This is a genomic window from Pseudomonas sp. PH1b, assembly GCF_000633395.1.
Taxonomy (GTDB): Bacteria; Pseudomonadota; Gammaproteobacteria; order Pseudomonadales; family Pseudomonadaceae; genus Aquipseudomonas.
In genome coordinates this window covers 167,836-223,444 of sequence record NZ_AYMU01000006.1, presented here as the reverse complement: position 1 = coordinate 223,444, position 55,609 = coordinate 167,836, and the positions used below count along the sequence as shown (strand labels likewise).

Sequence of the window (55,609 nt, the reverse complement as noted above, 5' to 3'; positions counted from 1 at the left end):
CGGTGACCCGAGCGCTGCCGCTCCGGCCGCGGACCCGGCTGCGGCAAGCGCTGCCGATCCGGCGAACGAACCGGCCGCCGCACCGGCGGCCGATCCTTCACCCTCGAAATCGCCGGCCGGCGCGGCACCGGTCTCGGTGATGGAAACGATGAACGAGCAGATGCTGAAGCAGGCCACCACCCCCAGCACCGACAGCACCGATGCCCTGAACAGCCAGATCGTCCAGGCGGTGCAGTTCACCAATGCCCAGACCTTCAGTTATGCCCCGGCACAGATCGCGATAGCTCCCGACATGATGATCAGCCAGGCCGCCGGCCTGGTGGCGCAGTCGGCGGCGGGGTACTTCGACGGGGTCAGCAAGCTGGCCCTGGCGGCCCAGGCGGTGCTGCTCAAGCAGATGACCGAGAACATCGTCAAAGAGAACGTCAAGGGCGCCGCCGAGGATGCCCTGGGCGTCCTGGCCACCGATCTGATGGTGGGGGCGGCGGCAGCGGTGGCGGCGGCTGCCGGGGCCATGGAGGCCGAAGCCGCCAGCGTGGCCATCGACAAGATCGACGCCAGCATCGCCAAGTACAGCGCGACCCTGGCCAATCGGCCGTCGTCCTGAACCTCCCACCCGGGCGCGCAAGGCGCCCCAGTGGCTTGAATTCAAGGGCTGTGCTTGCGCGGCCCCTGCTTACCCCCTGGCGTTGAAGTTCGACGGACCCGGTGCCCAGCCCTTCAACGCCATTCATCGAAGAAGGAGCATGAGATGGCGACTGAAGACCCCAATGCGCTAGAGACGATCATCCGTTTTGCCGAGGCCTACCTGAAGCGGCCATTGACCCTGGTCGAGCGCCAGGTGCTGGAGGCTTTTGTGCGCAACAAGCCGATGGACCTTTCCCAGGCCTCGCAGCAAACCGTCGATCAGGCCCGCCAGCGTGCCGGTCAGGTGCTGCAGGACGATGAGCGGCGCACCCGGCAGATTCTCGAACAGATAAGCGGCGCCAATGCCGGCAGCAGAAACGATCCCCAGGCCCAGGAGCTGGTGCTCCAGCAACTGTTGGCGGCCGCCGGAGCCCTGTCGCCGGTCCAGGCTTCGCCTCCACCCTCTGGCCCATCCCCGGCTTCACCAGCACCGGCGCCGGTCTCGGCGGACGACCCGGTGCTCAAGGCGATGATCAGCACCCTGGTGCAGCAGGAAGTGAAAGCGGCCGTGGAAGCGCGGATGAGCGAGCTGTCGCAGAAAGTCGAGGACACCCTCAAGCAAGTGACCCAGAACACGGGCAGCGGGCAATAGGCACCCCCTGAACCAAGCCCCGGGCCTCTGCTGGCTCAGGTTCACAGGACCCGGGCTGCCACGTTCACTCAATGACACGGAATGCTCCGTGTACTAACAAAGGAAGTTGAGCCATGCCACTTGTTAACGAACAAATCACCGATGCCGTCACCCAGACCAACGTCAAAGTCGTCGCTGAAGCGCCGGCCATGGCGATGGGCACCATCTACCAATCCATGGCCCAGGCCACCGCGATCCTGTTCCAGAACTCGGTCTCGGCGCAGCAGCAGCAAAACACCCTGGCCCAGGCCGCAACCAACCAGGGCGTGATGCAGATCTACAGCGTCGACACCACCGCCGGTGCCGCGGCGACCGAGAAGGTCGCCCAGGGCGGTGTTTCCGACAACCTCACCAGCTTGCTGACGGTACTCAAGTCCTTCCAGGGCTGAGTGGCTGAACGCCTGATTTCCCGTTGAACTTTCCTGCTGAAAAAATGGAGTTTTTATGAGCACAGTCAGTCCGCAAATCACCGATGCCGTCACCCAGACCAACGTCAAGGTCGTCGCCGAAGCGCCGGCCATGTCGATGGGCACCATCTACCAGTCCATGGGCCAGTCCGTGGCCATCCTGTTCCAGAACTCGGTGTCGGCCCAGCAGCAGCAAAACACCCTGGCCCAGGCCGCGACCAACCAGGGCGTGATGCAGATCTACAGCGTCGACACCACCGCCGGTGCCTCGGCCACCGAGAAAGTCGCCCAGGGTGGTGTGGCCGACAACCTCACCAGCCTGTTGACGGTGCTCAAGTCGTTCAGCGGCTGACCCTTCCCCTGGCGTGTTGCCAACGCCCCCGCCGCCTGTCGAAGGCTGCGGGGGCGTTGTCTTTTGGCCCGGCGATCGGCGGCCTTGCCCCGGGATATTGACCGCCAGGCGCCTTTACGTTCTTTTTTTCGAACAGCCTATTGTCCTTTACCCCCATTGATCCTAGGATTCGTTTGAGATTTCAAACGCTCTTGCCTGGGTGCCCAAGGGCACGTCTATCCTTGTGTGCGATATTTTCGTGCTTCAACCCAGTGAACGATTTTCCTGACGGCAGCCTCGATGCAGGCCGGTGGCAGCGCGACTGCGCCCACTCCTGACGAGGCGCCTTTCTACAATCACAATTCGCCCCGCGTATGCGCGGTGCTGTTAAGGAAGCCGACATGCAGCTCAAAGACGCCCAGTTGTTCCGCCAACAAGCCTTCATCGATGGGGCTTGGGTCGACGCGGACAATGGCCAGACGATCAAGGTCAACAACCCCGCCACCGGCGAGATCCTCGGCACCGTGCCGAAGATGGGCGCCGCGGAAACCCGCCGTGCCATCGAAGCCGCCGACAAGGCCCTGCCGGCTTGGCGTGCCCTGACCGCCAAGGAGCGCGCCAGCAAGCTGCGCCGCTGGTACGAATTGCTGATCGAGAACCAGGACGACCTCGGTCGCCTGATGACCCTGGAGCAAGGCAAGCCACTGGCCGAAGCCAAGGGCGAGATCGCCTACGCCGCTTCCTTCATCGAATGGTTCGCCGAAGAAGCCAAGCGCATCTACGGCGACGTGATCCCCGGCCACCAGCCCGACAAGCGCCTGATCGTGATCAAGCAGCCGATCGGCGTGACCGCGGCCATCACCCCGTGGAACTTCCCGGCGGCGATGATCACCCGTAAAGCCGGCCCGGCCCTGGCCGCCGGTTGCACCATGGTCATCAAGCCCGCCTCGCAAACCCCGTTCTCGGCCCTGGCCCTGGTGGAACTGGCGCACCGTGCCGGTATCCCCAAAGGCGTGCTGAGCGTGGTCACCGGCAGCGCCGGCGACATCGGCGGCGAGCTGACCAGCAACCCGATCGTGCGCAAGCTGTCGTTCACCGGCTCCACCGAAATCGGCCGCCAGCTGATGGCCGAATGCGCCAAGGACATCAAGAAGGTTTCCCTGGAACTGGGCGGCAACGCGCCGTTCATCGTGTTCGACGACGCCGACCTGGATAAGGCCGTCGAAGGCGCGATCATCTCCAAGTACCGCAACAACGGCCAGACCTGCGTCTGCGCCAACCGCCTGTACATCCAGGATTCGGTGTACGACGCCTTCGCCGAGAAGCTCAAAGTCGCGGTGGCCAAGCTGAAGATCGGCAACGGCCTGGAAGAAGGCACCACCACCGGTCCGCTGATCGACGAGAAGGCCGTGGCCAAGGTCCAGGAGCACATCAACGATGCCCTGAGCAAAGGCGCGACCCTGCTGGCGGGCGGCAAGCCGATGGAAGGCAACTTCTTCGAACCGACCATCCTCACCAACGTGCCGAAAAACGCCGCGGTGGCCAAGGAAGAGACCTTCGGTCCATTGGCGCCACTGTTCCGCTTCAAGGACGAGGCCGAAGTCATCGCCATGTCCAACGACACCGAGTTCGGCCTGGCCTCGTACTTCTATGCCCGCGACCTGGGCCGTGTGTTCCGTGTGGCCGAGGCCCTGGAATACGGCATGGTCGGGGTCAACACCGGCCTGATCTCCAACGAAGTGGCGCCGTTCGGCGGCATCAAGGCTTCGGGCCTGGGTCGCGAAGGCTCCAAGTACGGCATCGAGGACTACCTGGAAATCAAGTACCTCTGCCTGGGCATCTGATTTCGCTTCAAGCGCAGGGGGCACGAGAGCGCTGTCCCTTTGCGCCGCTGTAAAAACGTAATTTTCAAGGTGGCCCGGAGCGCCTCCGACAGTCGATCAACGCATGCTGTCGCAGCCCTTCCGGCCCCGCAACCCTTGAATCACGCCGCTTTAGGAGCGGTGAATGAGGATTTTATGAGCAAGACCAACGCATCCCTGATGAAACGCCGTGAAGCCGCTGTCCCTCGCGGTGTTGGCCAGATTCACCCGATTTTCGCCGACAGCGCGAAGAACGCCACGGTTACCGACGTTGAAGGTCGCGAGTTCATCGACTTCGCCGGCGGCATCGCGGTACTGAACACCGGCCACGTGCACCCGAAGATCATCGCCGCAGTGACCGAGCAACTGAACAAGCTGACCCACACCTGCTTCCAGGTCCTGGCCTACGAGCCGTACGTGGAGCTGTGCGAGAAAATCAACGCCAAGGTCCCAGGTGACTTCGCCAAGAAAACCCTGCTGGTGACCACCGGTTCCGAAGCCGTGGAAAACGCTGTGAAAATCGCCCGCGCCGCCACTGGCCGCGCCGGCGTGATCGCCTTCACCGGCGCCTACCACGGTCGCACCATGATGACCCTGGGCCTGACCGGTAAAGTCGTGCCTTACTCGGCCGGCATGGGCCTGATGCCAGGCGGCATCTTCCGCGCGCTGTACCCGAATGAACTGCACGGCGTGAGCATCGACGACTCCATCGCCAGCATCGAGCGCATCTTCAAGAACGACGCCGAGCCTCGTGACATCGCCGCAATCATCATCGAGCCGGTCCAGGGCGAAGGTGGTTTCTACGTTGCGCCGAAGGAATTCATGAAGCGCCTGCGCGCCCTGTGCGACCAGCACGGCATCCTGCTGATCGCTGACGAAGTGCAGACCGGCGCTGGCCGTACCGGCACCTTCTTCGCCATGGAACAGATGGGCGTTACCGCCGACCTGACCACCTTCGCCAAATCCATCGCCGGCGGCTTCCCCCTGGCCGGTGTCTGCGGCAAGGCCGAGTACATGGACGCCATCGCTCCAGGCGGCCTGGGCGGCACCTACGCCGGTAGCCCGATCGCTTGCGCGGCAGCCCTGGCGGTGATGGAAGTGTTCGAGGAAGAGCACCTGCTGGACCGCTGCAAGGCCGTGGGCGAGCGCCTGGTGACCGGCCTCAAGGCCATCCAGGCCAAGTACCCGGTGATCGGTGAAGTGCGTGCCCTGGGCGCGATGATCGCGGTCGAGCTGTTCGAGAACGGCGACAGCCACAAGCCGAACGCCGCCGCCGTGGCCCAGGTTGTGGCCAAGGCCCGCGACAAGGGCCTGATCCTGCTGTCCTGCGGCACCTACGGCAACGTTCTGCGGGTGCTGGTGCCGCTGACCTCGCCGGATGCGCAACTGGACAAAGGCCTGGCCATCATCGAAGAGTGCTTCGCTGAGCTGGCGTGATGCCTGGGCCTGAAGGCCCGCTGTAAAAAGCCGCTGGCGCCCCTGGCCCAGCGGCTTTTTTATGCCGGCGATTCAGGCCCGGGCCAGCCAGCCGGCCAGTTGCTGCCGGACCCGCGGCTCGAAGAGCTGATGGCGGTCCATCCACTCATCGTTGAACACCGTGTCCAGGTACTTCTCCCCGCCGTCGCAGACCAGGGCCACGATCAGGCTGCCCGGCGCCGCGTCCTGGGCGTACTTGAGCGCCTGGTACACCACCCCGCCGGCCGAGCCGCCCAGCAGCAGGCCATGCTCCCGTGCCAGATAGCGGGCGGTTTCAAAGGCCTCGGCATCGGACACCTTCAAGCCGCTGTCGATCAGCGGGTAGTCGATCAGCACGCCGATTTCCGCGCCTTCCGGGGTGCCGGTCCCGGACTGGTGATAGCAGGCCCCGGGGCCGCCGAAGATCACCGAGCCGCAGGGCTCGACGCCGATGATCCGCACCTCGGGGTTGTGGGCCTTCAAGGCGCGGGCGGTGCCGCACAGCGAGCCGCCGGTGCCCACTGCGCCAAACAGGCAATCCAGGCGCCCGCCCAGGGCGCTGTGGATTTCCTCGGCCAGGGCCTGGTAGCCGTTGGCGTTGGCCGGGTTATTGTGCTGCTGGGTCCAGTAGGCACCCTGCTCCCGGGCAATGCGGGCGGCGGTGGCGTCGCGGTCGGCGGTGGCCAGGCCGCCGTCGGGGCTGCCGACCCGCACCAGCTGCGCGCCGAAGGCCTGCATGCCCCGCAGTTTTTCCGCCGAGGCATGATGGTCGACCACGGCGGTGAAGCGATATCCACGCTCGGCGGCGATCAGCGCCAGGCCCAGGCCGGTATTGCCCGAGGTGGATTCGACAATCCAGCCGCCGGGTTGCAGCAACCCTTGGGCTTCGGCTTCATCGATCATCTGCCGGGCCATGCGGATCTTCGCGGTGCCGGTGGGGTTGTACTGTTCCAGCTTGAGCAGCAACTGGCAGCCGTTGGCGGTTTCACACAGTTGGAGCAGGGGCGATGCGCCGATCAGATCGGAAACACGCTGCTTGATGCCGCAGGTGCAGGGTGGCGAATCCATGGTGACCTCGGAGTAGGGGGGCAGGAAAAGGGCCTCGGGCCTGACAATCACGGGCTTGTGCAACGCAGTGCCGCTACGGCGCGTTGCAAGCCTTCGAGAAACCGCAGGTTGTCCGCGGGCTGGCCCAGGGACATGCGGATACAGCTCTGGTAGCCGGGCTCGCGCCAGGCTTTGATGATGATTGCCTCGTCAAGCAAGCGCCGGTTGACCTCCAGGGCATCGACCCCGGTGTCGATGAACAGGAAGTTGGTCCGCGAGGGTGCTACCCGCAATCCCGCCGCAATCAATGCCCGTTGCAGGGGCTCCCGGGCCTGGGCGGCAAAGGCCTGGCTGCGCTGCACATGCTGCGGGTCACCCAGGGCCGCCAGCGCGGCGTGCTGGGCGGCCTGGTTGATGTTGTAGGGCGTGCGGACCCGGTCCAGCGCCTGCACCAAGCTGGCGTCGCTGGCGATTCCGTAGCCCACCCGCAGCCCCGCCAGGCCGTAGGCCTTGGAGAAGGTGCGCAGGACGATCCAGGGTCGCGACTGGTTGCGCAGTGTGCGCAGGGCATCGGGGAAATCCGCGTCGGCGCTGGCGAACTCGTAGTAGGCCTCGTCGATCACCAGCAGGGTGTCGTCGGGGGCCGAGTCGATCAGCCGGGTGAAGGCCTGGTGATCGAAGATCGTGCCCAAGGGGTTCGACGGGTTGCTGATCAACAGCATCTTGGTCGGCGTGGCCAGGGCGGTTTGCCAGGCGTCGAGGTTGCAGGAGAAGTCCGGGTTGGACGCGACCTTGACCACCTGCGCGGCCATCATCAGAGGAAAGATCTCGTGCAGGCCGAAGCAGGGCGACTGGGTGACCACGCGATCCGCCGGATCGAGGAAGGCCAGGCACAGCAGCTCCAGCAGGTTCTCCGAGCCGTTGCCGATGATCAGGCGCTCGGGGTCGCTGTCCAGGTGTTCCCCCAGCGCCCGGCGCAGGTGCTGGCAGGCCGGGTCCGGGTAGCGGCTGTAGCTCCGCGCTCTGAGCTGTTCGAGCGCCGCCAGGGCCGCCGGGGCCACCCCCAGGGGATTCTCGTTGTTCGACAGCTTGAGCAATGGGTGGGTGCTGCGGCGCGCCACCTGTTCCGGGTCGGCCCCCGGGTCGTACAGGGGCAGGGCCTTGACGCTGTTGCGCAGCAGCTTGAGCACGGCAGTGGCGCAGGGCGTGGCAGTCATGTGGGCTCCTTGGCGGCCGGGTCGGCCACGGTTGCCAGTGGGGCGGGCTCGGCCTGGGCCAGCAGCGCCTTGAGCTGTTTCTCGAAGGACACCAGCAGCAGCACGGCGGTGGCCGCAAGGCCGATGGCCAGGCCTATCCAGATGCCGTAGATGCCATTGGGGCTGAGGATGCCCAGTACATAGGCGGCGGGCAGGCCCACCAGCCAGTAGCCGTAGAGGGAGATGCGAAAGGGCCCGGCGGTGTCGCCGATCCCGCGCAGGATGCCGTTGCCGATGTTCTGGCTGGCGTCGAAGAACTGCAGTACCGCGGCGATCAGCAAGCCACTGGCGGTCAGGGCCAGCACCTCCTGGTTGGCGCTTTGTTCGGCGGAAATGAACAGCGCGACGATCGGTTGGGCGAACAGCAGGTAGAGCACCGCGAACAGCAGCATCAGCAGCCCGCCGGCTGCCAGGCCCATGTGCCCCAGTTGCCGGGCGCGATGGTACTGGGCGGCGGCATGGGCCTCGCTGATGTGGATCGAGGCCGCGTGGGAGATTCCCGCGGAGAACATGAAGACGATGTAGATGATCTGGTTGAGCACGGTCTGGGCGGCCAGCGCTTCCATGCCCAGGGTGCCGATCAGCAGGGTCAGGACGCTGAAGAAGCCCGCCTCCGAAGCGTAGGTGCCGGCAATTGGCAGGCCGAGTTTCCACACCGCCCCCAGGCTCGCCCAGGAACACTTCAACTGCCCGGGGGCGAAGTACCGCGCCAGCTCACGGTTGCTCAGCACCACAGCGAGGAACATCAGGCACGAGAGCAGGAACACCAGGCTGCTGGTCAGGGCCACGCCCTCGAAACCCAGGGCCGGCAAGCCGAACCTGCCGTACACCAGGGCGTAGTTCAGGCCCGCGGTGAGCACGATCGATACCAGGGTAATGAGCAGCAGCGGCCCTGGGGTCTTCAGGCCGACAGTGAAGTGGCGCAAGGTCTGGAACCACAGGCACGGCAGCAGGCCCGGGGCCAGGATCGTGAGGAAACGCACGGTGTCGGCGGCCACGCTCGGGTCCTGGCCGAGCCAGACCAGCGGCCGCTCCAGAAGCAGCAGCACGGCAATGAACAGCACACCGCTGAGGGTGGCCCAGAACAGCCCGGCCACCAGCAGTTGGCTGATCTGCTGCGGCTCCTGGCGGGCATTGGCCTGGGCCACCAGATTGCTGACGCCGGTGACCAGGCCGGTGCCGGTGGTACGCAGCTGGTTGAACAGGGCGATGGCCAGGCCGCCGGCGGCGATCTCCTTGGCCCCCAGGGTGCCCAGGACCAGGATATCGATGGTGGTCAGCGCGACATGGGCCAGGTTGGTCAGGATCAGCGGGCAGGCCAGCAGCAGCAACGGCAGGAATTCGCGCTTCCACAGCGGCCAGCCACGTGGGTCGGAGTTCACCATAGCTTGACCCTCTGGCCACGCTGGCCGGCCAGGGCCAGGTCCGCGAGGTAGCGTCCCAGGGCCACGTCGGTGACCACCATGCCGCTGTTGTAGGCGAAGACCACGTCCTGCGGGTGGCGCCGTGCGGGGGCATGGCCGAGGAGGATGTCCGGCAGTTCGGCATCCATCGCCGGCAGGCTGCCGTCGGCGGCGGCAAGGTCGGCGCTGGTGACGCGCATCTGTGCGCTGTCGGTGGCGATGCGGTAGTCGGCGCCGTGCAGCACGTCGGCATCGATGCCATAGCCCACCAGCACCGCCACCGCTCCGGGCTTGAGCCAGGCGCGTCGTACCTGCTGGCGGGCGGTCAGGCCGGCCACGCCGAGGATGATGTCAGCATTCGCCGCGGCCTCGGCCAGGTCGCTGACCACCTCCACCCTGCGCCCCGGGCAGTGGCGTTGCAGCGCTTGTTCCACGGCCTTCAGGCCCTCGGCGTAGTGGCCGTAGACCTGCAGGCGTTCCAGGCCGGGCAGCGCGGCCAGGAGCATCGGCAAGGCAATCTGCCCCTGCACGCCGGTGCCGACCACCAGCGCGGTGCGCGCCTGCGGGCAGGCCGCCCGGGCCATCAGCGCCGAGGTCGCGGAGGTGCGCATCGGTCCCAGCTGGGCGACGTCCATCAGGGCAATCGGCTGGCCGCTGTGGTCATCGCAGAGAAAGATGAAGGAGTGGAAGCCATAGGCGTCCCGCAGGCGCTGCGGGTCGTGTTCGTACACCACCTTGAACCCCAGGGTCTGGCTGGCCCCGTCGCGGCCGACCATGGAGTAGCTGATGGAGCGCTGGTCCCTGGGCTCGACAATGGTCTTCAGCGGGTTCTGCGAGTCGCCCTGGCGCAGGGCGACATAGGCCTGGCGCACCACCTCGAGCACATCGACATAGCGCACGCCGAGGTCTTCCAGGGCGGCTTGCGGCAGCACCCAGAGTTCGCCGGGGGCGGCGTATTGCGTTGAGCGGTTCATCCTGATTCCTCTTGGCAGATAAAACTCACGCCAGCCCGTCGAGCTGCCAGCGCAGGGCGCCGCCGTCGAGTTCGATGACCACCTTGTGCGGCAGTCGGGCTTCATGGAAGGGCGACTCGTTGGAGTCCATCTGGTAGCCGGCGGTATTGAGGTACAGCAGCAGGTCGCCGGGGCGTACCGGGTGCGCGAAGCGGATCTTGCGCCAGGTCAGCATGTCGGCCTCCAGGCAGGTCGAGCCACCGATGCAGGCGATAAAGGGCTCGGGCTCGCGAGGGCTGGCAGGCAGCAGCACCGGCTCGGGCAGGTATTCGCTGTTGAACCACTGCTCCGAGAGGCTGAAGCTACTGCCCTGTACCGTGACCAGGGCGTAGCCGTCGCTGTCGCGGCGGTCCTTGACCCCCTGCACGCGAAACGCGCTGATACCGGCCTGATCCAGCAGGGCCCTGCCGGGCTCGATGATGAAATCGATGCCGTGGCGGGCCGCCTGTTGCGCCAGGCTGATGGTGCCCTCGACCGGCGCCGCGAGGATGTCCGCCAGGGCCTCGGCGCAAGCGCGTGGGGCGCCGTAGGGATAGAAATCGCTGAACGATTTACCCGCGTGGTAGTGCGTGGGGTGGTTGTGCTGGCGAAAGCGCTCCCAGGCTTGCGGGCTCACGTACTGCACGGCGAAGCCACCGCCCAGGTTGATGCGCCTGCAGTGGTCCAGGCCGCTGGCGCGGGTGTCGATGCACAGTGTCAGCAGCTGGGCGGCGGCCTCGACCCGCTGTTCGCAGGAGTAGCCGCCAAGGTGGAAGGAGAAACCTTCCAGGCGCAATCCGCGTGGGTCTTCGCGGCACAGCGCAATGGCCTGTGCACATTCAGCCGGGCTCAGGCCAAAGCGGCTGTCGGCATGGCTCTCGGGGCGCTGGCGCAGGGTCAGCCGGGCCGCTTGCCCGCGGTCGTGGGCCAGCTGTTGCAGGCGCCGCAATTCATTCAGCGAGTCGATCGCCAGCAGGCACTGGTGGCTGAGGCCCAGCTCCAGCAGGCGCTGGCTCTTCTCCGGGCCGGAGATGCCGATGCGAGGGCCCGGCACGCCGCCGCCCAGGGTCTTTTCCAGTTCGCCGAGGCTGGCTACGTCGACGCCGATGCCCTGCTGGCTGCAGGCCCTGACCAGGCAGTCGGCCTTGTTGGCTTTCTTGGCGTACAACAGGGCGCCATCCACCGCATGCTGTTCGAAAGTGCGCTGGAACCGCTGCACATTGCCGGTGAATACCTGGGGCAGCATCAGGTGCAGCGGCGAGCCCAGGCCGTCCACCAGGCTGTGCAGCGCCTCTGGATGCTGGCGCAGCAATGCCTCGACCTGGGGATGCCTGAGGCTGGGCAGAGGCGTGCCTGGGCAAGCGGCATCGCAGGGCGTGGCGTCGTTGGCGAGCTGCATGACTGACATATTCATCCTTGGCAGAGTCGGTCGTGGCGGCACCCGGGAGGGGCCGGCCGGGAGTGAACTCAGAATTCGAAGCGGGCGGAGAAGAACACCTCGCGCTCGCGGCCCACTTCCAGCCCGCCCTGGTAGTAGGTGCTGGCGTAGTAGTAGGTGTTGCTCAGGTTCTTGCCGTGCACCCGGTAGGTCACCGGCGTGCCGCCCAGGCGGGTCTTGTAGCTGGCACCGGCATCGAGCAGGGCGTAGCCGGGGATGTAGCCACTGTTCTGCGGGTCCACCGGGCGGCTGCCGACCAGGCTCAGGGTGCTGTCCAGTGACAGGCCGGGCAGGCTTTGCACCTGGTACTGGGCCCCCAGCGCGCCTTTCCATTTCGGTACGCCTTCGGTGCGTTTGCCGGCCACGCTGGGGTCATCCACATCGTCGAGGCGGGTTGCCAGGTAGGCCAGGTTGGCGTTGAGGGTCAGCGAGTCGGTGAAGCGGTCGCTGAGGTTCAGTTCGACCCCGCGGTGGCGGTACTCGCCCTTGCTGACGAAGGTGTTGCTGGTGTCGAGGTAGCTGGCGTTGCGGCGGATCTCGAACAGTGCCAGGCCCAGGCTCAGGCGCGAGTCGATCTCGGCCTTGAGGCCGACTTCGTATTGCTCGGACTCGATGGCGTCGGTGGGCTGGTTCTTGTTGGTGGCATTCCAGGGCGCGTAGTCGCCTTTTTCCAGGCCGCGGGAATAGCTGACGTAGGTCATCAGGTGTTCCAGCGGGCGGTAGATCAGTGCGGCGCTGGGGATGAACACGTCGTGGCTCTGGGGCAGGGCGGTGGCCGACAGGTGATCGGCGCGATACCAGATGTAGCGACCGCCGAGCAGCACCTGGAACTGCTCGTTGAGGGCAATCAGGTCGCTGGCGAACACCGAGCTTTCCTTGATCCGCGAGACGAATTCGATGTCGTTCTCCGGCCCGAAGTGGTGCTTGGGCGGTTGCACCGGATGCAGGATGTTGCCCACCGAAACATCGCCGACGCTGATCCCGGGGTTGTTGCTGTTGATGTCGTCCCAGGCCGGGCTGCGGTCCTTGAACTGCTTGTAGCCGGTGCCGAGGAACACGTCGTGGTACAGGCTGCCGGTGTTGAACTTGCCGGCCAGGTAAGACTGCAGCGACCAGGTGCTGAACACTTCGCCACGGGAGACATAGAGGTCGGCGGTGCCGATGTCGCCATTGGGCTGGATGTTGAACAGGTCGTTGTAGCCACCGTGGCGCTCGACCCGCGAATAGTTGGCCTGGGTGATCGAGGTCCAGTTGTCATCGAGGCTGTATTCGAACTTGGCGTCGATGTTCTTGCCTTCGGTCTGGTGGCGGAACCAGGAGCCGGTGAGCAGGTCGCGGCGGTTGATCTTCGGTGGCCGCACGTAGCTGGAGGCATCCAGCGGGTTGGCCCGGTGGCGCTGGTCGGCCCGCAGCAGCGGGTCGGCCACGGTGGATTTCCACGACCAGTCGGTGTTGAGCTGCAACAGGGCGCGATCGCTCAAGCGAAAGTCGGTGGCCAGGCCGATGAACTTGCGCTCCAGGTCCCGGGCGTGATCGTAGTCGCCATTCTTCTCGTAGCCGGCATTCAGGCGATAGCCGAATGCGCCGTTGGCGGTCGAGTTGCTGTTGTCCACGGCCAGGTAGCGGCCGGTCAGCGACGAGCCTTGCAGGGTGAGGTTGAGCAGCGGGTCGCGGGTCGGGCGCTTGAGGATGTAGTTGATCGTGCCGCCGGGCGAATTGACGCCGTAGAGAAAACCCGAGGGTCCTTTGAGCACGTCGATGCGCTCGACGTTTTCCAGGGGCACGTCATGGTGCGGCGCCAGGGTCAGGCCATCGCGGCGCAGGGTGTTGAAGTTGTCCATGGCGAAGCCGCGCAGGCGGAAGTTGTCGAAGCCGCTGCCGGCCGAAGCGCTGAGGATCGACGGGTCCAGGCTGAGCACATCGACGGCGGTGCGGGCGGAGGCGTCGGCGATGGTTTTGGCGTCGTAGCTCTGGATGGCCAGGGGGATATCCAGGGGACTCTTGGCCCCGAACGCCCCGGCATTGACTTCAACGGCATCGTTGAGCGGCGGCGCGCTGATCCGGGTCGCATCGAGGCTCAGGGACGATGTGTGCTTGTCCGGGTCCTCGGTCTCCTGTGCCTGGGCGACGGCCAGGCCGGCGCAGGCCGAAACAACGCTGGCAAAAACCCTGAAGGCGCAGCGCGCCGGTGATCCAAGCAATGGATTCATCTGTAGTCCCTTAACTCAACGCAGCTGAAATGACGCCGCCGTTCCAATCTGCAACCGTCGTGGCCAGCCGATGAACCTTGTCCGTCGACTGAGGCTGAAGACCCTGCTAACGTCAGCCCTTCATATGAGAACCGTTATCAAGAGATACATTATAACGTTTTAAAAAATGACGCAATGCTGCCTGGGAATTGTCCCGGGAGCTGCCGTGATCGAGATTTCGCGGAGGGTCCCCGGATGGTTTTTCTCGGGTTTTTGCGCAGCGGTCGGTGTTTTTGCCTGTATGAAACCGATGGCTTTGACTAAGGTGCACCCATAGTTACCGGAGCGTGCTGCATGACTGCTGTGGATTTACCCGCCGTACCCCGAGTGTTGATTGCCGAGGCCGACCCCTGGTCCCGTGATCTGTTGAAGCAGGTCTTGTTGAACGTGCGCTGCGACGCGCGCCTGGACCTGTGTGCCGATGGCCAGGAAGCCATGGACCTGTTGAGCGCCAGACCCTACGACCTGATCATTGCCGACTGGGAACTGCCAGGCATCGACGGCCTGTCGGTGCTGCGCTCGGTGCGCCAGCGCAAGCGCAATCCGCTGCAACCGTTCATTCTCCTCAGCGTGCGCAGCGACAGTGCCAGCGTGCGCGAGGCGCTGCCATTGGCCCCCACCGCCTACCTGACCAAGCCTTTGAACATGGAGAGCCTGACCCAGCGCTTGCAGGGACTGTTGCTGGATGCCGGCCAGGAGGTGTCCTGCGAAGTGCCAGCACTGGCCCCCGGCATGACCTTGTGGACCTTTCTCGAACGCCGCCGCGAAGTGGCCGATGGCGCGCCGCTGCTGACCGATGTGCAACTGGCGGTCAAGCGCAGCCTCAACCCCGAAGGGCTGGACATCCGGTTGCTGGAGGAAGAAATACACACCGACCCGCAAATCACCGCGGTACTGATCTCTGCTGCCAACAGCGCCGCGCAGCATCACGGCGACGGTGTGCAGACCCTGTCCCAGGCCCTGCATCGCCTGGGCACCGGGCAGAGCATGAACCTGATTCTCGGCCTGACCCTCAAGCGCAGCGCGCGCCTCAGCGATCCGGCCCTGGCCGACTACGCCGAACGTTACTGGGGGTTGTCGCTGCACACCGCCGAGTACGGCCGGACCCTGGCGCGCCTGCTGGACCTGGACCAGGAGCGCTGCTACTGCGCGGGCCTGCTGCACCGCCTGGGCGACCTGGCGCTGCTGCGCTGCCTGCAGGAGTGGAAGCAGGCCGGAGGCGAGCTGGACGACCAGGAAGAAATCGGCGATGCCCTGGAGCGCTTTGGCGCGGCCTATGGCTCCGCCCTGCGTACCCGTTGGCGCATGCCCCTGGAACTGCGGGAACTGATCGCCTCGATCTACCAGCTGGGAGGTGGGGTCTATTCCCGCGAAGCACTGGTGATGAACCTGGCGGCGCAACTGGCGCGCCTGACGCCCCACGAGGGCGTGGAGGAGGTGGCCCGCAGCAAGACTGCGCGGCTGCTGAAGGTCGGCCTGCCGGAGCTCACCCGCCTGCGCAAGAGCTGAGGATGGATCGCGGTGCGCGGCGCATGCAGTGCGCGTTGGCGCGTCTAGGCGACGCCTACCAACTGCCCAGGATCGAACACAGGTCGAACCAGCCTTCGACGGTCTGGTCCTCGGCACGCAAGGCCAGGTAGAAAAATGGCCAGGCTGGAACCAGCGCCAGCAACTGCGCCGGGTGTGCCCCGTCCTTCAGTGCCAGGGCCACGCCCATCACGGGAAACACCAGGCCGATCAGGCAACACACCAGGCGCTTGCCCCGGCAGCCACTGCGTTTGCTGTTGATGCGTCTGAGCAGTTGTTGTTCGTTCATCGGGCACGTTCTACAGCAACCGGCGGAGCTGCGAAAGGGCCGCTCGGATGAACGACTCGGGCCAGTCGACGGCTGCCGCGCGTGGCCGTCAACTAGCCGGTGACGATGCGATTCTTGCCCTGGCGCTTGGCCTCGTACATGGCTGCATCGGCCCGGGCAAACAGGCTGTCGAGGCTCTCATCGGCGGGCAGCAGGCCGGTCAGGCCCTGGCTGACGGTGATGCTGAAGGCCTGGCCGTTGTGGCTGAAGCTCTGGCGCTGGATCTCCCGCTGCAGGCGTTCGGCCACCGGCCGCGCCATGTCCGCGGCGCAGCCAGGGAATACCGCGGCGAACTCTTCGCCGCCGATGCGTCCGAACAGGTCGCCGCGGCGCAATGCGGCGCGCCCGCTTTCGGCGATGCGTTGCAGGACGATGTCGCCCTCGGGGTGGCCGTAGGTGTCGTTGATCACCTTGAAGTCATCGATGTCCAGCAGCAGGAAGGCCAGGGGCGCACCCTGCAGGCGGGCTTGCTCGAACTCGCGGTTGGCGCATTCGAAGAAGTGCCGGCGATTGCTGCTCTGGGTCAGCACATCGGTGGTGGCCAGGCGTTGCAACTCGGCCTCCAGCTGTTTCTTCTCGGTGATGTCTTCGGCGATGCCAACCACGATCAATCGTTGCCCGGGTTCGGCGTTGCGGTTGATGAAGCACTTGTCGCTGAGCCAGCGCACCTGCCCCTGGGCATCGATGATGCGGTACTCGCGGTCTTCGACTGCGCCCTTTTCCAGGACCTGGGCCAGGCTGCGTTCGGCGTATTCCAGGTCGTCGGGGTAGATGCTGTCGCGCCACTGGTTGCTGTCCGCCAGCAGCAGGCTGGCGGGGCGGCCAAAAATCCGCTCATAGGCCGGGCTGACGTACAGCACCTGGCGCGTGTCCCAGTCGAAGGCCCAGAGCACCGCGTTGACGCTGACCAGCAAGGAGCTGAACAGCTGTTCGCGTTCGGTCAGGCGGGCGACTTCGCCCTGGGCGTGCATCAGCGCCATGAGGGTTTGCGCGGCCTCGGGCCACTGGGGAAGGGAAGAGTGAGTGTGTGGGTTCTTGTTGACCATTGGCACAGATCTCAAAAGGCGTGCCGCGCGGTGTTCGACAGCGGCTGCAACCAAGCCCGCCTGGGTGGCGAAGTGTTGTTTGAGATAGGGGATCGGGCGCTAAGTTCCCAGGAGGCCGGGCGACCTGGCGCGCTCCCGCCGGACGGTCGAACGCCCCGTCGAGGCCCGCCACCCATGCCGCCTGTGTGGCGAGGGAGCCTGCACCCGCTCGGCGGCGCAGCTGCTGCAAACCAGGCAATGAAACATTCCAGACAGAACGCGAAGGCCGGGGGGATGCCGAGCGATCCCGCACCCTTCGCCACAGCAGGTTGTGGCGAAGGGCTGGGCCTCAGGCCGCGTTGGGCCGCAGGGAGTAGGTCTTCAACTGATGGGCGAAGTCCCGCAGGGACTGGATACCACTGGCCTCGGCCTCGTGGACCCAGTCCTTGATCGCCGCCAGCATGTCGTGGCCGTTGGCGCTGGTCTTGGCCCAGATCTGTTGCAGCGCCAGGCGCTTCTCGTAGATCACCTTCAACGCCTGGCTGTGCTCCAGCATGTTCTGGATGCGCAGGTGATGGCGGTCTTCCAGCAGGCTGGTTTCCCGGGACAGCAGGCGCTTGGCGCGGTGGAACTGGTGGCGCACCGAGTGATCGACCTTGGCCAGTTCCTGCTTGACCAGTGGGCCGATCACCAGCTTGCGGTACTGGGCCATGATCTGGAACCGGTTGTTGAGGATGGCCATGGCGGTGTCCATGTCCAGGTGCCCCTTGCCTTCGACCCGGTGGGCGATCGGCGCGACCCGCTGGACCTTGGCCAGGCGCAGGAAGCTGAACACCTTGATCCACGCCCAGCCCATGTCGAACTCCCACTTCTTCACCGACAGCTTGGCCGAGTTGGGGTAGGTGTGGTGGTTGTTGTGCAGCTCTTCACCGCCGACGATGATGCCCCAGGGCACCAGGTTGGTGGCGGCGTCGCGGCATTCGAAGTTGCGGTAGCCCACGGCGTGGCCCAGGCCATTGATGACACCGGCGGCCCAGAACGGAATCCACATCATCTGGATGGCCCAGATGGTGATGCCGATGGTGCCGAACAGCATCAGGTCGATCACCGCCATCAGGGCGATGCCACCCAGTTTGTAGCGGCTGTAGAGGTTGCGCTCGATCCAGTCTTCCGGGCAGTTCTTGCCGTAGATGCGCAGGGTTTCCGGGTTCTTCGCCTCTTCGCGATACAGTTCGGCGCCCTTGCGCAGCACCGTGGACAGGCCCTTGATCACCGGGCTGTGGGGATCGTCGACGGTCTCGCATTTGGCGTGGTGCTTGCGGTGGATGGCGGTCCACTCGCGGGTGTTCTGCGCCGTGGTCAACCACAGCCAGAAGCGGAAGAAATGTTTCAGGCCGGCGTTGAGTTCCAGGGAACGGTGCGCGGAATAGCGATGCAGATAGACGGTGACCGCAACAATGGTCACGTGGGTCATCAACAGAGTGACTGCCACCAGTTGCCAGGCGGACAAGCCAAGTAAACCTTCATACCACATAGGCGATAAGGCCCTCGAAAAAGAAAAAAACAGCCCAGGCATTATCACTAAGCCGAGTCAGAAAACCAGTCGCCCTTTCAGATAAGAGTGGCGGCATGTTTCTTCCTCTATAATCCCAAACTTTTCGTGTGGAAATAGACGGACTTATGTCGGTTTCTTATCGCAATGGCTTGCGTGCCGCGCTGCTCTACCTGCTGCTGTCACTGGCGTGGCTGCAGTTCAGTGGTCATTTATTGAGCAGTTTCTTCGATGGGTTGACCGACCAGGCCCACTGGCAGCTGGTCAGTGGCTATGCCTGGGCCGTGGTCAGCGCGGTGCTGATCTTCTTCGCCCGGGCCCGGCTGTTGCGGGTGCTGGGGGCCGATCGCTGGTTGCGCCATCAGCAGAAGGATCGCGAGCGCCTGCGCCAGGCTGCGGCGGTGTTCGACTGCACCCGCGAAGGGGTTCTGGTGAGCGATACCCAGGGCCAGATCGTCCACGTCAACCGGGCCTTTATCGAAATCACCGGCTATCAGCGCGAAGAAGTGCTGGGGCGCCAGCCGAGCCTGTTCAAGTCCGGGCACCATTCGGCGGACTTCTACAAGGCGATGTTCGACTCGCTGCAGCAGACCGGCGAGTGGAGCGGCGAGATCTGGAACCGACGCAAGAGCGGCGAGATCTACCCGCAGTGGCAGACCATTCGCGCGATCCATGATGAACAAGGCGAACTCACCCACTATGTCGCGGTGTTTTCCGACATCAGCGCGATCAAGGACTCCCAACACGAGCTGGCCCACCTGGCTCACCACGACCCGTTGACCGACCTGCCCAACCGCCTGCTGTTCACCGATCGCGCCGAACAGGCCCTGGCTTCGGCGCAGATCCACAAGCGCGGTTGCGCCATGCTGATGATCGACCTGGATCACTTCAAAATGATCAACGACAGCCTCGGCCACAACGTCGGCGACCAGTTGCTCAAGGCCGTGGCCGAGCGCCTGGGAGAGATGTTCGGCCCCGGCATCACCCTGGCGCGCCTGGGCGGCGACGAGTTCGCCGTGCTGGCTGAAAGCTGTCCGCAGTTGGTGCAGGCGGCGGCCCTGGCCCAGCGCATCATCGACGGCCTCAAGGAGCCCTTCCCGTTGGGCGAGCACCAGTTGGTGATCAACGCCAGCATCGGCATCAGCCTGTTCCCCAGCGACGCCCTGAGCGCCCAGCAGTTGCTGCGCAACGCCGATGCGGCGCTGTTCAAGGCCAAGAGCGCCGGGCGCAATGGCTACGCCCTGTACACCGAGGAACTCACCGCCCATGCCCAGCAGCGGGTGGAGATCGCCTTCGAGCTGCGCCGCGCCCTGGAGCAGCAAGAGCTGAGGGTCTACTACCAGCCGGTGCATGACCTCAAGAGCAGCCGCCTGATCGGGGTCGAATCCCTGGTGCGCTGGGAGCACCCCGAGCGCGGCCTGGTGTCACCGGCGGAATTCATCCCGATTGCCGAGCGCACCGGGATGATCGCCGAGATCGACGCCTGGGTCATGCAGCAGGCCTGTCGGCAGATGTGCCAGTGGCAGGCCGAGGGCGTGGTGCTGTCGTTTATCGCGGTGAACGTCTCCACTCGCTTGTTCGCCCGCAGTGAGCTGTACCAGCAAGTGGCCAAGGTGCTGCACGAAACCGGCCTGGACCCGGCCTACCTGGAGCTGGAAGTCACTGAGAGCGCAGTGATGGATGATCCGGAAGTGGCCCTGGAGCAGATGCACCGCCTGCGGGAGCTGGGCATTCGCCTGGCCATCGACGATTTCGGCACCGGTTATTCCTCCCTGCTGCGGCTCAAGCGCCTGCCGGTGCAGAAGCTCAAGATCGACCAGGGGTTCGTCGCCGGCCTGCCGTGGGACGAAGACGACGCGGCGATTTCCCGGGTGATCATCGCCCTGGCCCAGAGCATGGGCATGCAGGTTCACGCCGAAGGCATCGAGCAGATGGAGCAGGCACGGTTCCTCCTCGAACACGGATGCGACCTGGGCCAGGGCTACTGGTTCGGCCGGCCGATGCCGGCGGCGCAGTTGGACTGGAGCAACGCCCCGCCGATCCGCTGAGGTGCGGCTGCAAGGCCGCACGCAAGGGGCGCCGCAGTGCCACTGCCGACGCCCCGAGCGGTGCCTGGGCGCAACGCCCATGGCATCGAGGGAAAGGCCCCAGAGCCGTGCCGGAGGTGCAGGGATTGCGCCCTGCGACACCTTCGGCAGCAAGGGTTTGGGACCTAACCCTGCGTTCTGGCAAATAATTTTTTCTGGTTATATAAACATTCTTAAATAGTATTTTTAAGAATATCTGCGGCTATCTACTATTGCTCCTACGCCGCAAGCAGTGCCGCCACTGCCAGGCATCCCTCACTCAAGGAGCAGCACCATGAGCGCATCTCTACGCAGCGTTGACGGCCAGGACGAAGCAACCATCTTGCGGGAAATTCAAAGTGCCTTGCGGGACCTGCGCTTTGGCGCGGTGGAAATCACCGTGCACAACGCCCAAGTGGTGCAGATCGAACGCAAGGAAAAATTCCGCCTGCAACAGCCCGGCAACAAACCCAGCTGAACACCGCGTCACCCTCTCGTGATCGAGAGGCCCGACTGGTCCACCGGAGGGCGTCATCCATGACCCCCAGCACGAACCCCAGCGTTCCTTTTCGAATGCGGGCTGAAATCGCCATAAGAAAAATGCCAGCACCTTAAAAAAATTTCAGGAGCTTCACCATGTCGTCGATTCGCCGTTATGCCCTGGCCGCCCTCGCCAGCGCTGTTTTTGCCGGTTCCGCCGTTGCCAAGGACTATGAGCTGCTCAACGTGTCCTACGACCCGACCCGTGAGCTGTACCAGGACTACAACGCCGAGTTCGTGAACTTCTGGAAGCAGGAGCACCCGGGCGACAACGTGAAGATCCAGCAATCCCACGGTGGCTCCGGCAAGCAGGGCCGGGCGGTGATCGACGGCCTGCGCGCCGACGTGGTGACCCTGGCCCTGGCCGGTGACATCGACGAAATCGCCAAGCTCGGCAAGACCCTGCCGGCGGACTGGCAAAAACGCCTGCCGGACGCCAGCACCCCCTACACCTCGACCATCGTGTTCCTGGTGCGCAAGGGCAACCCCAAGGGCATCAAGGACTGGGGCGACCTGGTCAAGAAAGACGTCTCGGTGATCACCCCGAACCCGAAAACCTCCGGCGGTGCGCGCTGGAACTTCCTGGCCGCCTGGGCCTACGGCCTGAAGGCCGGCGGGAGTGAGGCCAAGGCTCAGGAATACGTGAAAGAGCTGTTCAAGCACGTGCCGGTGCTGGACACCGGTGCCCGCGGCTCGACCATCACCTTCGTCAACAACGGCCAGGGCGACGTGTTGCTGGCCTGGGAAAACGAAGCCTTCCTGGCGCTGAAGGAAGACGGCGGCGCCGACAAGTTCGACATCGTCGTGCCGTCGCTGTCGATCCTCGCCGAGCCGCCGGTGGCGGTGGTGGACAAGAACGCCGAGAAAAAGGGCAACACCCAGATCGCCGAGGCCTACCTCAAGCACCTGTACAGCCCGGCCGGCCAGGAAATTGCCGCGAAGAACTTCTACCGCCCACGGGACAAGGACATCGCCGCCAAATATGCTCAGCAGTTCCCGAAACTGGACCTGGTAACTATCGACAAGGACTTCGGCGGCTGGAAAACTGCCCAACCGAAATTCTTCAATGACGGTGGCGTGTTCGACCAGATCTACACGGCGCAATAACCCTGTTGTAGGAGCTGGCTTGCCAGCGAAGGCGCCCCTGAGGGCAGTGCACGACTTGCGGGGCCTTGCGCCGGCAAGCCGGCTTCTACCAGGCAGAGCCCGCATTGAGTTGCGGGTTTTGCGTATCCGTTCCGTTAACCAAGGACTCTTATGTCGCGTCGTATCTCCCCCGTCATACCCGGCTTCGGGCTGACGCTGGGCTACACCTTGGTGTACCTCAGCCTGATTGTGCTCATCCCCCTGGCGGCGATGTTCGTGCATGCCGCGCAACTCACCTGGGATCAGTTCTGGGCCATCGTCAGCGCCCCCCGGGTGCTCGCCGCCCTCAAGCTGAGCTTCGGCACGGCGCTGTGCGCGGCCATCATCAACGGCCTGATCGGCACGCTGCTGGCCTGGGTGCTGGTGCGCTACAGCTTCCCCGGGCGCAAGATCATCGATGCCATGATCGACCTGCCCTTCGCCCTGCCCACGGCCGTGGCCGGCATCGCCCTGACGGCCCTCTATGCGCCCTCCGGACTGGTCGGCCAGTTCGCCACCGACCTGGGCTTCAAGATTGCCTACACCCCCCTGGGCATCACCCTGGCGCTGACCTTCGTCACCCTGCCGTTCGTGGTGCGCACGGTGCAGCCGGTGCTGGCGGACATCCCCCGTGAAGTGGAAGAGGCCGCCGCCTGCCTCGGCGCCAAGCCCTGGCAAGTGTTCCGCCATATCCTGGTGCCGGCGCTGCTGCCGGCCTGGCTCACCGGCTTCGCCCTGGCCTTTGCCCGGGGCGTCGGCGAGTACGGTTCGGTGATCTTCATCGCCGGCAACATGCCGATGAAGACCGAGATCCTGCCGCTGCTGATCATGGTCAAGCTCGACCAGTACGACTACACCGGCGCTACCGCCATCGGCGTGTTGATGCTGGTGGTTTCCTTCATCCTGCTGCTGCTGATCAACCTGTTGCAGCGGCGCATCGAACGACCTTAGAGGAGGCGCGAACATGTCCCAATCGTCTATTAGCGCCGCCTCGTCGGCCAACGCTGCGCGCCGTGGCAGCGCGACATCCCGTCGGGTGCTGATCGGCCTCGGCTGGCTGATCTTCGCCCTGTTCCTGCTCCTGCCTCTGTTCATCGTCGTGTCCCAGGGCCTGAAGCTGGGCCTGGGCGCCTTCTTCGATGCGATCTTCGAGCCCGACGCGCTGTCGGCGCTCAAGCTCACGGTGATCGCGGTGCTGATCTCGGTGCCGCTGAACCTGGTGTTCGGGGTCAGCGCCGCCTGGTGCGTGAGCAAGTACTCGTTCCGTGGCAAGAGCATCCTGGTGACCCTGATCGACTTGCCGTTCTCGGTCTCGCCGGTGATCGCCGGCCTGGTCTATGTGCTGATGTTCGGGGCCCAGGGCTTTTTCGGCCCGTGGCTGTCGGACCACGACATCCAGATCGTCTTCGCCCTGCCGGGCATCGTCCTGGCGACCATCTTCGTCACCGTGCCCTTCGTCGCCCGCGAGCTGATCCCGCTGATGCAGGAGCAGGGCACCCAGGAAGAGGAAGCGGCGCGCCTGCTGGGCGCCAACGGCTGGCAGATGTTCTGGCACGTCACGGTGCCCAACATCAAGTGGGGCCTGATCTATGGCGTGGTGCTCTGCACCGCCCGGGCGATGGGTGAATTCGGTGCGGTATCGGTGGTTTCCGGGCACATTCGCGGGGTGACCAACACCCTGCCGCTGCACGTCGAGATCCTCTACAACGAATACAACCACGTCGCCGCCTTCGCCGTTGCGAGCCTGTTGCTGATCATGGCGCTCTTCATCCTGCTGCTGAAGCAGTGGAGCGAAAACCGTATTAACCGCCTGCGCGCCAGCGCCGCGGAGGAATAATTCATGTCGATCGAAGTCCGTAACGTCAGCAAGAATTTCAACGCCTTCAAGGCCCTGAACAGCATCAACCTGGACATCCACAGCGGCGAGCTGGTGGCGCTGCTGGGGCCGTCCGGCTGCGGCAAGACCACCCTGCTGCGGATCATCGCCGGCCTGGAAACCCCCGATGACGGCAGCATCGTGTTTCACGGCGAGGACGTTTCCGGCCACGACGTGCGCGATCGCAACGTCGGTTTCGTGTTCCAGCACTACGCCCTGTTCCGCCACATGAGCGTGTTCGACAACGTCGCCTTCGGCCTGCGCATGAAGCCCAAGAACCAGCGCCCAAGCGAAAGCCGGATTGCCGAGAAGGTCCATGAACTCTTGAACATGGTGCAGCTGGACTGGCTCTCCGATCGCTACCCGGAGCAGCTCTCCGGCGGCCAGCGCCAGCGCATCGCCCTGGCCCGTGCCCTGGCGGTGGAGCCCAAGGTGCTGTTGCTCGACGAGCCCTTCGGCGCCCTCGACGCCAAGGTGCGCAAGGAGCTGCGCCGCTGGTTGGCGCGGCTGCACGAAGACATCAACCTGACCTCGGTATTCGTCACCCACGACCAGGAAGAGGCCATGGAAGTGGCTGACCGCATCGTGGTGATGAACAAGGGCGTGATCGAGCAGATCGGCTCGCCGGGCGAGGTCTACGAGAACCCGGCCAGCGACTTCGTCTATCACTTCCTCGGCGACTCCAACCGCCTGCACCTGGGGGAGGACAACCACGTGCTGTTCCGTCCCCACGAGGTGTCGCTGTCGCGCTCGGAGCTGGAAGACCACCACGCCGCCGAAGTGCGCGACATCCGCCCGCTGGGGGCCACCACCCGGGTGACCCTCAAGGTCGAAGGGCAGAGCGAACTGATCGAGGCCGAAGTGGTGAAGGATCACGACAGCCTGATCGGCCTGGCCCGTGGCGAGACGCTGTTCTTCAAGCCCAAGGTCTGGCAGAAACACACCAGCCTCTGACTCCCGCCGGCCCCTCCTGCGAGCCCCACGTCTCGCAGGAGCCGGCTCGCTGTTGGCCGCAGCCTTTCTCCTCAGCCTCGCACCTTGTAGGAGCTGGCTTGCCAGCGAAAGCGTCATCCAGACTTGCACCAGGCTTGAGGGCCCCTTCGCCGGCAAGCCGGCTCCTACCGGGGCTCGCTGTTGGCCGCAGCAATTCTCCTCACCCTCGCACCTTGTAGGAGCTGGCTTGCCAGCGAAAGCGTCCTCCAGACTTGCACCAGGCTTGAGGGCCCCTTCGCCGGCAAGCCGGCTCCTACGGGCTCGCGGCTGGGTGATGGCGTTCGGCTATTGCTGCTAGCTCGATTCGGTCTATGGCCCGTCCCCTGGCCGCAACATTCCTTATCTACGCTGGAAATTGTGCCAGGAGGGCGCGATTGAAGAGTCCATGACGGACCGGCGTTCTGTCTCCTGGCCAGCCTGATGCCAAGGAGACAAGCATGAAAAAGGAAACCCATCGGCCCGGTCCGAGGCTTGGCTGTGCGCTATGCGGTGCGCTGCTCAGCCCGCTGGCGTTCGCGCTCGCGCCGCCTGACCTGTCCTCGCGCATACCCTACGACGTTGCAGTCACCGCGCCCCCGGCTCCGACTCTGGAAAGCCTGCAGCGGGACTTTGACGTGCTGTCCTGGCAGACCTTCATCGCCCTCAACTGGCCGGCCCGGGACGACGGCAGCCCGGACACCGGCCCCATCGGCAAGGAAGACGGTCCCACCGTCTGGGAAGGCTGGAAAGAGAGCTACCAGATCTTCCGGGCCAAGGGTGAAAAGCCGCTGGCCTGGGATGCCCCGGCGATTCTTCCCAAGCCCTGCGAGGGGCTCAAGTCCGGGCGCCTGCTGCAGCAGATGGGCAAGGTCGCGGGGGTGCTCGATGAATTCATCCAGCCGTTCCAGAGCGGGCCGCTGGTGGATCAGAGCGGCACCTACACCCGCAATGAAATCGTGGTCAACCGGCCGATGTTCAACGATATCGTCGACAAGGGCCTGTACAGCGTCCAGGGCCAGCAGGCGTATTTCGCCGCCAGCCCGAACAACCGCGTGGCCTTCAGTTGCAGTTCAAGTCCCCACCAGAAGCTGGGCGCGATCATGGTCAAGGCTTCGTGGAAGGTACTGGACGGTAATGACCAGCGCAGCCGGTTCCATAGCGTCGATGCCCTGGTCTATACCCCTGGCAACAGCGATCCGACCCACGGGCCCATTGTGGAGGAGTCGTGCAAGGCCCAGTTGGTGGGCCTGGTGGGCCTGCACATAGTGCACAAGACCGAATTGGCGCCGCAGTGGGTCTGGTCGACTTTCGAGCATGTGGACAACGTGCCGGAAAAAACCACCCCACCGGAGCAGCGCCAAGGCCCGTACCTGTTCTACAACGCCGCCAGCCCGGCCAAGGTCAACGAGCCGCCACCCCGGCCCTGGAACCCGGCGGTCAAGGCCGCGCCGTCGCAGATCGTCCGCGATATCCCGTTGACCGAGGCCGCCAAGGCCCTGAACAGCAGCTACCAGGCACTGTTGCGCACGGCCAACCCCCAGAGTGTCTGGGCCAACTACCAGATGATCGATACCCAGTGGCCCGCCGATCCGGCCCCGGACTGCGAGAGGCCGTCGCCGACCAATCCCCTGGGCAGCCCGGCCCCGACCTTCCTGGCCAACGCCACCCTGGAAACCTTTATCCAGGGCACGGTGCCCCAGGCATCTTCCAGTTGCATGGACTGCCACAACAACGCCAGCACCCGGGTCACCCAGAACCCCCGCACCACCTTTGCCGACTTCACCTATCTGCTGGAGCGCGCCCAGTCCACCGGCGCCGCAGGGAGCAAACCATGAGCACCGATCGTAAAAACTTCGTCGGCCTGTCCTCGGCCCTGTTGGGGATCGGCATCGACTTGCTGGCGCCGCGGATCGACCCCATCGATCTGCCGACGACATTCCTCGCCTATGTCCGCCCGAGGCTGACGGACAAGGTGTTCGATGCCCTGCTCGGACAGTATGCGGCCTTGGCCGCCGATCATCTGCCAGCCGACGAGATCGCCCGGGAGCTGCTCAAGGATCCCGCGCAGCAGTCGACGCTGGCCTGCCGCTCGATCATGAAAATGTGGTTGCTGGGGGTCTGGTACCAGCCCTATGACGCCGACGCCTTCAAGAGGAAGCAGCAGTCGGTCGTGTCCGATCTGGCGTACCAGCAAAGCTGGGCCTGGAAGGCGGCACAGGCCCACCCCATGGGCTACAGCCAGTTTCATTTTGGCTACTGGAGCGAGACGCCCCCTCCCCTGGAGGCCTTCACCGGGGTGCCCGCCAAGGGCCAGCAAGGAGCATCGTCATGAGCACAGAACAAGCAGATGTGGTGATAGTCGGTGCCGGTCTGGCAGGCAGCATCATCGCCTACCAACTGGGCCTGGCCGGGGTCAAGGTGCTGGTGCTGGAGTCCGGTCCCAGCGTGCCGGCCAATCGCACCCAGTACATGGAGCGTTTCTATAACGCCACGCTCAAGACCCCCGAGTCGCCGTACCCGCCGGCCAGCAACCTGGAGCCGCAGCTGTACCCGCAACTGCAGCCTGCCCAGCAGAACGCGCCACGGCCCACCATTGCCGACCTGATCAATGGCTGGCAGAACCCGCAGACCAGCTACCTGGTGCAGAAAGGCCCGCAGGCCTTCACCAGTACCTATGAGCGGGTCGGTGGCGGCACCACCTGGCACTGGGTCGCGACCTGCCTGCGCATGCTGCCCAACGATTTTCGCCTCAAGTCGCTGTACGGCGTCGGCGTCGACTGGCCCATTGGCTATGAGGACCTGCAAAGCGCCTATTGCCGCGCCGAGGCGGAGATTGGCGTGGCGGCGGATGTGGCTGACCAGGCTTACCTGGGCATGACCTTTCCCGAGGGCTACCAATTCCCCATGCACAGCATCCCGCTGTCCCTGGTGGACGCCAGTTTCGTCAAGGCGGTGCAGGGCCATTCGTTCGCCGACCTGCCGCTGCTGGTGAGCCCGACCCCGGCCGGGCGCAACTCCGAGCCCTATGCCGGGCGCCGGGTCTGCGCGGGCAATACCAACTGCACGCCGATCTGCCCGATCCAGGCCAAGTACGATGCCACCGTGACCCTCAACAAGGCCCTGGAAACCGGCAATGTGCGGGTGCTGTACAAGACCGTGGCGAGCAAGGTCCGGGTCGCCGCGGACTTGCGCATCAGTGGTATCGAATTCATCCAGTACCAACTGGGTGACGGGCCGCCCACCGGCACTGGCGTGGCCCAGGGGCAGCACTATGTGATTGCCGCCCACGCCATCGAGACCCCCAAGCTGCTGCTCAACTCGGCCTGCCTCGAGGCCCCCAACGGCGTGGCCAACCGCAGTGGCGAGGTTGGCCGCAGCCTGGCCGACCACCCGATCTACCTGGCCTGGGGCCTGATGCCGGAAGGCCAGTCGGTGTTCCCCTATCGCGGGCCGGTGTCCACTGCGGGCATTGAAAGCCTGCGCGATGGGGGCTTTCGCCAAGCGCGCGCGGCCTGGCGCATCGAGATTGGCAACGAGGGGCTGAACTGGCCGATCGGCGACCCCTACACCACGGTGTGCGAGCTGATCGACGGCCCCCAGGAAAGCCACCACGACAGCCCCGCCAACCCTGCGTCGAAGCCCAAGCAGGAGGCCCGGGCGCTTTACGGGCGCGAGTTGATCCAGACCCTCAATGACCGCCTGATCCGCCAGTTCCGCATCGCCTTTCTGGTGGAGCAGGTCGAGGATGATCCGAAGCATCCCAAATGCTACATCCTGCCCTCCAAAGAGTACCGCGACCGCCTGGGCATCCCCCGGCCGGAAATTCACTACGAGCTGTCGAAGTACACCATGGAGGGCTTCAAGCAGGCGCGCAAAGCCGCCAGCTACATCATCACCCAGCTGTTGGGGGCTACCGAACTCACCGACCTGAAGCCAATCCCGAAAGACAATCCCGGGTACTTCATCTACGACGGCGAGCCCTATAGCTTCCAGGGCGCCGGGCACCTGATGGGCACTTACCGCATGGGCGACGACCCCGGCACCTCGGTGGTGGACAAGCACCAGCGCAGTTGGGATCACCCCAACCTGTTCCTGGTGGGGGACGGGGTGTTTCCTTCCAGCGGCACCGCCAACCCCAGCCTGACCATCGCTGCGCTGTCGTTCCAGGCCGCCGATGTGCTGGCCAACGAGCTCAAGGCCGCCACGGTAGCGGTCCAGGCCAACCGGCCCTGGCAGAATACCGGGGTGCAGCTCAATGGCATCAGCCCGCGTCTGGTGCGTTACGTCAGCGGGCTCTGGTCCGCCAGCCCGGCGGGGGGCATGGTGGATGGGCGTGGCAACCCGCGCTATGTGGCCAAGGCCGGCTACACCTTGCCGGGAGCCAGTGAAGGGGCGTTGATCGGCAGGGTTGGCGACACTGGCGAGCCGTTCCTGATCGGTGACCTGGCCGAGATACCGGCAGGCCGGCGAGGAGAGCTGCAGTTGTGCATCAATGACGACCTGAACGGGCGTTACGGTGTCGGCCTGCAGGACAACCAGGGTGAACTGACGGTGCGGGTGGAGTTCGGCGCCTTGTGAAAGCGCCTGGCCGGGCGTGCGTGGGGCATGCCTGGCCAGGGTTTCAGACCATGGCTTTCTTGTGCTGCAGGGCCACCGGCCCGGAACGCTGCTCGATGGCCTGCTTCAGGTCATGGCGCAAGCCCAGCAGGAACGCCAGCTCGGCCACCACGAACAGCGGGCCGACAATCAGCCCCGAAAGGTCGTCGACGAAGGCCGGCTTGCGGCCCTCGTAGTAATGGCCGATGAACTGGATCACCCAGCCGATCACGAACAGGCCCAGGCCGCTGCTCAGCCAGAGCCCGGTGCTTTGCGCCGCCAGCACCTGGCCGGCCCACACCGACAGCGCCATCAGCCCCGTCATCAGCAGCCCCAGGCGCAGTTCCAGACGCAGGTAGAACACTGACGCGGCCAGGGCCAGCAGCAACGCCGGCGACCACGACAGGCCGGCCATGCTCCAGGCGGGACGCGACAACAGCACCGCCACCGCCACCACGATCATCGGAATGCCGATAAAGTGGCTGGCGATATTGCGCGGGTCGCGGTGGTAGGCGGCGTATTGACTGAGATGATCAACGAGGCTTTTCATTGTTGTTCCTCCGTTAGGGTGGCTCGATCATGCCCGGCGGCTCAGCTCGGCTCTGTCAGCTAGGCGACAATCATTGCGATGCCCTGAGGGAAAGACCTGTCCATGGACCTGCAGCAGTGGCGTGAATGCCTGATGACCGGCCAGTGGTTCAGCCACCTGCCGGTTTCCTTACAGAATAGTGTGCTCGACGGCGCGCGCCTGCGCCGGCTGAAAGCGGGGCAGTGCCTGTTCCGTCGTGGCGATCCGCCCTGCGGTCTGTACGCGGTGCTGGAGGGCACGGTGCGGGTGGGGGCGGTCAGCGAGCAGGGCAAGGAGGCACTGCTGAGCCTGATGGAGGCGCCCCACTGGTTCGGCGAGATCTGCCTGTTCGACGGCCAGCCACGCACCCACGATGCCTACGCCGAGGGCGCCTGCACCTTGCTCCAGGTGCCCCAGGCCGCGCTGTTGCAGCTACTGGACCAACAGCCGCAGTACTGGCGTCAGTTCGCCCTGTTGATGAGCCACAAACTGCGCCTGGCCTTTATCAACCTGGAGCAGTTGAGCCTGATGCCGGCGCCTGCGCGAGTGGCCAGCCGCCTGCTGGCGATGGCCGCCGGCTACGGAGAAGTGGCCCAGGCCCGGCGCGTGCTGCAACTGCCCCAGGAGCAACTGGCGCTGATGCTCTCGCTGTCGCGCCAGACCACCAACCAGATCCTCAAGGACCTGCAGCACCAGGGCATCCTGCGCCTGAGCTATGGCGAGATCGAAATCCTCGACACCGAGCGCCTGCGCGCCCTGACCTCGCCCTAGGAGCTCCCGCGATGTCCCTGCCTCCCGTAGGAGCTGGCTTGCCAGCGAAGAGGCCCGCAAGCTCGCCTTCGCCGGCAAGCCGGCTCCTACAGAACCTCCGCGATGTCCCTGCCTTCCCGTAGGAGCTGGCTTGCCAGCGAAAGGGCCCGCAAGATCGCCTTCGCCGGCAAGCCGGCTCCTACAGAACCTCCGCGATGTCCCTGCCTCCCGTAGGAGCTGGCTTGCCAGCGAAAGGGCCCGCAAGATCGCCTTCGCCGGCAAGCCGGCTCCTACAGAACCTCCCACGATGTCCCTGCCTTCTCGTAGGAGCTGGCTTGCCAGCGAAGAGGCCCGCAAGCTCATCCTCGCCGGCAGCCGGTTCCTACGAACCACGATAGGTGGAGAACCCATAAGGGCTGAGCAACAACGGAATGTGGTAATGCTGCTCGGTCTGCCTGACCTCGAAGATCACCGGAATCTCCGGAAAGAAGGTTTCGCGCTTGGCCTGCCTGAAGTATTCGCCGGTCTTGAACACCACCCGATACTCGCCGGCCGTCAACGCCCGGCCCGCCGGAAACAGCTCGGCAATCCGTCCCTGCTCATTGGTCACCCCTTCGGACAGGGGCTTCCAGTCCTGGCCCACCTGCTGCTCCAGGGTCACCTTGACCCCAGGCGACGGCAGGCCGTTCTCCAGGTTCAACACATGCACGCTCAACGGATTGCCCGCCGCCAGGGCCAGGCTCGACAGACCGCACAGGCCGATGGCCGCCAGGCTATTACGCAAAACACTCATGCCACACTCCTTCCTCGATTGAACAGACAACACCAGTAGCCGCTGCCGAGCCCGCGGGGCTGCGCAGGAGCGCAACGCGGGCGCAGGGTCAGAAAATCACTCACGTCCCGCCGCCCTTTCCGCGGCCAACCCCACCTGCTGTGCGGCCTTGAGCGCACAGGCCGCGTCCTGCGTCGCGCCACCGGCCCCGGCAATCCCGATGGCCCCCACCAGCTCGTCGCCGGCAAACAACGCAAGGCCGCCACCGAGCAACAGCAGCTCCGGCAAGGTATTGAGATTGGCCGCCTCGGGATTGTTGCGGGCGCGCTCGGCCAGCACTCCGCTCGACGTCTTGGTGGACAGCGCGGTATAGGCCTTGCGCTGGCTGGCCGGGCCGTTGTGCGGGCCCACCCCATCGCCGCGCATCGCCACCAGCAGGTTGCCGCCGCGGTCCAGCACCGACACCGCCGCGGTGCAGTGGGCAAGGCTGGCATCCGCCAGTTGCCGGGCGGCGGCCAGGTCCAGTTCGGCATGGCGCGGCAGTTCGAGCGCCGCCAGGGCCGTACCGGCGAGGCTCAGGCCGAGGCCCAGGACAAGAGGTTTGCAGATCATCGAACGAGCTCCAGAAAGACCGGCCGTCACCTTAGCCAGCGCGCTCCGTCAGAACCCCGTCGTCTTGATTACAAGTTTGTAATGGGCAAGCGGCCGCCGGGCGCCTAGCCTGTGCCGATCATTCCCGAGGTGCGCCATGCGTTTGCTGGTAGTTGAAGACGAAGCCAAGACCGCCCATTTCCTTGCCAAGGGCCTGGGAGAATCCGGCTTTGCCGTGGACGTGGCCCTGAACGGCCTGGACGGGCGCCATTTCATCGAGCAGCAGGAATACGACCTGATCATCCTCGACGTGATGCTCCCCGGCCTCAACGGCTGGCAGTTGTTGCAACTGGTGCGCCAGCGTGGCGCCACACCGGTGCTGTTCCTCACCGCCCGCGACGCCATCGAAGACCGGGTTCGCGGCCTGGAGCTGGGCGCCGATGACTACCTGCTCAAGCCCTTCGCCTTCGCCGAACTGCTGGCCCGGGTGCGCACCCTGTTGCGCCGCGGGCCGCTGCGCGAGGCCGAGTCCTTCAGCATCGCCGACCTGGAGATCGACGTGCTGCGGCGTCGGGTCAGCCGCGGTGGCCAGCGCATCGCCTTGACCAACAAGGAGTTCGCCCTGCTGCACCTGCTGGCCAGCCGCCAGGGCGAAGTGCTGTCGCGGACCCTGATCGCCTCCCAGGTGTGGAACCTGAATTTCGACAGCGACACCAACATGGTGGAAGTGGCGGTGCGCCGGCTGCGGGCCAAGGTCGACGACCCCTACATACCCAAGCTGATCCACACCGTGCGTGGCGTCGGTTACCAGCTGGAAGCCCCGGATGAAGCGCTCTAGTTCCATCGCCTGGCGGCTGGCCCTGGCTTTTGCCGCGGTCTGCGCCCTGGTGCTGAGCGTGATCGGGGTGTTCCTCTACCGCTCCCTGGTCGGGGAAATCGCCTACCGCGACGACCTGGCCCTGCTCGGCCGCCTGGAGCAGGTGCGCGCCCTGCTCCAGGACAGCGACAGCCTGGATGCCCTGCAAGCCCGGCCCCGGCTGTACCAGAACATGCTGGGCAACCAGGAAAGCCTGCTGCTGGTGCTGCGCGCCGACGGCTCGACGGTGATCGACATCAACCCGCGCCGGCAGCCCTTGCCCGCGCTCGCCCCCATCGCACTGCAACAGGCGCCGCAACGCAGCGATGTACGCCTCTGGCCGGGGGCGGACGAGGTGCCGGTGGCGCTGCTGGCAGGCCAGGCCCGGGGCCCCAAGGGTGAAGCCCTGACGGTGATCGCCGGCAAGGTCCTCAGCGAGCGCGAGCAGATGCTCGCCAGCTACCGCCTGCGCCTGTACCTGGCGGTGGGGCTCGGGGCCTTGCTGGCCTTCGCCTTGGGCCTGCTGCTGTTGCGCCGGGGCCTGCAACCCTTGCGCCAGCTCAGCGACGCGGCGCGGGAGATCGATTTGCGCAGCCTCGACCGGCGCTTGCAGACCCACGGCATTCCAGCGGAATTCCACGAACCGGTGCAGGCCCTGAACGCCATGCTGGCGCGCCTGGAAGCGAGCTTTGAACGCCTGTCGCAATTTTCCGCCGACCTGGCCCACGAGATCCGCACACCGTTGCACAACCTTCTGGGCAGCAACGGCCTGGCCTTGAACCAGCCGCGCAGCGCAGCGGAGTACCAGGAAGTGCTGGCCTCCAACATGGAGGAATTCGAGCGCCTGGGGCGCATGGCCGAGAACCTGTTGTTCCTGGCCCGGGCCGAGCAGGCCGATGCGGTGCTGGACCTTCAGCTGCTGTCACTGGCGGGTGTCGGCGCGCAACTGTGCGACTACTTCGAAGCTCTGGCCGATGACCGGCAGATCCGCCTGGAGAACGGTTTTTCCGGCGAGCTGCGGGCCGACCAGCAACTGCTGCAACGGGCCCTGGGCAATCTTCTGGCCAATGCCGTGCGCCATGCCGACGAGGGCTCGCTGATCAGCCTGCGGCGCCGCGACGAAGCCGGCTGGTGCTGGCTGCAAGTGCACAACCAGGGCCCGGCGATTGCCGCCGAGCACCTGCCCCGGCTGTTCGACCGTTTCTACCGGGTCGACCCGTCCCGTGCCGAACCTGGGGATTCCGGGGGCCTGGGGCTGGCCATCGTGCGTTCGATCATGCAGCTGCATGGCGGACAGGTGCGGGTGCTGAGTGAGGGCCGCGACACCGTGTTCGAACTGGGGTTTTCGCTTCCTTGACGCCGAGCCTCAGGGGTTGGGTTGCACGAACCTGCAGGAGCCGGCTTGCCGGCGAAGGGCCTCAGCGCAAGCCATCGCGAAACTGCCCCGGGGTCATGCCGGTCCAGCGCTTGAACGCCCGGCTGAAGCTGCTGGCGTCGGCAAACCCCAGCAGGTAGCTGATTTCGCTCAGGGAGCAGTCCAGGTCCCGCAGGTGCAGCAGGGCGAGGTTTTCCCGGCATTCGTTGAGCAGGGTGTCAAAGCGCGTGCCTTCATCCGCCAGATGCCGCTGCAGGCTACGCAGGCTCAGGTGCAGGGCCTCGGCCACCCGCTCGGCGGAGGGTTCGCCTTCCGGCAACTGGGCTTCGATCACCCCGCGCACCTTGCGCTCCCAGGTCAGGGGCCGCAGTTGCAGCAGGGTGCGCTTGAGCACCGCTTCGTTGTGCTCGGCCAGCTCCGGGTTGGCGTCGTCCAGGTGGCTGTCGAAATCGTGCAGGCCGAACTCCAGGCAGTCGTCGGGCGCGTCGAACTGCACCGGGCAGCGGAACACCTTGTGCCACTGGCTCGGGTCCTGCGGGGCCGGGCGGCGCAGTTGCACGCCCAGTGGCGCATAGTCGCGGCCCAGGCGGTTGCGGCAGGTACGCACATAGATCGCGGCAAAGGCGTCGATGGCTTCGAACGCCGGTTGCGGTGCGCCGGGCGGCACCTTGAGGAAGAAGCGGTAGCGATCCGGCTCCCGGGTCAGGGCCAGCTCCAGGGCATCGCTGACCACCTGGTGGTAGCGCACGATGCGCTCGAACACTTCCCGCAGGCTGCCGCTGGCCACCAGGGCGTAGCCCAGGGCATGAAAGGTGGTGGGGCTGACAAAGCGCGACACCCGCAGGCCAATGGCCGGGTCGCCGCTGGCCTTGACCGCCAGGTGCCACAGGCGGGTGGTGGCCGACAGCGGGTAGCGGGCGTTGGGGTCGTCCATCAATTGCGGGTCGAGCCCGGCTTCGCGGCACAGCGCGCCACTGTCGAGGTCGAGTGCGTCCAGTTGCTTGCGCAAGGCGCGGGTCCAGCTGGCAAGGGAGGTGGCTTCGGTCATGCGATTTGGCGCGTCCGGTCAACAGGTTGGCGTTTACGGCTAGGGCCCCAAGCCACGGCTCAAGGCAGGATGCACAGACCACTGACCAGAGGATGGAATCATGCAGGGTATTTCTGCAAGCCCCGCGCAGATGAACGCGCAACAACGAGCCGCGCATATTCGCCAGGTGGTCCTGGCCCGGGGCGACGAATTGCGCCGGCGCTACCCCCTGTTGCAGCATCAGGATGCCCTGGGCGCGGGCATCCTGGCCTTGGCCCTGGCCGCAATGGTCGGGTCGGCGGCGCTCTACCTCGGTGGTTATCTGCCCGGCTGGGGGTGCTTGCTGCTCAACGCGTTCTTCGCCTCGCTGACCCACGAGCTGGAGCACGACCTGATCCACAGCATGTACTTTCGCAAGCGGCGCCTGCCCCACAACCTGATGCTGGGGCTGGTCTGGCTGGCGCGGCCGAGCACCATCAACCCCTGGGTGCGGCGCCATCTGCACCTGAATCACCACAAGGTGTCCGGCAGCGAGAGCGATATCGAGGAGCGTGCCATCACCAACGGCGAGCCCTGGGGCCTCGCCCGGCTGCTGATGGTGGGCGACAACATGATGGCGGCCTTCATCCGCCTGCTGCGGGCGCCGGGCGCCAGGCGCAAGCTGGGCATCCTTGTGCGCACCCTGGCGGTGTACGCGCCGCTGGCCCTGCTGCACTGGAGCGCCTGGTATGTGTTCCTCGGGTTTCACGGGGCCAACGGCGTGGCCGCCCTGCTGGGCAGCCCGATCCAGTGGTCGGCCGATACCCTGGCGCTGATGCACGTCATCGATATCGCCGTGGTGGTGATCATTGGCCCCAACGTGCTGCGCACCTTCTGCCTGCACTTTGTCAGTTCCAACATGCACTACTACGGCGATATCGAAGCGGGCAACGTGATCCAGCAGACCCAGGTGCTCAACCCCTGGTGGCTGTGGCCGCTGCAGGCCTTCTGCTGCAATTTCGGCAGCACCCACGGCATCCACCATTTCGTGGTCAAGGAACCCTTCTACATCCGCCAGATGACGGCGCCGGTGGCGCACAGGGTGATGGCCGAGATGGGGGTGCGTTTCAACGACTTCGGCACCTTTGCCCGGGCCAATCGCTTTCATCCCGTGGAGCAGGTGCAGGAGGATGCAGGCGGTGGTGTGCGGGCCTAAGCCTGTAGGAGCCGGCTTGCCGGCGAAAGGGCCCTTGAGCCTTGTGTTGCCCTGGAGGACGCCTTCGCTGGCAAGCCAGCTCCTACACAAGTCAGCTTCTAAAGGTTCAGTCGGGCTGGAACGGTGATTCGCTGAGGATCACTCCGGTTTCATCCACGTAGCGCTGCCATTGCTCTAGCAGGCTGCGCAGTTTTTCCGGCTGGCTGTGGGCCAGGTCGTGAATTTCCCCCGGGTCCTGGCCCAGGTCGTACAGCTGCCAGGTCGCCGGGCCCACCGGCCCGGGGATATACACCGCCTTCCATTGCCCCTGGCGAATCGCCCGGCGGCCGAACAGCTCCCAGCCGGTCACCGTGTGTTCGTCGTGCACCTGGGCGGTCTCGCCGGAGAGAAAGCCCAGCCACGACTTGCCCCGCAACGGCGCCACATCGCGCCCGCGCCAGCGCTTGCCGGGGTGACGCACGCCGGCCAGGTCGAGCAGGGTCGGGGTGATGTCCATCACCGTGCCGAAGCCGTGGCTGATCTGGCCCTTGAGGGGCAGCTGCGGGTAATGCAGCAGCGCCGGCACGCGAATCCCGCCCTGGGTGGTGAAGGCCTTGAACAGCCGCGACGGCGCAGTGGCCGCCTGGGCCCAGGCCGGGCCGTACCAGACGTAGGAGTTGGCCCGGCCGATGTTCTCCAGGCGGTTGTCGTAGTGCTGGTTGAGGTAGGTCAACAGCTCCGGGCCGAACTTGGGAAAGGCTTCCAGCAGCGCACCCTCGGCGCCGTTGTCGGACATGAACAGGATCAGGGTGTTGTCCAGCTGGCCCTGCTGGCGCAGGTAGTCCACCACCCGGCCGATGTTCCAGTCCATGCGCTCGACCATCGCCGCATACACCTCCATGGCCCGCGCCGAAACCTGCCGCTGCTCGTCGCTGAGGGCATCCCACTCGGCGTTCAGGTTGATCAACGGATGGGGCTCGACCTGCGGGTCCAGCAGGCCCAGGGCCTGGAGTTTTTCCAGGCGCTCGCGGCGCAGCACTTCGGGGCCGGCGTCGTAGCGGCCACGGTACTTGGCGACGATTTCCTCCGGGGCCTGCAGCGGCCAGTGGGGCGCCGAGAATGGCAAGTAGGCGAAGAACGGCCGGGTCTGGTCGCGCTCCTTGAGGTATTGCAGGAGCTTGTCGCCGAAGGCGTCGGAGGAATAGAAATCCGCGGGCAATTCATCGATGAAACGGTCGTCCTCGATGTACAAAGCCGGGGTCGACTTGAGCAACCCAGGGGTGTGCTCATCGTAGGTCGGCTCGAAGGCGTAGTGGTTGGCCGCCCCCGGCAGCAGTGAGAACGAACGCTCGAACCCCCGGGCATGGGGCGCACGTTCGGCGGTCAGGCCCAGGTGCCATTTGCCGCTCATCAGGGTCTGGTAGCCGGCTTCGCGCAGCAGTTCCGGCAGGGCCACCACGCGGTCGTTGAGGTAACCCTCATAGCCCGGCTTGCCGATCAGCTCCGGGGTCAGGGCCTCGGCCATGGTGCCGATCCCGGCAATGTGGTGGTCGGTGCCGGTGAGCAGCATGGAGCGGGTCGGCGAACAGGTCGGGGCAGTGTGGAAATCGGTCAGGCGCAGACCATTGAAGGCCAGGGCGTCGAGGTTCGGCGTGGCGATCTCGCCGCCGAAGGCGCCAAGGTCGGAGAAGCCCAGGTCGTCGGCCAGGATCACCAGGAAGTTGGGACGTTGCGGCATCGAGTCACTCCTGTTCAGCAAGCAATGAAGGTCAGGGGCAGGTCGCGGATCTGCACCGGCAACGGCGCCTGGTAGCGCTCGTCGCGGGTCAGCTCGTGAAGCAGCTCCTCACGCAGTTGGTGGAAGTCGAAACTGCTGCGCTGGCGCGGGTGGGGCAGGGCCACCTCGACCACGCGCTTGATCCGGCCCGGGCGCGGTTCCATGACCACTACCCGGTCGGCGAGGAAAATCGCTTCCTCGACATCGTGGGTCACCAGCACCGTGGTGATTTTGGCCCGCTCGCGGATCGCCAGCAGTTCGTCCTGCATCTGCTGGCGGGTCAGGGCGTCGAGGGCGCCAAAGGGTTCGTCCAGCAGCAGGATCCGCGGGCTGGCCACCAGCCCCCGGGCAATCGCCACCCGTTGCGCCATGCCGCCGGACAGCTGATGCGGGTAGGCCCGGGTGAAGTCCTTGAGGCCCACCAGCTCGATGAATTCGTCGATCCGCTGCTGGCGCTCGGCGGCGCTCAAGGGCTCGTTGACCAGGCCCAGGCCGATGTTCTCGGCCACCGTCAGCCAGGGGAACAGCCGGTGTTCCTGGAACACGATGCCGCGCTCGCCGCCGATGCCGCTGACGGCCTTGCCGTCGACCCGGATCTCGCCCCGGAACTCGGTGTCCAGGCCGATCAGCAGGCGCAGCAGGGTGGACTTGCCGCAGCCGCTGGAACCGACGATGGCGACGAACTCGCCTTCGGCGATGTCCAGGTTGAATTCGCGGATCGCCTCCACTTCGCCACCGGTGACGGCGAAGGTCTTGCCCACGTGATTGAAACTGACCAGGGGTGCGTTCATGCGTGTCTCCAGCGGGTGGCGCGACGTTCGAGCTGTTGGCCGATGAGGTTGAGCAGGGCCCCGGTAAGGCCCACCAGGAGCATGCCGGCCATGATCAGGTCCATGCGCAGCAGTTGCTGGGCGCTGATCATCTGGCTGCCGATGCCGCCGTTGGACGGCATGAAGTATTCCGCGCCGATGGTGCCCAGCCAGGCGTAGATCAGGCTGATGCGCAGTCCGGCGAAAATCCCCGGCGCAGCGCCCGGCAGCACCAGCCGACGCAGCCGTTGCCAGAGGTTCAGGCGCAGCACCTGGGCGGCCTCCGCCAGTTGCGGCGAGAGCTGGGCGACGCTGCGCTGGGTGGCGATGAACAGCGGGAAGAACGCGGCCAGGGCGACGAACACCCACTTGGCCAACTCCCCCAGGCCGAACCAGGCGGTGAGCAGCGGCACCCAGGCGAAGATGGCGATCTGGCGGATAGCGGCCAGGGTCGGTCCCAGCAGGCGTTCACTGACGCGCGACAGGCCTAGCAGCAGGCCAAAGACCAAGCCCAGGCCACCGCCCAGCAGCAGGCCGCCGAGGGTGCGCCCCAGGCTCAGGCCCATGCCCCCCAGCAGGCTGCCATCGAGCAGGCCGCTGCCGGTGGTGGCGAGCACCGCCAGGGGGCTGGGCAGAATGTTCGGATCGACCCATTGCTGGTCGCTCGCCAGCTGCCACAGGGCCAGCAGCGCCAGGGGCAGTAGCCAGGGTTGCAGGCGCTGCCAGCCCTGATAGCGCGGGCCACGGCGGAATTCGGCGGTGGCCGGGTGCGGCCAGTGCACCAGCTTGCGGTCGAGCCAGCCGATGCCACGGTCCATGCACACCCCCAGCAGGCCGATCACCAGGATGCACACGAAGACGATGTCCAGCATGAACAGCTGCCGCGCCCAGACCATCAGGTAGCCGATCCCTTCGCTGGAGGCCAGCAGTTCCACCGCCAGCAGCGAGGTCCAGCCGGTGGCCAGGGCCAGGCGTATGCCGGCCATGAAGGCCGGCAGCGCGGCAGGCAGCACCAGGCGCCGCACCAGCAGCGCCGGCGGCAGGCGCAGCACTGCTGCGGCTTCCCGCAGCCGGGGCTGGGCGTCGCGCACCCCCACCAGGGTGTGCAGGGTCACCGGGACCACCACGGCCTTGATCAGCACCACCAGCTTGAGCACTTCACCGATGCCGAAGAACACCATGAACAGCGGAATCCAGGCCAGGGTCGGGATCTGCGCCAGGGCGCCGAAAGTGGGGAACACCAGGCGTTCCAGGCGCTGGCTGAAACCCAGGGCGCCGCCCAGCAGGGCTCCGGCGGCGATACCCGCCAGCAAGCCCCAGAACAGCCGTTGCAGACTGATCGCCAGGTGGCTCCACAGCTCGCCGTGGGCCAGCTCCAGGGCACTGCTCCAGACCAGCGCCGGGGCCGGCAGGATCTGCTCGCTCATCCAGTGATTGCGGCTGGCCAGCCACCACAGGCCGAAGAGGCCCAGGGGCAATAGCCAGGGCAACAGACGCTGGCTGACCCGTGGCCATCCCGGGCGGGCGCTGGAGGGGGCTGCCAAGGGCAGGCTGAGCAGGGAAACACGGGCCATGGATGACCTCCGTCGTCGGGTTCTGCATGGCTCATGCAGGAGCGGCCGGGTGGCCTTGCACAGAGCTGTGAAGGTCTCCCTGGAGCGCGGCAGGGCCGAAGGGCCCCGGCGGCGACACGTCGCTTCCTGCAATATTCCTTTGTGGTCTATTAAAATTCTTATCAATGCTATTGAGCGATAAGAGAAGCCATTTAAGGCCTCTCGCCGCCACGCATCCAATGCATTCGAAGAATATTTTCCATGCGTTTGATGCATGGCCGCAGAAGAGGCCCGTGGCTGCTGATTTATTCGATAAGGTTATTAAAATGTGAATTTATAGTATTTAAATACTTATCCATTCCATGCCTACCTTTTGCTCCTCAATGCCCTTGCACCCAGGAGCCGTACCCATGAGCCTTCCCTTCAAACGCGTGATCAGTCTGTTCGCCGCACCGGCCCTGGCGGGGTTGCTGGGTTGCCTGCCGCTGCTGTCCCAGGCCGCCGAACTCAAGGAAATCCGCATCGCCGTGCCCGACCTCAGCGCCGGTACCCAGCACAGTGGTGGCGGGGTGGTGGATGTGCTGCGCCAGCAGCAGATCTTCGAAAAAGCCTTCGCCGACCAGGGCATCAAGATTCAGTGGAATTTCTTCAAGGGGGCCGGACCGGTGATCAACGAGGCCTTCGCCAACGGCCAGGTGGACCTGGCCTACCTGGGGGACCTGGCGGCGATCATCGGTAAATCCAATGGCCTGGATACCCGCCTGCTCAGCGCCTCGGCCCGTGGGGTCAAGCACTACCTGGGGGTGGTCCCGGGTTCCGGGATCAAGACCCTGGAAGACCTCAAGGGTAAGCGCGTGGCGGTGTTCCGTGGCACCGCCACCCAGCTTTCGTTCGATGCCGCCCTGGCCAGCCGGGGGTTGAGCGAGAAGGACCTGAAGGTGGTCAATCTTGATTTCAACGCCGCAGTGGCGGCCCTGGCGGCCAGGCAGATCGATGCGTCCTGGGGCAGCACCGGGCTCTCGGCCCTGCGCAGCAAAGGCCTGGCCGAACTGCCCCTGAGCACCAAGGACCTGGGCGGCGCCGGCAGCGTGCAGAGCGTGCTGGTGGGCAGCGGCAAGTTTGTCGACGAACATCCCGAGGCCGTGGAAAAACTGCTCAAGGCCCAGCAGCAGGCCGTAGAGTGGCTGACCCAGGACAGCAACAAGGAAGCCTACATCCAGCTGGTGTCGGGGTTGGCCAGTTATCCACCGGTGATTCTCCAGGATGACCTCAAGGACCAGCGCCTGAGCGAGATCTTCCCCTCGACCCTGGACCCGGTGTTCCTCGGCAAACTGCAGGATTCGGTCGACCTGGCGGCCAAGGAGCGCTTGATTCGCAAGCCGTTCAAGGTGGATGCCTGGGTTGCACCGCAGTTGGCTGCTGCCGGTCTTTGAGGTCGGCACCAGCCGCCGGCAGGCCGGCTCCTGCGTAACCCTGGAGCCGGCTGGTCGGCGAGGGCGGCCTTGAGGGCCTCTTCGCTGGCAAGCCAGCTCCTACGGTCGGCGGGGATACCGTGCGGGATCTTGTAGCGGCCGGCTTGCCGGCGCAGCTGTTCTACACGGCGATGGCGTGGCTCTGCTGGTCCACCGCCACCAAGACCTCGATCAGCTTGCGCGCCGCCGGTGACAGGCGAAAGCCGCTGCGGCTGACGATACCGCAGCGGGCATTCAGGCTGTCGATGTTCTGCGGCAGGTTGCGCCAGTGCAGCAGCGCCAGGGAGCCCTGCTCGATGTCTTCGGCAAAGGCCTCGGCGGTGCCCACGCCAATGGCATTGGACTGGCGGACGATCTTCACCAGGGCCGGGAAGTGCTCGGTCTCGATGGTCGGCGAAAAGTCGATGCGCCCGCTGAGGTTGGCCAGCAGCTTGCGGATCCCCGGGGGGATCAGGGTGGTGGCCAGGGGGTAGTCGAACATGTCGTTGGTGGACAGGCTTTCCTTGGCCAGCAGTGGGTGCCCGGGACGGCAGAAGAACACTCCGCGCTTGGGCGTCAGGGGCTGGGTCTGGTAGTTCGGGTCGGCCTCGAAATGGCGGATGTCGGCGATAAAGAACTCGATCTCTTCGCGGTTCAGGCTGCGGCTGAGTTTTTCCCAGTTGTCCACGGCAAAGCAGGTGCGCACCTTGGGGTGGGCGCTGGTGAATTGCGCCACCGCATCGGGCACCAGTTTCACCGCCGGGGCCGGGCCGCAGCCGAAGCGCACTTCGCCGGCATCGAGCTTGGTCATCCGCGTCACTTCACTGCTCAGCAGGGCCGCGCCCTGGACCAGGCTCAAGGCGTGCTGCAGCACCACCTGGCCTTCCGGCGTGGGGCGCAGGTCCTTGTGCCCACGGTCCACCAGCACACAACCGAACTCCTGCTCCAGGCCCTGGATACTGCGGCTGAAGGCCGGCTGGGTGATGCCCATGGCATCGGCGGCACGGACAAAACTGCGGTGCTCGTTGAGGGCGATGAAGTAACGCAGTTGGCGAAGATCCATATGCTTTCCCGGCATCCGAAAAATAGCTCGAAGGCATTTGCGACGAGTAAGGAATGAGGTTTTAAATGCAAGCTCTTATTCCGTCAACGAAGCACATGAATATCTATTAGATCAAAATTGAATATAGATAGAGCGTTGTTTCGCTGCGGCTCAAACCGTAAGCAGTCAGATGAGGGTGTATCCGATGAGCAATGCCGCATTAGCCGTTAAACCCGCCATTCATGCCCTGGACATTCATCCGGTGGCCGGCCGTATCGGCGCCGAGATTCGTGGCGTGCAACTGTCCGGCGATCTCGACGCCGCCACCGTGGAAGCGATCCAGCAAGCGCTGGTGCAGTACAAAGTGATCTTCTTCCGGGGCCAGTCCCACCTCGATGACCAGAGCCAGGAAGCCTTCTCCCACCTGCTGGGCGAACCGGCGGCCCATCCCACGGTGCCGGTGCGCGACGGCACCCGCTACCTGATGGAACTGGACGGCGCCCAGGGCCAGCGAGCCAACTCCTGGCACACCGACGTGACCTTCGTCGACGCCTACCCCAAGGCCTCGATCCTGCGTTCGGTGGTGGCCCCGGCCTCCGGTGGCGACACGGTCTGGGCCAACACCGCTACTGCCTACAACGAACTGTCGGCGGAACTGCGGGAACTGGCGGACAAGCTCTGGGCGGTGCACAGCAACGAATACGACTACGCCGGGGTCAAGCCGGACGTCTCCGCAGAGAAGCTGGAGCGTTACCGCAAGGTGTTCACCTCCACGGTGTTCGAGACCGAGCACCCGATCGTTCGCGTGCACCCCGAGAGTGGTGAAAAGAGCCTGGTACTGGGGCACTTCGTCAAGCGCATCAAGGGCTATTCCCAGGCCGACTCGGCGCACCTGTTCGGCCTGCTGCAAAGTCACGTCACCCGTCTGGAAAACACCGTGCGCTGGCGCTGGAGCGCGGGTGATGTGGCGATCTGGGACAACCGTTCGACCCAGCATTACGCGGTTGACGACTACGGCACCCAGGACCGCGTGGTGCGCCGGGTGACCCTCAAGGGCGATGTACCGGTGGGCGTGCACGGCCAACGCAGCCAGACCATCAAGGGCCTCTGACCCGCCCTCCATCGCCGCCCCTTCCCGTAGGAGCTGGCTTGCCAGCGAAAGCGCCCGCAAGAGCGCTGCAAGGTTCGAGGGCCTCTTCGCCGGCAAGCCGGCTCCTACGAAAATTCATGCGATGAACCTGCCCGCTGTAGGAGCTGGCTTGCCAGCGAAAGCGCCCGCAAGAGCGCTGCAAGGTTCGAGGGCCTCTTCGCCGGCAAGCCGGCTCCTACGAAAACTCATGCGATGAACCTGCCCGCTGTAGGAGCTGGCTTGCCAGCGAAGGCGCCCGCAAGAGCGCTGCAAGGTTCGAGGACCTCTTCGCCGGCAAGCCGGCTCCTACGAAAATTCATGCGATGACCCTGCCCGCTGTAGGAGCTGGCTTGCCAGCGAAAGCGCCCGCAAAAGCGCTGCAAGGCTCAAGGACCTCTTCGCCGGCAAGCCGGCTCCTACGAGAACTCTGCGATGACCCTGCCCGCCGTAGGAGCTGGCTTGCCAGCGAAAGCGCCCGCAAGAGCGCTGCAAGGCTCAAGGGCCTCTTCGCCGGCAAGCCGGCTCCTACGGGAGGGGGGCCGGGTTACCACACGCCGATCTGCACCAGCTTTTCGCTTTCCGGTTCGCCGTAGCGAAAACGCTGGCCCCGCAGGTCGATTTCTTCATGGCTGATGGTGGTGCGGCGTTTCAAGCCGCGCAGCCATTCCAGCAAATACCCCAGGTGTTCTTCACGCACCGCGGCATGGGTCGGGGCGGCCCCCAGGTCATTCAACTCCTGGGGGTCGTTGTGCAGGTCGAACAGCTGTGGGCGCAAGCCGTCATACGCCAGGTATTTCCAGCGCTCGCTGCGCACCATGGTCATGCGGCAGCGGTCGATGGGCTGGCCCAGGCGCTCCCGCGCCGGGGCCTGGAAGGCGTAGTCGTATTCGCTGATGGCGTAGCGGCGCCAGTCCGGTTCGGCGCCGTGCAACAGGGGGATCAGCGAGCGACCTTCGAGCCGATGTTCGGCACCCGGCAGGCCCAGGGCGTCGAGAAAAGTCGGCAGGGCGTCGATGGTTTCCACCAGGCGCTCATCCACCGTGCCACGGCTGATATCCGCCGCCGCCCGCGGGTCGCGGACGATCAGCGGCACGCCCACCGCCGGTTCCAGCAGGAATTCCTTTTCCCCCAGGTAGTGATCGCCGAGGAAGTCGCCGTGGTCGCTGGTGAAGACGATCAGGGTGTCGTCCCAGCGGCCGTTGCTCTGCAGGAAATCGAACAGCCGGCCGAGCTGGTCATCCACCTGCTTGATCAGGCCCATGTAGGTGGGCACCACGTTCAGGCGTACTTCGTCCCGGGAAAAATTCAGGCTTTCTTCATGCTGGCGGAAGGCGGCGTAGACCGGGTGATCACTGAGCTGCCCAGGCTCGGCGCGCACGGCCGGGATGACCTGCTCCGGGCCATACAGCGCGTGGTAGGGCGCCGGGGCGATGTAGGGCCAGTGCGGCTTGATGTAGGACAGGTGCAGGCACCAGGGCTGCTCGCCTTGTTCGCTGATGAAGTCGATGGCGCGGTCGGTGGTGTAGACGGTTTCCGAGTGCTCTTGCGCGACCCGGGCCGGCAGGTGGGCGTTGCGCATTTTCCAGCCGCTGCGGATTTCCCCCTGCGCGCCGGCCCCGGCGTTGGCCCAGTCGTGCCAGGGATTGCGCCCGTCATAGCCGAGGTCGCGCAGGTAGTGGGTATAAGGCGCGGATTCGCGTTTGTCGTCGAACACCGGGTCGTCGGGGTAGATGCCGTCGTGGCGGAAATAGGGCTCGAAGCCGACCTCGTTGAGGGCCTCGGCCTGTGGGCTCTCGGGGTCGATGGCCAGGCGCTGCAGGGCGTCGAGATTGGGCGTGGCGTGGGTCTTGCCCACCAGTGCGGTACGGATGCCATGGGGCCGCAGGTAGTCGCCCAGGGTCAGTTCCTCCAGGGGCAGGGGCACGGCGTTCCAGGCCACCTGGTGGCTGCTGACGTAGCGCCCGGTGTAGGCCGACATGCGCGACGGGCCGCAGATGGTGCCCTGGGTGTAGGCGCGGCTGAAGCGCACCCCGGCGGCCGCCAGGCGGTCGATGTTCGGGGTGTGCAGGTGCGGGTGGCCGTAGCACGACAGGTAATCCCGGCGCAGTTGGTCGCACATGATGTAGAGCACGTTGCGCACGGGTTTGGGGGTATTGGACATGGGGCTCACCGAAGACAGGACAGGCGAGGTTTTTCGCCTTCGGCGGGGGCTTCCGGCAAGCGCATTTGCCGAATAGTTTCGATGCGTTTCATGCAATGCGTGGGGCGCCCGCGGTCCTGTGGCACCTGTAGGAGCTGGCTTGCCAGCGAAGGCGTCCGTGAGGGAGGTGCAGGGCTTGAGGGCCCCTTCGCCGGCAAGCCGGCTCCTACGGTGGGAGGCGGTCGTGGGGGTGGTGCAGGGCTTGGGGCCCCTTCGCCGGCAAGCCGGCTCCTACGGTGGGAGGCGGTTGTGGGGGCGGTGCAGGGCTTGAGGGCCTCTTCGCCGGCAAGCCGGCTCCTACGGTGGGAGGCGGTCGTGGGGGAGGTGCAGGGCTTGGGGCCTCTTCGCCGGCAAGCCGGCTCCTACAGGCGGGGCGGGGGTGAGGGCAAGGCAGGCTCGGCTCAGACGGCGAGGTTGTCCAGGTTGCACAGGTCTTCGTCCTGTTCGTCGATGGCCTTGATTTCGGCGATCATCGCCGTGGCCAGGGGCGACAGGCGATAGCCGGCGCGGCTGACGATGCCGTAGCGGGTGTAGAGCTCTTCCAGGTCGTCGGCCAGGCCGTCGATCTTCAGGCACACCAGTTCGCCCTTGGCGTTGTGCAGGGCGTCGCTGTAGGAACCGACGATGCCGATGGCATCCGAGCGCATGACCACCCCCAGCAGGCTGTAGCTGTTTTCGCATTCCACATTGGGCGTGAAGTCGGGCTTGCCGCTCAGGTCGACGATGACCTTGCGCAGGTTCGGCGGGCGGATGGTCACCGCCAGCGGGTAGCTCATCAGTTCCCCGGCGCTGACGCTGTCGCGCTGGGCCAACGGATGCCCGGCGCGGCAGCAGAAATGCCATTTGCGCGGGCGCAGGCGCTGGGTCAGGTAGTCCGGATCGGCCTCGAAGTGACGGGTGTCGGCAACGAAGAATTCGAACTCTTCGCTGAGCAGGCGCTTGTTCAGGCTTTGCCAGTCATCCACCTGGAACTGCACCCGGGCCTTGGGGTAGCGCCCGATAAAGCTGCCGATGGCCCGGGGGATCAGCCCCGCGGCCGGCGCCGGGCCGCAACCGAAGCGCAATTCTCCCGCTTCCAGGCCATTGAACTGGCTGATCTCGTTGGCCATCTGCTGGGCGCCGCTGACCAGCCGCCGGGCGTGCTCCAGCAGCAACTGGCCCTGCTTGGTCGGCGCCAGGTCCTTGCGCCCGCGATCCACCAACTGGCAACCAACGCTGTGTTCCAAGGCCTGGATGCTGCGGCTGAAGGCCGATTGCGAGAGGTTCACCGCGGTCGCGGCGGCGACAAAGCTGCGCTGTTCGGCGAGGGCGATGAAGTGGCGGAGCTGGCGCAGGTCGATATGCATTTTTCACATAAAAAATATCGGGGAAATGCATTGGCTATGCATTAGGTCGACTCCTTATAAAGGCAATCTCTTATGCAGTAAATCTTTGTAAAAACATAAATAAATAACATAAAGGAATATACGAGGCTGTATATTTTTTGACCAGGAGCCGCCCATGAGCCCGTTGTCCCTCGTCTCACCTCCCTCGCCCCGGCGGCTCAAGCGCCTGCCGTTGGCCTTGCTGCTGGCCGGCAGTGCCAGCTGGACCCCGAGCTGGGCCGAAGATATTCCCGCGTCGCCAACCCCGGCCGCCAACAGCAGCGCCAACAAGGCCAAGGCCGATGACGGCCAGTTACAGACGGTCACCGTCACCGCGCGTCGGCGCGAGGAAAGCTCCCAGAGCGTGCCCACGCCCATGAGCGTGATCGGCGGCCAGGCCCTGGAGAGCCAGCGGGTCTATCGCATCCAGGACCTGCAACAGCTGGTGCCCAGCGTCAACGTCGCCTACATGCATGCGCGCCAGTCCAGCGTGTCGATCCGTGGCCTGGGCAACAACCCGGCCAGCGACGGCCTGGAAGGCAGCGTCGGGCTGTACATCGACAACGTCTACCTGGGGCGGCCGGGGATGGCGGTGTTCGACCTGATGGACATCGAGCAACTGGAAGTGCTGCGCGGGCCCCAGGGCACCCTGTTCGGCAAGAACACCACCGCCGGGGTGATCAACATCAGCACCCGGGCGCCGAGCTTCACCCCGGAGCGCAGCATCGAGACCTCCCTGGGCGAGGATGGCTACTTCCAGACCAAGGGCACCATTTCCGGGCCGCTGACCGATGAACTGGCCGGGCGTTTCTCGGCCTACCGCACCCGCAGCGACGGCGACATCAAGAACGAATTCGACGGCCACGACCTCAACGGCGGATCGCGCCAGGGCTTTCGCGGCCAGTTGCTCTACAAGCCCAATGAGAACTTCAACCTGCGCTGGATCGGCGACTACAACGAAGAGGATTCCAGCGCCGGCACCCGGGTGCTGTACAGCACCGGGCCGACCATCAACGGCACCAATGTCTACGAGTCGCGCGCGGCGGCGGCCGGCGCGACCCTGGTCAACGGTTCGCACCGCAAGGTCAACCTGGACAACGACCAGCACGTCACGGTGTTCCAGGGCGGCACCTCCCTGGAGGCCAACTGGACCCTGCCCAGCGACTTCACCCTGACCTCGGTCAGCTCCTACCGCTGGTGGAACTTCACCCCGCGCAACGACGATGGCCTCAACGTGCCGGCCAGCTACAACGCCGGGGTCTCGGTGGAAGACAAGCAGTGGTCCCAGGAATTTCGCCTGGCCTCGCCCACCGGCGGCTTCTTCGACTACGTGCTGGGGGCCTACTACTTCGGCTCCGACCTGAACAACAAGTCCTTCGCCTATTACGGGCCCAAGGCGGACATCTGGAACGGCACCCCGGCCGGCGCCCTGAACAACGTCACCAGCATCGGCAACGGGCATATCCAGACCAACAGCTTCGCCCTGTTCGCCCAGGGCACCTGGCACCTCACCGAGCGCCTGGATTTCACCGCCGGCCTGCGCGGCACCTACGAGGAGAAAAGCGCCTGGGTGACCCGCAACGCTCCGCTGGGTGGCGCGACGGTGGCCGGGGTTGCCGCCACTGCCCGGCGTGGGCGTACCGGGGCCTATGATTCCGGCGACCTCAACCAGTACAGCACCAGCCCCTCGGGCCTGCTCAACCTCAGCTACCGCTTCAGCGATGACTTGCTGGGCTACGCCACCCTGTCCCACGGCGAGAAGTCCGGCGGGGTCAACCTCACGGTGGGTTCGGCGCCTACCGCCGGGGCCGATTCGCTGCTGATCGGCACCGAGCGCGCCAACAACGCCGAGCTGGGTTTCAAGAGCACCCTGTGGGACCGCCGCCTGCAACTCAACGCCAACCTGTTCTGGACCCAGGTCAACGGCTACCAGACCAACGCCTACGACTACGGCAACCGCGTGCAGTACCTGACCAACGCCGGCTCGGTGCGCTCGCGCGGGGTGGAAGTGGAAAGCACCCTGGTGCCGATCCGTGGCCTGACCCTCAACCTCAACGGTTCCTACAACGATGTGCGCTACCTCTCCTACAAGGATGCGCCGTGCCCGCCGGAAGTCAGCCTGCGCCCCGGTGCCCCGGCTTCGTGCGACCTCAGCGGCCACCAGGTGGTGGGCGCTTCGAAATGGATCGGCAACGCCAACGGCGAATACAAGTGGAACCTGGATAACGGCCTGGAGGAGTACGTCACCGCCAGCTATGCGTTCCGCTCCAAGGCGGTGGGCACCGTGGAAGATTCCGAGTACGGGCAGATCCCCAGCTACGCCGTGGTCAACCTGTCCACCGGCCTGCGCGGCAACTACGAGCAGGGCCAGTGGGACGTTTCGCTGTGGCTGAAGAACGCCTTCGACAAGACCTACTACACCACCCTCTGGACCGGCGGCAACGGCGGTTACGAAGGCCTGCTGGGCACCCCGCGGACCTTGGGCGTGACCGGTCGCTACGACTTCTGATACCCGGCTTTTCGCACCTTGCGCCGGGTTTTCCGGCGCCTTTCGACTTGAACAGGAGTGCTTGTCATGTTGCGCCTCGACACCGCGTTGCCCCTGCTGCTGTCCACCGCCCTGCTGGCTACGGCGGTGCAGGCCGCGCCCAGCGTCTACCCCACCGGAGTGACCCGCTACGACCCGGCCAAGGCCTATAACCAGTACGTTATTTTCAGCGGCGCCGATAAACAGACCCACCTGATCGACATGAACGGCAACGAGGTGAAGAACTGGCCACAGGCCGGTTTCCCCTCGGCGATCATCGACCCGCAACTGGTGGGCGGCGAGCGCGGCCGGGTGCTGTTGCAGCTCAAGGACAAGGAACCCGGGCCCCTGGGTTCGGCCGGCAACGGCCTGGGCAACCAGAGCGTCGGCGAGCTGGACTGGAACGGCAAACTGGTCTGGCAATGGGGCGACCAAGCCCCGGGTGGCGCCGCCCAGCAGCACCACGATCAGCGCCGCCTGAGCAATGGCAACACCCTGGTCCTGGCCAACAAGGTGCACAAGGTGGCGGGGTTCAAGGTGCCCCAGGTGATCGACGACGCGATCTATGAAGTCAGCCCCGAGGGCCAGGTCAAATGGCAGTGGCTGGCCTCCGAGCACCTCAAGGAATTCGGCTTTACCCCAGCGCAACTGAAGCTGGTGTACGGCACCGACAACCCGGACTACCTGCACATCAACAACCTCAGCGTGGTAGGCCCCAACCAGTGGTTCGACGGCGGCGATAAACGCTTCGCCCCGGACAACCTGCTGATCGATTCACGCAACGCCAACTTCATCGCCATCCTCGACAAGCACAGCGGCAAGGTGGTCTGGCGCCTGGGGCCGAACCTGTTGCCGATCAACCCCAAGACCGCGGCCAAGGTGCCACGTCCGGTGGACCAGTTCGTCGGCCAGCACGACGCCCACATCATTCCCGCCGGCTTGCCGGGGGCCGGGCATCTGCTGGTGTTCGACAACCAGGGCACGGCCGGTTACCCCTCGGTGCCTTTGGGGCTGATTGCCGGCTCCCGGGTGCTGGAGATCGACCCGATCAAGAATGAAATCGTCTGGCAGTACAGCGCCGCCAGTTCCCGGCAGCCGGGCTGGGCTTTCTACAGCTCGTTCATCAGCAGTGCGCGGCGCCTGCCCAACGGCAACACCTTGATCGACGAGGGCATGAACGGGCGCTTCTTCCAGGTCACGGCTGGCGGCGAGATCGTCTGGGAATACGTCAGCCCCTACCTGGGCAAGGCCCCGGGCAGCGAGGCCATCAGCAACTGGGTGTACCGCGCCTTGCCGGTGAGCTACGACTGGGTGCCCCAGGGCACACCGCGTTCGGAAACCGCGGTGAGCGTGCCGGAGTCGGGGTTGAAGCAGGCCAGTGCCAGCTCGGGGATCTGAGCTTGAGGCCGTGCTGCGGCTCCGGTCAGGTCGGGCTGGCGCCGAAGCGGGAGCAAGCTCCCTCGCCACACATGAGGTGCGGGAGCAGCCCTGGGCAGGGCCTCAGAAGTAGAAGAACAGACCGGTGTCCCGTTCCTGGGCCAGTCGGTTCAGGGCGATCAGCCTGTGGATAAGTGGGTCTTGCGCCGTTGCGGCCCGGGTAAGGATCGACAGGGCCGTGACCAGGGCAGCCTGGCCCTGGATCGAGGCGTCTTCGTAGTCGTCGATCAGGGTGCCCAGGGCGCGGTTCAAACTGGGCAGCAGGTCGCTGCCGGACAGGGCGGCCCACTGCTCTGGGGACAGGATCAGTTGTTCCAGGTCGCCCGGCCGGCACTGGTCCAGATCCAGGCGTTGCATGGCCTCTTTGCTGGTGGGCACGACTATCCACTTCATGGCTGCCACAGCTCGACAAAAGCCTTGAAGTCGGCGGCCACCGGGTGGCGGCTGGCGCTCTCGGGATCGAAGATTTCCACCGCCACGCCCAGGCTGTTGAAGTCCAGGCAGATCAGCAGGCCACCGGCATCCCGGGCAATCGGCAGGCAGCCAGGGGCCAGCCCTGGCACGCGGCCTGGGCTGGCGTACCAGAGCAGGGTCCAGGGCTGGGTGCCGAGGCCGAATTCGAAGAACTCGCTGATGCAGGTGTAGCCGCCGTCGTAGGCGAAGCTGCCGAGCCCCGGCGTGGCGGCGTCGGCGTACTGCACCAGCTCCAGGTACAGCGGTGGGAACTCGACCCCGAGGCGTTGCTGCACCTCGGCGATCAGTGGTTCATCCACCGCCGATCCGGGTTCTATTTCCCAGGTATTCCAATCCAGGGTCATGCTCGACACGTGCCTTGTCGTTGAAAGACTGCGCCCGCCCGATGGGGGATCGGGCGGGCGTGGAGGGGCGATTGTAGGCGTGTCGTCCGGTGCGTGGTAGGCGCTAGTTGCAGCTTTGGCCCTCTGGCAGGGTGACGCTGTACTTGCGCTGCACCCGGTTGCGCAAGTCCAGGTTGTCCAGGCTCTCCTGCACCAGGAAATCCTCGACCTTGGCGTCCTGGCAGTCCTCGTTATAGGACGAGGCCCGCAGCAGGAATACCGTGCGCCGGCTCTGCTCGTCCTTGGCCAGGATGTTGAAGGTCGAAAGGGTGGTGTAGCCGGTGCGTTCCGAGGAGCCGATGGCGCGGTAGGACATCGTTGGGGTACTGGTGCACACGGTCTGCTGGTGCTTGCCGGGCATGCACGTGGTTTTGGTGCTGCTGGGCACCGGGCCGTAGTCGGTGGCGGTGTAGCGATAGCTGGTCTTTTTACTGCCCACATCAAGGGCAATGTTCATGCGAAAAGGCGGATGGTTTTTCGGCAGCGACGATTCGGTATACACCTGTGTAAATCCCATGCCGTGAAGGGCAGCGACCATGTCGCGCAGGTAGTAGCTGGCCTTGAGGCCCTGGGCCTCCTTGGTGCTGTTGACGGTCACCAGCACCGGAGCCTTTGGGTCGAAGTAGTAGTCTTGGGCCGGAGTGGCGTCGATGGCCACTTCAAGTTTGTTGGCGCAGCCGGTCAAAAGACAGGCGAGCAAAAGCAGCGGGCAGAGCAGATAGCGAGTCATGAATAAGCCAATGTGCAACGTGAGGAGTGGATAAGGCTTTAACGAACGGGACTCGGATCAAACAAACGCGGGGGTGTCACGCGGGCTCGGTGGCCTGGTATTCCAGCAGGTCGCCGGGCTGGCAGTCGAGTGCGGCGCAGAGTTTGTCCAGGGTCTCGATTTTCATCCCCTTGACCTTGCCATTTTTCAGCAACGACAGATTGGCTTCGGTAATGCCCAGGATGGCAGCCAGTTCTTTCGAGCGAATCTTGTTTTTAGCCATGACAACGTCAAGCCGAACGATAATGGTCATCTCATTGTTCTATATGTAGTGACTGTGCTCATCACTGAGGACTTTGGCGTCGCGCATGATAATGGAAAACGAGCACAGCAAGATTCCTTTGACCACCTCGTAGGCCGCGTAGGACGAGAAGCCCGCGGAAATCTGCAGGATGCGCTGGCCCGCCGGCAGGTCGAAGGACAGTGCCAGGCCTTGCAGGGTTTCCACCATGGGGAAGGTCGCTGGGGCGACGATCCACAGCATGCCGACGCGCCAGAGGATGCTGATGTTGCGATCGCTCCAGGTTTCACCGCGGGACAGTCGCAGGAAGAACACCCCGGTCAGGTACAGGGCGAAGCTGGTCAGCAGCAGGGGCAGGAAGTCGAGGATCACCAGCAGGGTGAAGCTCAGCGACGAGAGCTTGAAGTCGGCTTCCAGCAGGCGCGGCGAGTGTTCGGCGAATACGCTGAGCAGGGCGCCCAGAACCTGGTCCTTGCTGTAGATCCAGAGCCCGGCATTGCCGCCCAGCTCCACCACGCCCATGACCCAGGCCAGGATCGCGGCCAGCAGGCCGACCCGTCGTAAGCGGTACTGGGCCGAGCCGTTGATTTGGGAGTTCATGCGTTATTCCTTGCAAAACTGTGGGGGTGGCGAATTATTGATAAAAAATTATCGAATTACAATAATTTATTTTCAATAATCTGCACGACTCCAGGCCAGAAATCATGCTGTGGCGAGGGAGCTTGCTCCCGCTCGGGCGCGCAGCGGCCGTAAAACCTGAGGTTGCGGTGTTATGGGTGTACATATCCGTTGCTGCGGGTGTGGCGGCTGGCGGTTTCGCCCTTACGGCGAGTCACTTTGGGGCCCCAAAGTAACCAAAGGGCTTTGCCCTCCACTCGGCGCCTCGCCTAGGCTCGGCGTGCCCTCTCTCCGGCATTGATCCGTGGGCCGCCGCCACAGGCCATCCATGGCCTGGGGCGGCTAACCCGGCGTCCTGCCGGGTTATCCACGGCTCAATGCCTGCGTTCGGCCATCGTGTCTAAGGGGGCAAGAAGATCAACAGCCAGATCAAAATCTGACGGCGGCCTGCCTGCCTGAAGACGGGGTGGGCGTACTCCCTGGAGCTGCGCAAGGCTGCGAACGGGTTGGGCGGCACTCCGACAGGGCGCACGGCCAGACATCCGCGATGTATCAGGTCAAACGTGGGCGCAGACTGCGGCTGCTCCTACGAAAAGCCAGAACCGGGTCAGTCGCGTATCGGTTCGAGCAAGGTGAATGTCAGATTTTTGATCCGCATATCGGCGCTGTAGCTGAAGCCGACCCGGGCCTTGGGATGGAGGCTGGTGGGTAAGCGGTAGCTCTCCCAGGCGTTGAGCATGCGTTGCCCATCCGCTGATGGCCTGCGTTCCTCCGATTGCAGGGGCGTGCCCAGCAGGGCACGAATTTCTGCGCGGGTCATGGTGCGTGAGAAGGGTGCCGGCAATTCACCGGTATAGAACCTGCGTCCCTCTTCAAGTGGCAGCACATCGATAATGACCTTCTCCAGCACCAGGCTGTCCTCCCAGAAGTCCAGTACCAGGCCGGGCTTGACGAACACGCTCAGCCACTCGAATTCGTCGTAGAGCTTGCTCGTCGGGGGCTCGATGCGCTCTCCCCGGGCGATCAGTTCTGCATGGCTGAGCCCCAGGCTGCTTACCCAGCGGCCGATCGTTGCAGCGTCCATCGCTATTCCTGTGTCCTGAGTTGAGTGTGTGCCCGTTGTCGCGAGTGGCGTCGGCGGCCGATCTTAGCCGGTCAGGAAGGAGAGTGGTGCTGTGGCGACATAAAGAACGCCGCCTGCCGTGCTGGCAGGCGGTGGGTTCGAGGGCCGGTGTCAGGCCGGTTGGGGCGCGGTATCGAGCTGGGCCCGGGCCTGATAGCTGGCGGGGCTGAAGATCCGGGTCAGGAGCAGCATCGCCAGCACGCCGACGATCAGTACCCACCAGGCGCTGACAAA

The 55,609-nt window shown here is 65.1% G+C and carries 50 protein-coding genes (2 of these 50 running past the window's edge); 24 read left to right on the top strand and 26 right to left on the bottom strand.

Annotated elements, in window-relative coordinates; translation table 11 throughout:
* From U873_RS0112425 to gabT, 6 genes are all read left to right on the top strand, one after another.
* Positions 1-607, top strand: partial view of a hypothetical protein gene (locus U873_RS0112425; protein WP_025128571.1) — the 3' portion only. The gene continues 62 nt to the left of window position 1, outside the view; 607 of the gene's 669 nt are visible here — the last part of the coding sequence; the start codon falls outside the window, past its left edge; its stop codon occupies positions 605-607.
* 144 nt (positions 608-751) lie between these two features.
* Positions 752-1,279: a hypothetical protein gene (locus U873_RS0112420; protein WP_025128570.1), complete on the top strand. Its 528-nt coding sequence runs from the start codon at positions 752-754 to the stop codon at positions 1,277-1,279.
* A gap of 113 nt (positions 1,280-1,392) precedes the next feature.
* Positions 1,393-1,707, top strand: a complete 315-nt coding sequence (locus U873_RS0112415; RefSeq protein ID WP_025128569.1) for a RebB family R body protein — start codon at positions 1,393-1,395, stop codon at positions 1,705-1,707.
* Positions 1,708-1,762: 55 nt separating this feature from the next.
* Positions 1,763-2,077, top strand: coding sequence for a RebB family R body protein (locus tag U873_RS0112410; protein WP_025128568.1), 315 nt, complete (start codon positions 1,763-1,765; stop codon positions 2,075-2,077).
* A 380-nt stretch (positions 2,078-2,457) separates the two neighbouring features.
* Complete coding sequence (gabD, locus tag U873_RS0112405) at positions 2,458-3,900, top strand: NADP-dependent succinate-semialdehyde dehydrogenase (protein ID WP_025128567.1); 1,443 nt, start codon at positions 2,458-2,460, stop codon at positions 3,898-3,900.
* A 174-nt stretch (positions 3,901-4,074) separates the two neighbouring features.
* Positions 4,075-5,355: a 4-aminobutyrate--2-oxoglutarate transaminase gene (gene gabT / locus U873_RS0112400; RefSeq protein WP_025128566.1), complete on the top strand. Its 1,281-nt coding sequence runs from the start codon at positions 4,075-4,077 to the stop codon at positions 5,353-5,355.
* A gap of 72 nt (positions 5,356-5,427) precedes the next feature.
* Here gabT and U873_RS0112395 read toward each other — a convergent pair whose 3' ends face one another.
* The 6 genes from U873_RS0112395 to U873_RS0112370 are packed head-to-tail and all read right to left on the bottom strand — an operon-like array spanning position 5,428 to position 13,719.
* Positions 5,428-6,441 carry a PLP-dependent cysteine synthase family protein gene (locus tag U873_RS0112395; protein WP_029978360.1) on the bottom strand — a complete coding sequence of 338 codons (1,014 nt, stop codon included), beginning with the start codon at positions 6,439-6,441 and terminating at the stop codon, positions 5,428-5,430.
* Between the two features lie 47 nt (positions 6,442-6,488).
* A complete protein-coding gene (locus U873_RS0112390; protein ID WP_025128564.1) occupies positions 6,489-7,637 on the bottom strand; it encodes an aminotransferase class I/II-fold pyridoxal phosphate-dependent enzyme in 1,149 nt (382 codons plus the stop codon).
* Positions 7,634-9,061: an MATE family efflux transporter gene (locus U873_RS0112385; RefSeq protein WP_025128563.1), complete on the bottom strand. Its 1,428-nt coding sequence runs from the start codon at positions 9,059-9,061 to the stop codon at positions 7,634-7,636. The genes U873_RS0112390 and U873_RS0112385 overlap by 4 nt, the downstream gene beginning before the upstream one ends.
* On the bottom strand, positions 9,055-10,053 hold the full coding sequence (locus U873_RS0112380; RefSeq protein WP_025128562.1) for an ornithine cyclodeaminase: 999 nt from the start codon (positions 10,051-10,053) through the stop codon (positions 9,055-9,057). Before U873_RS0112380 ends, U873_RS0112385 begins: the two co-directional genes overlap by 7 nt.
* 25 nt (positions 10,054-10,078) lie before the next feature.
* Positions 10,079-11,479 (bottom strand): alanine racemase, encoded by a 1,401-nt coding sequence (locus U873_RS0112375; protein WP_218188928.1) that lies wholly within the window; start codon positions 11,477-11,479, stop codon positions 10,079-10,081.
* 59 nt (positions 11,480-11,538) lie between these two features.
* Positions 11,539-13,719, bottom strand: coding sequence for a TonB-dependent siderophore receptor (locus U873_RS0112370; RefSeq protein ID WP_025128560.1), 2,181 nt, complete (start codon positions 13,717-13,719; stop codon positions 11,539-11,541).
* A 333-nt stretch (positions 13,720-14,052) separates the two neighbouring features.
* On the opposite strand from U873_RS0112370, the gene U873_RS0112365 reads away from it, so the two are divergent.
* Positions 14,053-15,267 carry a response regulator gene (locus tag U873_RS0112365; RefSeq protein ID WP_025128559.1) on the top strand — a complete coding sequence of 405 codons (1,215 nt, stop codon included), beginning with the start codon at positions 14,053-14,055 and terminating at the stop codon, positions 15,265-15,267.
* A gap of 55 nt (positions 15,268-15,322) precedes the next feature.
* On the opposite strand, the gene U873_RS0112360 is transcribed toward U873_RS0112365, so the two are convergent.
* The 3 genes from U873_RS0112360 to desA form a co-directional block, all read right to left on the bottom strand.
* The gene (locus U873_RS0112360; protein WP_025128558.1) at positions 15,323-15,574 is read right to left on the bottom strand and encodes a hypothetical protein; all 252 of its coding nucleotides are present in this window, start codon (positions 15,572-15,574) and stop codon (positions 15,323-15,325) included.
* Between the two features lie 92 nt (positions 15,575-15,666).
* Positions 15,667-16,659 (bottom strand): sensor domain-containing diguanylate cyclase, encoded by a 993-nt coding sequence (locus U873_RS0112355; RefSeq protein ID WP_025128557.1) that lies wholly within the window; start codon positions 16,657-16,659, stop codon positions 15,667-15,669.
* A 328-nt stretch (positions 16,660-16,987) separates the two neighbouring features.
* Positions 16,988-18,172, bottom strand: a complete 1,185-nt coding sequence (gene desA, locus U873_RS0112350; protein WP_025128556.1) for a delta-9 fatty acid desaturase DesA — start codon at positions 18,170-18,172, stop codon at positions 16,988-16,990.
* A 146-nt stretch (positions 18,173-18,318) separates the two neighbouring features.
* On the opposite strand from desA, the gene dibA reads away from it, so the two are divergent.
* From dibA to U873_RS0112305, 9 genes are all read left to right on the top strand, one after another.
* Positions 18,319-20,238 carry a phosphodiesterase DibA gene (gene dibA, locus U873_RS0112345; RefSeq protein WP_025128555.1) on the top strand — a complete coding sequence of 640 codons (1,920 nt, stop codon included), beginning with the start codon at positions 18,319-18,321 and terminating at the stop codon, positions 20,236-20,238.
* 313 nt (positions 20,239-20,551) lie between these two features.
* Complete coding sequence (oscA, locus tag U873_RS0112340) at positions 20,552-20,734, top strand: sulfur starvation response protein OscA (RefSeq protein WP_022643503.1); 183 nt, start codon at positions 20,552-20,554, stop codon at positions 20,732-20,734.
* A 158-nt stretch (positions 20,735-20,892) separates the two neighbouring features.
* Entirely contained in the window at positions 20,893-21,903 is a 1,011-nt protein-coding gene (locus U873_RS0112335) for a sulfate ABC transporter substrate-binding protein (protein WP_025128554.1), read from the top strand.
* Between the two features lie 150 nt (positions 21,904-22,053).
* A complete protein-coding gene (gene cysT / locus U873_RS0112330; protein WP_025128553.1) occupies positions 22,054-22,872 on the top strand; it encodes a sulfate ABC transporter permease subunit CysT in 819 nt (272 codons plus the stop codon).
* Between the two features lie 13 nt (positions 22,873-22,885).
* Positions 22,886-23,758 (top strand): sulfate ABC transporter permease subunit CysW, encoded by an 873-nt coding sequence (cysW, locus tag U873_RS0112325; protein ID WP_025128552.1) that lies wholly within the window; start codon positions 22,886-22,888, stop codon positions 23,756-23,758.
* Positions 23,759-23,761: 3 nt separating this feature from the next.
* The gene (locus tag U873_RS0112320) at positions 23,762-24,751 is read left to right on the top strand and encodes a sulfate/molybdate ABC transporter ATP-binding protein (protein WP_025128551.1); all 990 of its coding nucleotides are present in this window, start codon (positions 23,762-23,764) and stop codon (positions 24,749-24,751) included.
* A gap of 476 nt (positions 24,752-25,227) precedes the next feature.
* Positions 25,228-26,604 carry a hypothetical protein gene (locus U873_RS0112315; protein ID WP_025128550.1) on the top strand — a complete coding sequence of 459 codons (1,377 nt, stop codon included), beginning with the start codon at positions 25,228-25,230 and terminating at the stop codon, positions 26,602-26,604.
* Positions 26,601-27,101, top strand: a complete 501-nt coding sequence (locus U873_RS0112310; protein WP_025128549.1) for a sorbitol dehydrogenase — start codon at positions 26,601-26,603, stop codon at positions 27,099-27,101. The genes U873_RS0112315 and U873_RS0112310 overlap by 4 nt, the downstream gene beginning before the upstream one ends.
* Complete coding sequence (locus U873_RS0112305; protein ID WP_025128548.1) at positions 27,098-29,347, top strand: GMC family oxidoreductase; 2,250 nt, start codon at positions 27,098-27,100, stop codon at positions 29,345-29,347. Before U873_RS0112310 ends, U873_RS0112305 begins: the two co-directional genes overlap by 4 nt.
* 43 nt (positions 29,348-29,390) lie before the next feature.
* On the opposite strand, the gene U873_RS0112300 is transcribed toward U873_RS0112305, so the two are convergent.
* Entirely contained in the window at positions 29,391-29,915 is a 525-nt protein-coding gene (locus U873_RS0112300) for a DUF962 domain-containing protein (protein ID WP_025128547.1), read from the bottom strand.
* Positions 29,916-30,017: 102 nt separating this feature from the next.
* Here U873_RS0112300 and U873_RS0112295 point away from each other — a divergent pair, with 102 nt between their 5' ends.
* Positions 30,018-30,704: a Crp/Fnr family transcriptional regulator gene (locus U873_RS0112295; RefSeq protein WP_025128546.1), complete on the top strand. Its 687-nt coding sequence runs from the start codon at positions 30,018-30,020 to the stop codon at positions 30,702-30,704.
* 361 nt (positions 30,705-31,065) lie between these two features.
* Here U873_RS0112295 and uraH read toward each other — a convergent pair whose 3' ends face one another.
* Both uraH and U873_RS0112280 read right to left on the bottom strand, forming a co-directional pair.
* Entirely contained in the window at positions 31,066-31,476 is a 411-nt protein-coding gene (gene uraH, locus U873_RS0112285) for a hydroxyisourate hydrolase (protein ID WP_025128545.1), read from the bottom strand.
* 96 nt (positions 31,477-31,572) lie between these two features.
* Positions 31,573-32,067 (bottom strand): heme-binding protein, encoded by a 495-nt coding sequence (locus U873_RS0112280; RefSeq protein ID WP_025128544.1) that lies wholly within the window; start codon positions 32,065-32,067, stop codon positions 31,573-31,575.
* A gap of 136 nt (positions 32,068-32,203) precedes the next feature.
* Here U873_RS0112280 and U873_RS0112275 point away from each other — a divergent pair, with 136 nt between their 5' ends.
* A complete protein-coding gene (locus U873_RS0112275) occupies positions 32,204-32,884 on the top strand; it encodes a heavy metal response regulator transcription factor (protein WP_025128543.1) in 681 nt (226 codons plus the stop codon).
* Positions 32,871-34,259: a heavy metal sensor histidine kinase gene (locus U873_RS0112270; protein WP_025128542.1), complete on the top strand. Its 1,389-nt coding sequence runs from the start codon at positions 32,871-32,873 to the stop codon at positions 34,257-34,259. The genes U873_RS0112275 and U873_RS0112270 overlap by 14 nt, the downstream gene beginning before the upstream one ends.
* Before the next feature lie 61 nt (positions 34,260-34,320).
* Here U873_RS0112270 and U873_RS0112265 read toward each other — a convergent pair whose 3' ends face one another.
* The gene (locus U873_RS0112265) at positions 34,321-35,325 is read right to left on the bottom strand and encodes an AraC family transcriptional regulator (RefSeq protein ID WP_025128541.1); all 1,005 of its coding nucleotides are present in this window, start codon (positions 35,323-35,325) and stop codon (positions 34,321-34,323) included.
* A 100-nt stretch (positions 35,326-35,425) separates the two neighbouring features.
* Here U873_RS0112265 and U873_RS0112260 point away from each other — a divergent pair, with 100 nt between their 5' ends.
* Positions 35,426-36,499, top strand: coding sequence for a fatty acid desaturase (locus U873_RS0112260; protein ID WP_025128540.1), 1,074 nt, complete (start codon positions 35,426-35,428; stop codon positions 36,497-36,499).
* Positions 36,500-36,605: 106 nt separating this feature from the next.
* Here U873_RS0112260 and U873_RS0112255 read toward each other — a convergent pair whose 3' ends face one another.
* The 3 genes from U873_RS0112255 to U873_RS0112245 are packed head-to-tail and all read right to left on the bottom strand — an operon-like array spanning position 36,606 to position 40,638.
* Entirely contained in the window at positions 36,606-38,216 is a 1,611-nt protein-coding gene (locus U873_RS0112255) for an arylsulfatase (protein WP_025128539.1), read from the bottom strand.
* 14 nt (positions 38,217-38,230) lie between these two features.
* Entirely contained in the window at positions 38,231-39,046 is an 816-nt protein-coding gene (locus tag U873_RS0112250; RefSeq protein WP_025128538.1) for an ABC transporter ATP-binding protein, read from the bottom strand.
* Complete coding sequence (locus tag U873_RS0112245) at positions 39,043-40,638, bottom strand: ABC transporter permease (RefSeq protein ID WP_025128537.1); 1,596 nt, start codon at positions 40,636-40,638, stop codon at positions 39,043-39,045. The genes U873_RS0112250 and U873_RS0112245 overlap by 4 nt, the downstream gene beginning before the upstream one ends.
* Before the next feature lie 389 nt (positions 40,639-41,027).
* Between U873_RS0112245 and U873_RS0112240 the strand changes: the two genes are divergently transcribed.
* Positions 41,028-42,050 carry an ABC transporter substrate-binding protein gene (locus tag U873_RS0112240; RefSeq protein WP_025128536.1) on the top strand — a complete coding sequence of 341 codons (1,023 nt, stop codon included), beginning with the start codon at positions 41,028-41,030 and terminating at the stop codon, positions 42,048-42,050.
* Positions 42,051-42,210: 160 nt separating this feature from the next.
* Here the strand turns inward: U873_RS0112240 and U873_RS0112235 are convergent, their stop codons facing one another.
* Positions 42,211-43,131 carry a LysR family transcriptional regulator gene (locus U873_RS0112235; RefSeq protein ID WP_025128535.1) on the bottom strand — a complete coding sequence of 307 codons (921 nt, stop codon included), beginning with the start codon at positions 43,129-43,131 and terminating at the stop codon, positions 42,211-42,213.
* A 184-nt stretch (positions 43,132-43,315) separates the two neighbouring features.
* Here U873_RS0112235 and U873_RS0112230 point away from each other — a divergent pair, with 184 nt between their 5' ends.
* The gene (locus U873_RS0112230) at positions 43,316-44,221 is read left to right on the top strand and encodes a TauD/TfdA family dioxygenase (protein WP_025128534.1); all 906 of its coding nucleotides are present in this window, start codon (positions 43,316-43,318) and stop codon (positions 44,219-44,221) included.
* Between the two features lie 562 nt (positions 44,222-44,783).
* Here the strand turns inward: U873_RS0112230 and U873_RS0112225 are convergent.
* On the bottom strand, positions 44,784-46,400 hold the full coding sequence (locus tag U873_RS0112225) for an alkaline phosphatase family protein (RefSeq protein ID WP_025128533.1): 1,617 nt from the start codon (positions 46,398-46,400) through the stop codon (positions 44,784-44,786).
* Between the two features lie 440 nt (positions 46,401-46,840).
* Positions 46,841-47,785: a LysR family transcriptional regulator gene (locus U873_RS0112220; RefSeq protein WP_025128532.1), complete on the bottom strand. Its 945-nt coding sequence runs from the start codon at positions 47,783-47,785 to the stop codon at positions 46,841-46,843.
* 154 nt (positions 47,786-47,939) lie between these two features.
* On the opposite strand from U873_RS0112220, the gene U873_RS0112215 reads away from it, so the two are divergent.
* Entirely contained in the window at positions 47,940-50,312 is a 2,373-nt protein-coding gene (locus U873_RS0112215) for a TonB-dependent receptor (protein ID WP_025128531.1), read from the top strand.
* 66 nt (positions 50,313-50,378) lie between these two features.
* A complete protein-coding gene (locus U873_RS0112210; protein ID WP_025128530.1) occupies positions 50,379-51,728 on the top strand; it encodes an aryl-sulfate sulfotransferase in 1,350 nt (449 codons plus the stop codon).
* Positions 51,729-51,830: 102 nt separating this feature from the next.
* On the opposite strand, the gene U873_RS0112205 is transcribed toward U873_RS0112210, so the two are convergent.
* The 7 genes from U873_RS0112205 to U873_RS0112175 all read right to left on the bottom strand — a co-directional run.
* The gene (locus tag U873_RS0112205; protein WP_025128529.1) at positions 51,831-52,160 is read right to left on the bottom strand and encodes a hypothetical protein; all 330 of its coding nucleotides are present in this window, start codon (positions 52,158-52,160) and stop codon (positions 51,831-51,833) included.
* Positions 52,157-52,585 (bottom strand): SMI1/KNR4 family protein, encoded by a 429-nt coding sequence (locus tag U873_RS0112200; protein ID WP_256244332.1) that lies wholly within the window; start codon positions 52,583-52,585, stop codon positions 52,157-52,159. The genes U873_RS0112205 and U873_RS0112200 overlap by 4 nt, the downstream gene beginning before the upstream one ends.
* Before the next feature lie 103 nt (positions 52,586-52,688).
* A complete protein-coding gene (locus tag U873_RS0112195) occupies positions 52,689-53,354 on the bottom strand; it encodes a hypothetical protein (RefSeq protein WP_025128527.1) in 666 nt (221 codons plus the stop codon).
* Between the two features lie 76 nt (positions 53,355-53,430).
* Positions 53,431-53,646 (bottom strand): helix-turn-helix transcriptional regulator, encoded by a 216-nt coding sequence (locus tag U873_RS0112190; RefSeq protein WP_011058598.1) that lies wholly within the window; start codon positions 53,644-53,646, stop codon positions 53,431-53,433.
* Positions 53,647-53,655: 9 nt separating this feature from the next.
* Positions 53,656-54,234, bottom strand: coding sequence for a hypothetical protein (locus tag U873_RS0112185; RefSeq protein WP_025128526.1), 579 nt, complete (start codon positions 54,232-54,234; stop codon positions 53,656-53,658).
* Positions 54,235-54,859: 625 nt separating this feature from the next.
* A complete protein-coding gene (locus U873_RS0112180) occupies positions 54,860-55,336 on the bottom strand; it encodes a DUF6392 family protein (RefSeq protein WP_025128525.1) in 477 nt (158 codons plus the stop codon).
* 150 nt (positions 55,337-55,486) lie between these two features.
* Positions 55,487-55,609: the 3' end of a CynX/NimT family MFS transporter gene (locus tag U873_RS0112175; RefSeq protein WP_025128524.1), read on the bottom strand. Its footprint extends 1,083 nt past the window's final position; the window shows 123 of its 1,206 coding nt (coding positions 1,084-1,206); its start codon lies beyond the right edge, outside the window — the gene reads right to left on this strand; the stop codon is at positions 55,487-55,489.

Excerpts from the sequence above, each read along its gene's own strand:
- U873_RS0112265 (WP_025128541.1), bottom strand. The coding sequence starts at position 35,325 with ATGACCGAAGCCACCTCCCTTGCCAGCTGGACCCGCGCCTTGCGCAAG.
- U873_RS0112305 (WP_025128548.1), top strand. The coding sequence starts at position 27,098 with ATGAGCACAGAACAAGCAGATGTGGTGATAGTCGGTGCCGGTCTGGCA.
- U873_RS0112415 (WP_025128569.1), top strand. The coding sequence starts at position 1,393 with ATGCCACTTGTTAACGAACAAATCACCGATGCCGTCACCCAGACCAAC.
- U873_RS0112395 (WP_029978360.1), bottom strand. The coding sequence starts at position 6,441 with ATGGATTCGCCACCCTGCACCTGCGGCATCAAGCAGCGTGTTTCCGAT.
- U873_RS0112310 (WP_025128549.1), top strand. The coding sequence starts at position 26,601 with ATGAGCACCGATCGTAAAAACTTCGTCGGCCTGTCCTCGGCCCTGTTG.
- U873_RS0112365 (WP_025128559.1), top strand. The coding sequence starts at position 14,053 with ATGACTGCTGTGGATTTACCCGCCGTACCCCGAGTGTTGATTGCCGAG.
- cysW (WP_025128552.1), top strand. The coding sequence starts at position 22,886 with ATGTCCCAATCGTCTATTAGCGCCGCCTCGTCGGCCAACGCTGCGCGC.
- U873_RS0112360 (WP_025128558.1), bottom strand. The coding sequence starts at position 15,574 with ATGAACGAACAACAACTGCTCAGACGCATCAACAGCAAACGCAGTGGC.
- U873_RS0112300 (WP_025128547.1), bottom strand. The coding sequence starts at position 29,915 with ATGAAAAGCCTCGTTGATCATCTCAGTCAATACGCCGCCTACCACCGC.
- U873_RS0112385 (WP_025128563.1), bottom strand. The coding sequence starts at position 9,061 with ATGGTGAACTCCGACCCACGTGGCTGGCCGCTGTGGAAGCGCGAATTC.
- U873_RS0112315 (WP_025128550.1), top strand. The coding sequence starts at position 25,228 with ATGAAAAAGGAAACCCATCGGCCCGGTCCGAGGCTTGGCTGTGCGCTA.
- U873_RS0112250 (WP_025128538.1), bottom strand. The coding sequence starts at position 39,046 with ATGAACGCACCCCTGGTCAGTTTCAATCACGTGGGCAAGACCTTCGCC.
- U873_RS0112420 (WP_025128570.1), top strand. The coding sequence starts at position 752 with ATGGCGACTGAAGACCCCAATGCGCTAGAGACGATCATCCGTTTTGCC.
- U873_RS0112205 (WP_025128529.1), bottom strand. The coding sequence starts at position 52,160 with ATGAAGTGGATAGTCGTGCCCACCAGCAAAGAGGCCATGCAACGCCTG.
- U873_RS0112195 (WP_025128527.1), bottom strand. The coding sequence starts at position 53,354 with ATGACTCGCTATCTGCTCTGCCCGCTGCTTTTGCTCGCCTGTCTTTTG.
- U873_RS0112380 (WP_025128562.1), bottom strand. The coding sequence starts at position 10,053 with ATGAACCGCTCAACGCAATACGCCGCCCCCGGCGAACTCTGGGTGCTG.
- U873_RS0112225 (WP_025128533.1), bottom strand. The coding sequence starts at position 46,400 with ATGTCCAATACCCCCAAACCCGTGCGCAACGTGCTCTACATCATGTGC.
- oscA (WP_022643503.1), top strand. The coding sequence starts at position 20,552 with ATGAGCGCATCTCTACGCAGCGTTGACGGCCAGGACGAAGCAACCATC.
- U873_RS0112355 (WP_025128557.1), bottom strand. The coding sequence starts at position 16,659 with ATGGTCAACAAGAACCCACACACTCACTCTTCCCTTCCCCAGTGGCCC.
- U873_RS0112410 (WP_025128568.1), top strand. The coding sequence starts at position 1,763 with ATGAGCACAGTCAGTCCGCAAATCACCGATGCCGTCACCCAGACCAAC.
- U873_RS0112215 (WP_025128531.1), top strand. The coding sequence starts at position 47,940 with ATGAGCCCGTTGTCCCTCGTCTCACCTCCCTCGCCCCGGCGGCTCAAG.
- U873_RS0112260 (WP_025128540.1), top strand. The coding sequence starts at position 35,426 with ATGCAGGGTATTTCTGCAAGCCCCGCGCAGATGAACGCGCAACAACGA.
- U873_RS0112390 (WP_025128564.1), bottom strand. The coding sequence starts at position 7,637 with ATGACTGCCACGCCCTGCGCCACTGCCGTGCTCAAGCTGCTGCGCAAC.
- U873_RS0112230 (WP_025128534.1), top strand. The coding sequence starts at position 43,316 with ATGAGCAATGCCGCATTAGCCGTTAAACCCGCCATTCATGCCCTGGAC.
- U873_RS0112210 (WP_025128530.1), top strand. The coding sequence starts at position 50,379 with ATGTTGCGCCTCGACACCGCGTTGCCCCTGCTGCTGTCCACCGCCCTG.
- uraH (WP_025128545.1), bottom strand. The coding sequence starts at position 31,476 with ATGAGTGTTTTGCGTAATAGCCTGGCGGCCATCGGCCTGTGCGGTCTG.
- U873_RS0112320 (WP_025128551.1), top strand. The coding sequence starts at position 23,762 with ATGTCGATCGAAGTCCGTAACGTCAGCAAGAATTTCAACGCCTTCAAG.
- U873_RS0112180 (WP_025128525.1), bottom strand. The coding sequence starts at position 55,336 with ATGGACGCTGCAACGATCGGCCGCTGGGTAAGCAGCCTGGGGCTCAGC.
- U873_RS0112190 (WP_011058598.1), bottom strand. The coding sequence starts at position 53,646 with ATGACCATTATCGTTCGGCTTGACGTTGTCATGGCTAAAAACAAGATT.
- U873_RS0112245 (WP_025128537.1), bottom strand. The coding sequence starts at position 40,638 with ATGGCCCGTGTTTCCCTGCTCAGCCTGCCCTTGGCAGCCCCCTCCAGC.
- U873_RS0112270 (WP_025128542.1), top strand. The coding sequence starts at position 32,871 with ATGAAGCGCTCTAGTTCCATCGCCTGGCGGCTGGCCCTGGCTTTTGCC.
- U873_RS0112375 (WP_218188928.1), bottom strand. The coding sequence starts at position 11,479 with ATGTCAGTCATGCAGCTCGCCAACGACGCCACGCCCTGCGATGCCGCT.
- U873_RS0112370 (WP_025128560.1), bottom strand. The coding sequence starts at position 13,719 with ATGAATCCATTGCTTGGATCACCGGCGCGCTGCGCCTTCAGGGTTTTT.
- U873_RS0112240 (WP_025128536.1), top strand. The coding sequence starts at position 41,028 with ATGAGCCTTCCCTTCAAACGCGTGATCAGTCTGTTCGCCGCACCGGCC.
- U873_RS0112200 (WP_256244332.1), bottom strand. The coding sequence starts at position 52,585 with ATGACCCTGGATTGGAATACCTGGGAAATAGAACCCGGATCGGCGGTG.
- U873_RS0112295 (WP_025128546.1), top strand. The coding sequence starts at position 30,018 with ATGGACCTGCAGCAGTGGCGTGAATGCCTGATGACCGGCCAGTGGTTC.
- U873_RS0112275 (WP_025128543.1), top strand. The coding sequence starts at position 32,204 with ATGCGTTTGCTGGTAGTTGAAGACGAAGCCAAGACCGCCCATTTCCTT.
- U873_RS0112255 (WP_025128539.1), bottom strand. The coding sequence starts at position 38,216 with ATGCCGCAACGTCCCAACTTCCTGGTGATCCTGGCCGACGACCTGGGC.
- U873_RS0112220 (WP_025128532.1), bottom strand. The coding sequence starts at position 47,785 with ATGCATATCGACCTGCGCCAGCTCCGCCACTTCATCGCCCTCGCCGAA.
- U873_RS0112185 (WP_025128526.1), bottom strand. The coding sequence starts at position 54,234 with ATGAACTCCCAAATCAACGGCTCGGCCCAGTACCGCTTACGACGGGTC.
- U873_RS0112335 (WP_025128554.1), top strand. The coding sequence starts at position 20,893 with ATGTCGTCGATTCGCCGTTATGCCCTGGCCGCCCTCGCCAGCGCTGTT.
- U873_RS0112280 (WP_025128544.1), bottom strand. The coding sequence starts at position 32,067 with ATGATCTGCAAACCTCTTGTCCTGGGCCTCGGCCTGAGCCTCGCCGGT.
- U873_RS0112235 (WP_025128535.1), bottom strand. The coding sequence starts at position 43,131 with ATGGATCTTCGCCAACTGCGTTACTTCATCGCCCTCAACGAGCACCGC.
- gabT (WP_025128566.1), top strand. The coding sequence starts at position 4,075 with ATGAGCAAGACCAACGCATCCCTGATGAAACGCCGTGAAGCCGCTGTC.
- cysT (WP_025128553.1), top strand. The coding sequence starts at position 22,054 with ATGTCGCGTCGTATCTCCCCCGTCATACCCGGCTTCGGGCTGACGCTG.
- dibA (WP_025128555.1), top strand. The coding sequence starts at position 18,319 with ATGTCGGTTTCTTATCGCAATGGCTTGCGTGCCGCGCTGCTCTACCTG.
- desA (WP_025128556.1), bottom strand. The coding sequence starts at position 18,172 with ATGTGGTATGAAGGTTTACTTGGCTTGTCCGCCTGGCAACTGGTGGCA.
- gabD (WP_025128567.1), top strand. The coding sequence starts at position 2,458 with ATGCAGCTCAAAGACGCCCAGTTGTTCCGCCAACAAGCCTTCATCGAT.